Annotated in this window: 58 protein-coding genes and 1 pseudogene; 41 read left to right on the top strand and 18 right to left on the bottom strand. The window is 39.7% G+C overall.

Going from position 1 to position 57671, the window contains the following annotated elements:
- Positions 1–148 precede the first annotated feature (148 nt).
- From J2S17_RS11885 to vanR, 3 genes are all read right to left on the bottom strand, one after another.
- Positions 149–1006, bottom strand: coding sequence for a D-alanyl-D-alanine carboxypeptidase family protein (locus J2S17_RS11885; RefSeq protein WP_307475084.1), 858 nt, complete (start codon positions 1004–1006; stop codon positions 149–151).
- A 74-nt stretch (positions 1007–1080) separates the two neighbouring features.
- Positions 1081–2181 carry a vancomycin resistance histidine kinase VanS gene (gene vanS, locus J2S17_RS11880; protein ID WP_370875009.1) on the bottom strand — a complete coding sequence of 367 codons (1101 nt, stop codon included), beginning with the start codon at positions 2179–2181 and terminating at the stop codon, positions 1081–1083.
- Between the two features lie 22 nt (positions 2182–2203).
- Positions 2204–2899 (bottom strand): VanR-ABDEGLN family response regulator transcription factor, encoded by a 696-nt coding sequence (gene vanR, locus J2S17_RS11875; protein WP_307475080.1) that lies wholly within the window; start codon positions 2897–2899, stop codon positions 2204–2206.
- A 323-nt stretch (positions 2900–3222) separates the two neighbouring features.
- Here vanR and J2S17_RS11870 point away from each other — a divergent pair, with 323 nt between their 5' ends.
- Entirely contained in the window at positions 3223–3678 is a 456-nt protein-coding gene (locus tag J2S17_RS11870) for a chemotaxis protein CheX (protein WP_307475079.1), read from the top strand.
- Positions 3679–3734: 56 nt separating this feature from the next.
- On the opposite strand, the gene J2S17_RS11865 is transcribed toward J2S17_RS11870, so the two are convergent.
- The 3 genes from J2S17_RS11865 to J2S17_RS11855 all read right to left on the bottom strand — a co-directional run bounded on the left by J2S17_RS11865 (position 3735) and on the right by J2S17_RS11855 (position 6807).
- Positions 3735–4082 carry a hypothetical protein gene (locus tag J2S17_RS11865; RefSeq protein ID WP_307475078.1) on the bottom strand — a complete coding sequence of 116 codons (348 nt, stop codon included), beginning with the start codon at positions 4080–4082 and terminating at the stop codon, positions 3735–3737.
- A 999-nt stretch (positions 4083–5081) separates the two neighbouring features.
- Positions 5082–5660 carry a nuclease-related domain-containing protein gene (locus tag J2S17_RS11860; RefSeq protein WP_307475076.1) on the bottom strand — a complete coding sequence of 193 codons (579 nt, stop codon included), beginning with the start codon at positions 5658–5660 and terminating at the stop codon, positions 5082–5084.
- A 103-nt stretch (positions 5661–5763) separates the two neighbouring features.
- A complete protein-coding gene (locus J2S17_RS11855; protein ID WP_307475074.1) occupies positions 5764–6807 on the bottom strand; it encodes a lactonase family protein in 1044 nt (347 codons plus the stop codon).
- 136 nt (positions 6808–6943) lie between these two features.
- On the opposite strand from J2S17_RS11855, the gene J2S17_RS11850 reads away from it, so the two are divergent.
- The 8 genes from J2S17_RS11850 to J2S17_RS11815 all read left to right on the top strand — a co-directional run bounded on the left by J2S17_RS11850 (position 6944) and on the right by J2S17_RS11815 (position 13525).
- The gene (locus tag J2S17_RS11850) at positions 6944–7462 is read left to right on the top strand and encodes a YbaK/EbsC family protein (RefSeq protein ID WP_307475072.1); all 519 of its coding nucleotides are present in this window, start codon (positions 6944–6946) and stop codon (positions 7460–7462) included.
- Positions 7463–7599: 137 nt separating this feature from the next.
- Positions 7600–8796: a beta-ketoacyl synthase N-terminal-like domain-containing protein gene (locus J2S17_RS11845; protein ID WP_307475070.1), complete on the top strand. Its 1197-nt coding sequence runs from the start codon at positions 7600–7602 to the stop codon at positions 8794–8796.
- Between the two features lie 13 nt (positions 8797–8809).
- Entirely contained in the window at positions 8810–10531 is a 1722-nt protein-coding gene (locus J2S17_RS11840) for an ATP-binding protein (RefSeq protein WP_307475069.1), read from the top strand.
- A 125-nt stretch (positions 10532–10656) separates the two neighbouring features.
- Positions 10657–11034 (top strand): GntR family transcriptional regulator, encoded by a 378-nt coding sequence (locus tag J2S17_RS11835; RefSeq protein WP_307475261.1) that lies wholly within the window; start codon positions 10657–10659, stop codon positions 11032–11034.
- Positions 11031–11936: an ATP-binding cassette domain-containing protein gene (locus J2S17_RS11830; protein ID WP_307475067.1), complete on the top strand. Its 906-nt coding sequence runs from the start codon at positions 11031–11033 to the stop codon at positions 11934–11936. The genes J2S17_RS11835 and J2S17_RS11830 overlap by 4 nt, the downstream gene beginning before the upstream one ends.
- On the top strand, positions 11917–12654 hold the full coding sequence (locus J2S17_RS11825; RefSeq protein ID WP_307475065.1) for a hypothetical protein: 738 nt from the start codon (positions 11917–11919) through the stop codon (positions 12652–12654). Before J2S17_RS11830 ends, J2S17_RS11825 begins: the two co-directional genes overlap by 20 nt.
- Positions 12651–13304, top strand: a complete 654-nt coding sequence (locus J2S17_RS11820; RefSeq protein WP_307475063.1) for a hypothetical protein — start codon at positions 12651–12653, stop codon at positions 13302–13304. Before J2S17_RS11825 ends, J2S17_RS11820 begins: the two co-directional genes overlap by 4 nt.
- A gap of 53 nt (positions 13305–13357) precedes the next feature.
- Positions 13358–13525 (top strand): hypothetical protein, encoded by a 168-nt coding sequence (locus J2S17_RS11815; protein ID WP_307475061.1) that lies wholly within the window; start codon positions 13358–13360, stop codon positions 13523–13525.
- 32 nt (positions 13526–13557) lie between these two features.
- Here J2S17_RS11815 and J2S17_RS11810 read toward each other — a convergent pair.
- Positions 13558–14438, bottom strand: a pseudogene (locus tag J2S17_RS11810) (EamA family transporter).
- A 169-nt stretch (positions 14439–14607) separates the two neighbouring features.
- Here J2S17_RS11810 and J2S17_RS11805 point away from each other — a divergent pair.
- The 3 genes from J2S17_RS11805 (at position 14608) to J2S17_RS11795 (ending at position 15947) form a co-directional block, all read left to right on the top strand.
- A complete protein-coding gene (locus tag J2S17_RS11805) occupies positions 14608–15186 on the top strand; it encodes a TetR/AcrR family transcriptional regulator (protein ID WP_307475259.1) in 579 nt (192 codons plus the stop codon).
- 91 nt (positions 15187–15277) lie between these two features.
- The gene (locus J2S17_RS11800) at positions 15278–15631 is read left to right on the top strand and encodes a DMT family transporter (RefSeq protein ID WP_307475257.1); all 354 of its coding nucleotides are present in this window, start codon (positions 15278–15280) and stop codon (positions 15629–15631) included.
- Position 15632: 1 nt separating this feature from the next.
- On the top strand, positions 15633–15947 hold the full coding sequence (locus tag J2S17_RS11795; RefSeq protein ID WP_307475059.1) for a DMT family transporter: 315 nt from the start codon (positions 15633–15635) through the stop codon (positions 15945–15947).
- Positions 15948–16118: 171 nt separating this feature from the next.
- On the opposite strand, the gene cydS is transcribed toward J2S17_RS11795, so the two are convergent.
- The 3 genes from cydS to J2S17_RS11785 are packed head-to-tail and all read right to left on the bottom strand — an operon-like array spanning position 16119 to position 18594.
- On the bottom strand, positions 16119–16214 hold the full coding sequence (cydS, locus tag J2S17_RS28860; RefSeq protein ID WP_370875003.1) for a cytochrome bd oxidase small subunit CydS family protein: 96 nt from the start codon (positions 16212–16214) through the stop codon (positions 16119–16121).
- Positions 16215–16226: 12 nt separating this feature from the next.
- Positions 16227–17252, bottom strand: a complete 1026-nt coding sequence (locus J2S17_RS11790; RefSeq protein ID WP_307475057.1) for a cytochrome d ubiquinol oxidase subunit II — start codon at positions 17250–17252, stop codon at positions 16227–16229.
- Positions 17242–18594 (bottom strand): cytochrome ubiquinol oxidase subunit I, encoded by a 1353-nt coding sequence (locus J2S17_RS11785; RefSeq protein WP_307475055.1) that lies wholly within the window; start codon positions 18592–18594, stop codon positions 17242–17244. The genes J2S17_RS11790 and J2S17_RS11785 overlap by 11 nt, the downstream gene beginning before the upstream one ends.
- A gap of 414 nt (positions 18595–19008) precedes the next feature.
- Here J2S17_RS11785 and J2S17_RS11780 point away from each other — a divergent pair, with 414 nt between their 5' ends.
- Entirely contained in the window at positions 19009–19794 is a 786-nt protein-coding gene (locus J2S17_RS11780; RefSeq protein WP_307475053.1) for a styrene monooxygenase/indole monooxygenase family protein, read from the top strand.
- Positions 19795–20465: 671 nt separating this feature from the next.
- On the opposite strand, the gene J2S17_RS11775 is transcribed toward J2S17_RS11780, so the two are convergent.
- Positions 20466–21275, bottom strand: a complete 810-nt coding sequence (locus tag J2S17_RS11775) for a formate/nitrite transporter family protein (RefSeq protein ID WP_307475051.1) — start codon at positions 21273–21275, stop codon at positions 20466–20468.
- Positions 21276–21420: 145 nt separating this feature from the next.
- On the opposite strand from J2S17_RS11775, the gene fdhF reads away from it, so the two are divergent.
- Both fdhF and J2S17_RS11765 read left to right on the top strand, forming a co-directional pair.
- Complete coding sequence (gene fdhF / locus J2S17_RS11770) at positions 21421–24375, top strand: formate dehydrogenase subunit alpha (protein ID WP_307475050.1); 2955 nt, start codon at positions 21421–21423, stop codon at positions 24373–24375.
- Positions 24368–25027: a helical membrane plugin domain-containing protein gene (locus tag J2S17_RS11765; protein WP_307475048.1), complete on the top strand. Its 660-nt coding sequence runs from the start codon at positions 24368–24370 to the stop codon at positions 25025–25027. The genes fdhF and J2S17_RS11765 overlap by 8 nt, the downstream gene beginning before the upstream one ends.
- A 121-nt stretch (positions 25028–25148) precedes the next feature.
- Here the strand turns inward: J2S17_RS11765 and J2S17_RS11760 are convergent, their stop codons facing one another.
- A complete protein-coding gene (locus J2S17_RS11760) occupies positions 25149–25469 on the bottom strand; it encodes a winged helix-turn-helix transcriptional regulator (protein WP_307475046.1) in 321 nt (106 codons plus the stop codon).
- Positions 25470–25631: 162 nt separating this feature from the next.
- Here J2S17_RS11760 and J2S17_RS11755 point away from each other — a divergent pair, with 162 nt between their 5' ends.
- The 23 genes from J2S17_RS11755 (at position 25632) to J2S17_RS11645 (ending at position 49224) form a co-directional block, all read left to right on the top strand.
- Positions 25632–26486: a VOC family protein gene (locus J2S17_RS11755; protein ID WP_307475044.1), complete on the top strand. Its 855-nt coding sequence runs from the start codon at positions 25632–25634 to the stop codon at positions 26484–26486.
- 29 nt (positions 26487–26515) lie between these two features.
- Entirely contained in the window at positions 26516–27604 is a 1089-nt protein-coding gene (locus tag J2S17_RS11750) for an FAD-dependent monooxygenase (protein WP_307475042.1), read from the top strand.
- Positions 27605–27658: 54 nt separating this feature from the next.
- Positions 27659–28417 (top strand): GTP cyclohydrolase II, encoded by a 759-nt coding sequence (locus tag J2S17_RS11745; RefSeq protein ID WP_307475040.1) that lies wholly within the window; start codon positions 27659–27661, stop codon positions 28415–28417.
- Positions 28407–29501: a bifunctional diaminohydroxyphosphoribosylaminopyrimidine deaminase/5-amino-6-(5-phosphoribosylamino)uracil reductase RibD gene (gene ribD / locus J2S17_RS11740; protein ID WP_307475039.1), complete on the top strand. Its 1095-nt coding sequence runs from the start codon at positions 28407–28409 to the stop codon at positions 29499–29501. Before J2S17_RS11745 ends, ribD begins: the two co-directional genes overlap by 11 nt.
- Before the next feature lie 19 nt (positions 29502–29520).
- The gene (locus tag J2S17_RS11735) at positions 29521–30096 is read left to right on the top strand and encodes a 5' nucleotidase, NT5C type (RefSeq protein WP_307475037.1); all 576 of its coding nucleotides are present in this window, start codon (positions 29521–29523) and stop codon (positions 30094–30096) included.
- A gap of 233 nt (positions 30097–30329) precedes the next feature.
- Positions 30330–31628, top strand: coding sequence for a D-serine ammonia-lyase (gene dsdA / locus J2S17_RS11730; RefSeq protein ID WP_307475035.1), 1299 nt, complete (start codon positions 30330–30332; stop codon positions 31626–31628).
- 29 nt (positions 31629–31657) lie between these two features.
- Positions 31658–32848, top strand: a complete 1191-nt coding sequence (locus J2S17_RS11725) for an alanyl-tRNA editing protein (RefSeq protein WP_307475033.1) — start codon at positions 31658–31660, stop codon at positions 32846–32848.
- Positions 32849–33023: 175 nt separating this feature from the next.
- Positions 33024–33341 carry a DUF3870 domain-containing protein gene (locus J2S17_RS11720; protein ID WP_307475031.1) on the top strand — a complete coding sequence of 106 codons (318 nt, stop codon included), beginning with the start codon at positions 33024–33026 and terminating at the stop codon, positions 33339–33341.
- 156 nt (positions 33342–33497) lie between these two features.
- Positions 33498–34322: a D-aminopeptidase DppA gene (gene dppA / locus J2S17_RS11715; RefSeq protein WP_307475029.1), complete on the top strand. Its 825-nt coding sequence runs from the start codon at positions 33498–33500 to the stop codon at positions 34320–34322.
- A gap of 14 nt (positions 34323–34336) precedes the next feature.
- Entirely contained in the window at positions 34337–35269 is a 933-nt protein-coding gene (locus J2S17_RS11710) for an ABC transporter permease (RefSeq protein WP_307475027.1), read from the top strand.
- Positions 35270–36223, top strand: coding sequence for an ABC transporter permease (locus tag J2S17_RS11705; protein ID WP_307475025.1), 954 nt, complete (start codon positions 35270–35272; stop codon positions 36221–36223).
- A 5-nt stretch (positions 36224–36228) separates the two neighbouring features.
- Positions 36229–37227: an ABC transporter ATP-binding protein gene (locus tag J2S17_RS11700; protein WP_307475023.1), complete on the top strand. Its 999-nt coding sequence runs from the start codon at positions 36229–36231 to the stop codon at positions 37225–37227.
- Between the two features lie 84 nt (positions 37228–37311).
- The gene (locus J2S17_RS11695; protein ID WP_307475021.1) at positions 37312–38949 is read left to right on the top strand and encodes a peptide ABC transporter substrate-binding protein; all 1638 of its coding nucleotides are present in this window, start codon (positions 37312–37314) and stop codon (positions 38947–38949) included.
- A 183-nt stretch (positions 38950–39132) separates the two neighbouring features.
- A complete protein-coding gene (locus J2S17_RS11690; protein ID WP_307475019.1) occupies positions 39133–40071 on the top strand; it encodes a S66 peptidase family protein in 939 nt (312 codons plus the stop codon).
- Between the two features lie 12 nt (positions 40072–40083).
- Positions 40084–41187, top strand: coding sequence for a dipeptide epimerase (locus J2S17_RS11685; RefSeq protein ID WP_307475017.1), 1104 nt, complete (start codon positions 40084–40086; stop codon positions 41185–41187).
- Entirely contained in the window at positions 41177–42103 is a 927-nt protein-coding gene (locus J2S17_RS11680; RefSeq protein WP_307475015.1) for a C40 family peptidase, read from the top strand. Before J2S17_RS11685 ends, J2S17_RS11680 begins: the two co-directional genes overlap by 11 nt.
- 3 nt (positions 42104–42106) lie before the next feature.
- The gene (locus tag J2S17_RS11675; protein WP_307475013.1) at positions 42107–43129 is read left to right on the top strand and encodes an ABC transporter ATP-binding protein; all 1023 of its coding nucleotides are present in this window, start codon (positions 42107–42109) and stop codon (positions 43127–43129) included.
- A complete protein-coding gene (locus J2S17_RS11670; protein WP_307475011.1) occupies positions 43086–43901 on the top strand; it encodes a serine hydrolase in 816 nt (271 codons plus the stop codon). Before J2S17_RS11675 ends, J2S17_RS11670 begins: the two co-directional genes overlap by 44 nt.
- A 432-nt stretch (positions 43902–44333) precedes the next feature.
- Entirely contained in the window at positions 44334–45284 is a 951-nt protein-coding gene (locus tag J2S17_RS11665; protein ID WP_307475009.1) for an ABC transporter permease, read from the top strand.
- Positions 45277–46230, top strand: coding sequence for an iron chelate uptake ABC transporter family permease subunit (locus J2S17_RS11660; protein WP_307475007.1), 954 nt, complete (start codon positions 45277–45279; stop codon positions 46228–46230). The genes J2S17_RS11665 and J2S17_RS11660 overlap by 8 nt, the downstream gene beginning before the upstream one ends.
- Positions 46224–46982, top strand: a complete 759-nt coding sequence (locus J2S17_RS11655; protein WP_307475005.1) for an iron ABC transporter ATP-binding protein — start codon at positions 46224–46226, stop codon at positions 46980–46982. Before J2S17_RS11660 ends, J2S17_RS11655 begins: the two co-directional genes overlap by 7 nt.
- A gap of 165 nt (positions 46983–47147) precedes the next feature.
- The gene (locus tag J2S17_RS11650) at positions 47148–48116 is read left to right on the top strand and encodes a siderophore ABC transporter substrate-binding protein (protein ID WP_307475003.1); all 969 of its coding nucleotides are present in this window, start codon (positions 47148–47150) and stop codon (positions 48114–48116) included.
- A gap of 205 nt (positions 48117–48321) precedes the next feature.
- Complete coding sequence (locus J2S17_RS11645) at positions 48322–49224, top strand: aminoglycoside phosphotransferase family protein (protein WP_307475001.1); 903 nt, start codon at positions 48322–48324, stop codon at positions 49222–49224.
- A gap of 31 nt (positions 49225–49255) precedes the next feature.
- Here J2S17_RS11645 and J2S17_RS11640 read toward each other — a convergent pair whose 3' ends face one another.
- Both J2S17_RS11640 and J2S17_RS11635 read right to left on the bottom strand, forming a co-directional pair.
- Entirely contained in the window at positions 49256–49681 is a 426-nt protein-coding gene (locus J2S17_RS11640) for a DUF4395 domain-containing protein (protein ID WP_307474999.1), read from the bottom strand.
- A gap of 137 nt (positions 49682–49818) precedes the next feature.
- A complete protein-coding gene (locus J2S17_RS11635; protein WP_307474997.1) occupies positions 49819–51423 on the bottom strand; it encodes a mechanosensitive ion channel in 1605 nt (534 codons plus the stop codon).
- A gap of 317 nt (positions 51424–51740) precedes the next feature.
- Between J2S17_RS11635 and J2S17_RS11630 the strand changes: the two genes are divergently transcribed.
- Positions 51741–52466 carry a D-Ala-D-Ala carboxypeptidase family metallohydrolase gene (locus J2S17_RS11630; RefSeq protein WP_307474995.1) on the top strand — a complete coding sequence of 242 codons (726 nt, stop codon included), beginning with the start codon at positions 51741–51743 and terminating at the stop codon, positions 52464–52466.
- Between the two features lie 164 nt (positions 52467–52630).
- Positions 52631–53089, top strand: coding sequence for a GNAT family N-acetyltransferase (locus tag J2S17_RS11625; RefSeq protein WP_307474992.1), 459 nt, complete (start codon positions 52631–52633; stop codon positions 53087–53089).
- Between the two features lie 67 nt (positions 53090–53156).
- On the opposite strand, the gene J2S17_RS11620 is transcribed toward J2S17_RS11625, so the two are convergent.
- From J2S17_RS11620 to J2S17_RS11605, 4 genes are all read right to left on the bottom strand, one after another.
- Positions 53157–53747 carry an MSMEG_1061 family FMN-dependent PPOX-type flavoprotein gene (locus tag J2S17_RS11620; protein ID WP_307474989.1) on the bottom strand — a complete coding sequence of 197 codons (591 nt, stop codon included), beginning with the start codon at positions 53745–53747 and terminating at the stop codon, positions 53157–53159.
- A 59-nt stretch (positions 53748–53806) separates the two neighbouring features.
- Positions 53807–54700 carry an EamA family transporter gene (locus J2S17_RS11615; RefSeq protein ID WP_307474987.1) on the bottom strand — a complete coding sequence of 298 codons (894 nt, stop codon included), beginning with the start codon at positions 54698–54700 and terminating at the stop codon, positions 53807–53809.
- Positions 54701–54962: 262 nt separating this feature from the next.
- Positions 54963–55433 (bottom strand): Dps family protein, encoded by a 471-nt coding sequence (locus J2S17_RS11610; RefSeq protein WP_370875002.1) that lies wholly within the window; start codon positions 55431–55433, stop codon positions 54963–54965.
- A gap of 98 nt (positions 55434–55531) precedes the next feature.
- A complete protein-coding gene (locus tag J2S17_RS11605; RefSeq protein WP_307474983.1) occupies positions 55532–56110 on the bottom strand; it encodes a YqaA family protein in 579 nt (192 codons plus the stop codon).
- A 165-nt stretch (positions 56111–56275) separates the two neighbouring features.
- Here J2S17_RS11605 and J2S17_RS11600 point away from each other — a divergent pair, with 165 nt between their 5' ends.
- The gene (locus tag J2S17_RS11600) at positions 56276–57145 is read left to right on the top strand and encodes a sulfite exporter TauE/SafE family protein (RefSeq protein WP_307474981.1); all 870 of its coding nucleotides are present in this window, start codon (positions 56276–56278) and stop codon (positions 57143–57145) included.
- Positions 57146–57671 lie beyond the last annotated feature (526 nt).

The raw sequence follows: 57671 nt of genomic DNA, 5'->3' as shown, positions 1-57671 counted from the left end.
CGATTGAAGGCATTGCAAATAAGGCAGACTCACTGCATATTTTTTACCTTCAATTGTTTGCTTTCGAAAAATAGGATTAGAACTTCATCGACTCAGGTCACCCTTCCATGTTTAGTTAATGTTACAATAAAACACTTCCAAAAGAATGTCAATGGTTAATAGCCTGATAAACAGTCATTGCATCTGTTATATTATATTGTTCTGTCTGTGGATTGCCGTCTGCGCCTGCGGTAACGAGAATATACTCATGACCATTAATCGTAGCGAGACTGGCAAGGCATAAACCCGCCTGCTCCGTATAACCTGTTTTTCCGCCGATGATTTCTCCATTATCAAACGAGTACGACACGATTTTATTGAACATGCTGTTCATGAACGTCAAGCCATCTGGATGATGGTTGGATGGTGAAGTTGCATAGGATTGAGAAGTGAATATTTCTTTAAAAATGTCATTCTTTATTGCGTAGGATAGAAGCTTGCTGATATCGGCAACACTTGAATAATGATTGCGGTCGTGGAGCCCAGTTACATTCATGAAATGGGTTTGATTCATTTCTAATTCCTTCGCTTTTTCATTCATGAGGTGAACAAAATTCTCTTCTGAACCTGCAATATGATTCGCTAATCCGGTGGACGCCTCTGCACCTGACGGAAGCATTACGCCATATAGAAGATCAATCACAGCTGCTTCTTCATTTGGGAGAAACCCAGCTATTGACGCATTTGCCTCATATAATTCTGTAAACAACTGCCCGGGCAATGTAACCTTTGCATTTAGATCGGTGCTATTTTCTATTGCGATGATTGCTGTCATGATTTTTGTGAGTGAAGCGGGCGGGATTTGCTCATCCTTATTTTTTTCCATGAGCGCGCTGCCGTCCATACTGACTAATATTGCATTTTTGCTATAGAGGCCCGACGCTCCTGGTGTGATTGTGTTTTTATATAAAACCCAGCTAAACAGGAGGCATAATAGAATAATTGAAACCCCGTAAATTTTTTTCATAAAAAAACAACTCCTTCTACTATTATTGAAACAAATAGGAAGGACTTGTTTTTTAAAACTCTATTAGCAATACCTTAAGATTCTCTTAAGATTGGCAGTGTAACGGTAAAAACCGTTATTCCTGCTTCACTTTTTGCTGTGATATCTCCATCGTGTGCAAGGACTATCTCTTTTGCAATAGCAAGTCCAAGGCCTGCCCCTCCTGAGTGAGAGGAGCGTGATTCATCCAGACGGTAAAACTTTTCAAAAATTGATTGAAGCTTGTGCTCTGGTATGGTTTTCCCTTTATTGGAAAATTCGATGATGGCATTGACCTCTTCCGTTCTGACATCTATATCAATCGTACTATGATCGTCGCTATACATCATGGCGTTCTTTAAAATATTATTGAAAACCCTGGCTAATTTATCTGCGTCTGCATCCACTGTTACATTTTCGCCAGCATTAACAACAGCTTGACTCCCTTTTGAAGCCAGAAGCGGATAAAATTCATCTGCCATTTGCATTAGCATAAACGAGATATTAATCGGTGATTTATCTAACACAATCGTTTGCAGATTAAACCTGGTAATATCGAAAAACTCATTGATCAGCTCTTCTAATCGATTCGCTTTATTCAATGTGATTTTCACATATTTTTCCCGTTGCTGTGCAGGCATATCATTCGCTTCATCCAATAGACTTAAATAACCAATGACAGAGGTGAGCGGTGTTTTTATATCATGAGCTAAGTACACAACCAAGTCATTTTTCCTTTGTTCAGCCTCCTGTGCATCCCGTGCCCGCTTTGCTAGATTCCCTTTCACTGTATTTAAGTTTTTTTCCATAAAATCAAGCTCAGGTGGGAGGATGATTTCTTTTTCATCCTCTTCTGCAAGCATATGAATGCTTTTATTAATTTCTTTAAAATAACGAGTAAACCGTGTAAGGGCAATGTAAAAAATAATCAATAGCAGAACAATCATCCCGGTCGCAAGCCAAATGGGTTTATTGCCTTGAAACAGATTCATGTAAGTTGCTCGAGCAGCATAATAATCAATCTCAAATAAATTTTGCAGCAGACGAATAAACCAATCAGCGAAAGGAGCTTGGAGAATACCATCTATGAGTACATTGCTTATAAATAACCCAATGGCAACTGCAATGATTAGGATGATAATGATTTGGAGAATCATTTTTCTCTTCAGTTTGCCAAATTCATTTTTCAATCATATAACCTACTCCCCATACCGTTTTAATGTATTTTGGATGCTCAGCAGAATCATCCATTTTTTCACGAAGATGGCGAATATGTACCATAACCGTATTATTGCTGTTAAAATATTTCTCGCCCCAAACCTCGTGGAATAATTCCTCTGAACTAATGACTCGCCCGCGATTTGCACTGAGGAACCATAGAATGGAAAACTCTGTTGGCGTGAGCGATAAAGGTTTTTCGTTTAATAGACATTTGCGGGTATTCTTATCGAGAATGAGACCAGAAAAAGCGAGAATGTTTTCATGTTGTTCTGAATCGGATTGATTATACTTAGTAAAGCGCCTTAACTGTGCCTTCACTCGGGCAATAAGCTCCAAAGGGCGAAAAGGCTTCGTAATATAGTCATCTGCCCCAAGCGTCAAACCGGTTATTTTATCTATTTCCTCATCCTTTGCCGTCAGCATAATGACGGGAAAATGTAATGACTCTCTCACTTTCCTCAAAACGGTAAAGCCATCAATCTCAGGCATCATTACATCAAGGATGGCCAGATCAAGCTTCACTGAATCAATACAATGCAAGGCCTCTTCTGGAGAATAAAACTTATAAACTTGGTAGTTTTCATTTTGTAAATAAACTTCAATTAAATCTGCTATTTCTTTTTCATCATCAACGACTAATATATTTGCACCCATTATCCAGCCTCCTGTAACCCTTACTTTAAAAGAAAAGAAATCATCTTCTCTGAATTTCATCTTATAAAAAGCTTAACAAAACCTTAAGAAATGAGATAGATAACTACAGTATAATCACTAAATCAATGTTACAGTAAAATAAACATCATAGGATGATCCCGTTGACTATTGTTGCTTTTGGTATCCATTATCGTAAAGTGGAATGAATAATATATTATTGAAATATACATTCGATTCTATTAATATGACTATAGACATGATAAAAAAGAACTATTTTTTAATCAAGAAATGCATACATCAAAAAGGATGTGTTGAAACTGTCTATGACCATTGGCCAAGGTGACAAGATCACCGAGCTTTTACTTAATGGAACGATTACTTCTATTAATCATACGATTCCCATAGATTTGAAACTTGATACTCCTGCTCCTTTGGACCATTCGTTCAAGATTGAGTTTGGTGTACTGATTGGAATCACTGGAGATATTAGAGGGAAGCTTCTTCTTTCAGGCGACCAGGCTGTGTTTGGATTTATCGGAGAATCCTTATTTGGCATGGAGCTAGCAGGCGAGATGTTACAATCATTTAGCGGGGAACTAGGTAACATGCTTGCTGGAGGACTTTCATCTGCCATCGCTGACGATGGTTTAACAACCGATATTACCGCTCCTACCTTAATGGAAGGGCATACCACCATCACAGGCTTTAAAAAAGGGGTCAAACTTCCACTTTCATTTGAAAAGTCAGGAGAAATGATTATTTATATTTTACTAGACTAAAAAATCTCATCTAATAACTGTTGTTAACATACACAGCTATCAGATGAGATTTTTCCTTATTTGTCATACTTTAAATACTCATAATGATCTAGCGCCACGCTCTCAAGCACTTGATTATCTTTGCCTCTATACACTTCATATTGCCTGTACTTTTCTATAATCTGATCACTCTCTATTTGAGTATCCACTAACTTTAATTCTAAAGTGGGGATAATGCCAGCCAATGGATCCTTATCTGCCGCTTGATCGACTTCCTCCACATCCTTCAAATCGTTCACAACTGGAATCATCGAATACATATTATCTGGCTCATGATTATGGCGAACAAAAGAATCAGGAGACTCACTATAAGCCACAAATCCTATAATAATCACTAACCCGAATAGACAAATAGCCTTTTTCAACCGTATCAGCCCCTTATTTGCGATTCTCAGTACAGTATATGCATGTCCAATGGGGGTAGAACCGAAATGTTCGTGTGGAAAACAAAAAGAGAGACTTGTATTCATTAATAATCCCGAACTCAGGTGTGAATCGAAGGAGAAGGTAGAAAAAAAGAGATAATAAACCCGAACTCAGGTGTGAATCGAAGGAGAAGGTAGAAAAAAGAGATAATAAACCCGAACTCAGGTGTGAATCAAGGAGAAGGTAGAAAAAAAGAGGTAATAATCCCGAACTCGTGTGTGAGTCGATGGAGAAGGTAGAAAAAAAGAGATAATCATCCCGAACTCAGGTGTGAATCAAGAGAGATGGTAGAAAAAAGGGATAATCATCCCGAACTCGAGTGTGAATCGAAGGAGAAGGTAGAAAAAAAGAGATAATAAACCCGAACTCGAGTGTGAGTCGATGGAGAAGGTAGAAAAAAAGAGATAATCATCCCGAACTCAGGTGTGAATCAAGAGAGAAGGTAGAAAAAAAGGGATAATCATCCCGAACTCGAATGAAAACCAAGAGAGAAGGTAGAAAACAACAAACCCTATAAAAACAAGAAGTAAAGCTTTACCTTTAGCTCTCTATCATTATTTTCGTGGATTCATCCTGAACACAGTGACAGAGATTTAATCAATAGTTTCTTTATCTAGTAACATAATAAGTACTTTTGGTGATCCCAATTTTTTTTAGATTCTTGTCCATAACTCTTTGGATGACCTTCCGCGAAACCACCTCGCCACACCAATCATAAACCAAACTCGTTGTTATTCTCATATTAGGAAAAAGAAGTGATAATTCATCGATACTCCGCAGAATATTGGCATCCGAAATATGACGCTCATCACACCTCACACAAAACAACGCTTTCTTCCGATAATCCATAAACTCATCACAATGAGGACAGCTGATCCCCTTTTTCAAATCCTCATATTCATACGAAGGCTTTCGGAAAAGGGTTGGCGTGCTTAGATTTAGTAAATGAAATGTTCGGCGATATCTCTATGGGCTCTGCTCATTTTCGAAGGAATATTATTTAAATGGCGGATATACCGATTAATTTGCTGTGGAAAGATCATCTTTTTATGGGGTGGTGCTTGATAGAGCATGAAATCGGGGTGGACAAATACTAGGTAATATTCGATAGGCAACTGTATATTTAGGGTTTTTAGAAGAGGTCTCAGTAAGGATTCGCTGCGTTGGACTTGCAGTAGTGGGTTTTTAATCTCGGAACCGGAAGCGCTTGACCATATGTCACCATTAATATAAAAATCACCTTCATAATTTTTCACTTCAAAGGCTATGATAGTCTTTTGAAAAATACAGAGGGCATCGATTTGGAAAATCGTATGTTTATATTCCAAAGTTAGATCATATAAAATGATGCTTTCGTTGGATAGCTGATTTAGCCAGCCTTCCCAATGCCTTTCTCCTTCTGCACCTTTCGTTAGATTTTCTAAATACTGCTTTTTTTGTGGTGGCATAATCAATCGTTTGTTTAAATATTGCATGAGGGAAAAATCAACAGAATCAATAAGAGGTTTTAATATCATAATGATCATCCTTTCGAGGGGGATTGGGGTATAAACCAATCATAGCACTGATTTCCAATGATGACCGCAAAAAATTAACCCTGACATAGTCAGGGTTAAATAATCAAATATGCAAAAATTTCACGCAAACAGGATCCGGGACAACGATATCTTTTTGCAGTAACGATAGCTTGCCTGTCACAGCGTCTCTGGCATATAACACGAGAGTGCCTGAGTTTTGGTTCGAAGCAATTACGTAGGCTTCCGTAGGATCCAGCACAAAATCACGAGGCCAGTTTCCATAGGTAGAAGTATGCTCTAAAAAGTTAATCGATCCGTTCGCGGTATCGACAGCATACACAGCAATGCTGTCATGTCCGCGATTTCCAGCATAAATAAAACGGCCATCGCTAGAAATATGAATCGCACTGCCTTGATTATTGTCAATGAAGTCTGAAGGGATAGTAGAAATCGTTTGAACTTCTGCAAAGCTTCCATTTTCAGAGTCATAGGATAAAGTAATGATTTCGGAGCTTAACTCAGTCATTACGTAAGCCCATTTACCATTGGGATGAAAAACAATATGACGTGGGCCGCTGCCAGGTTTAGCAGTGAATACTGCTTTTTCCTGCAACAGTCCTTCCCGATTTTCATAACTAATGACTTGATCAATTCCGAGATCAACTGCAATCGCATATTTTTCATCCGGTGTAAAACCGGCAAAGTGCGTATGTGGTTTTTCCTGGCGCTCATCTGGGCCTGATCCGTGATGTGCAATTACAGAAGCAGGCGGCTGAAGCCTCCCACCAACGCTTAAATACGATTCAATTGTACCTTTATGATAATTTGCCGTTAAAATGCATTTAGAATCTTGGTCAGTACTCACGTGACAAGGCGGCGACCCAGCTGTCAATTGACTGTTTACCATATGAAGTGCACCTGTGTTGCTATCGACCTCATAGGAAGCGACTCCACCTTCATCGCCTTTTTTCATAACAGAAATAAGAAACTTGTTATCATCGCTAATGGTTAAATAGGTTGGATTTTCAATTGTTGCTGCAAGCTTGACATCAGTCATTTTCTCATCAGCCAATGCAAATGAATAAATTCCCTTGCTTTCGCCTTTTGTATAGGTTCCAACATAACCTATCATTTTATTGTCCTTCATTAAAAATCCTCCAAAAATGTATAATTTTCTATGATCTACTCTATCATAATAGCCTAATATAACAAAAAATCTAATTGCTTTTCTCAGATAAAGAATGTTATGCTTTTACATAATATTTTACAGGGAGGCTAGGCATATGTCGCTTGAAAGCGTAAAGGCTCATTTGAAAAAATATGAGCGCGATAAGGACATTTTGGAGTTCGACACCATTAGTGCAACGGTCGACCAAGCAGCTGAGGCCATCGGAGTGATACCGGCAAAAATAGCAAAAACCTTATCCTTTCGGGGGGAAGGCGATTTAGGAATCCTCGTTGTTGCAGCAGGAGATGCAAGGATTGATAATAAAAAGTTTCGCGAAACTTTTGGCATGAAGGCAAGAATGCTTTCGGCAGATGAAGTAGTCGAACAAACAGGGCATATCGTTGGTGGTGTATGTCCATTCGGTCTGGCAAAGGACCTTGATGTTTATATGGATGCATCATTGAAGCGGTTTGAATTAGTGTATCCTGCCTGTGGAAGTCAAAACTCGGCAATTGAGTTGACTTGTGAAGAATTGTACAAATATGCACATGCCAAAGAGTGGATTGAAGTAACAAAGGGCTGGCAAGAAGATGATGTGCGTGATGAAACGGCAACAGCGAAAGAACATATGTAAGGAAGGGTGAATCTGTCATGGATTCACCTTTTTATATGTGAAAAAATCCGTTTTCCCCATGCAATATAGGCTTTCGCTTTATGGTACGATAGAACTAGTATCTGTTCTTGAAGAAATATATGATATTTCCTGATTACTTGATTAATAGTAAAATAGAGATGAATGTGTACAAAGGGGTTGCATTTATGGGAGTCGTCATCACAGGGATGGGAATTATTGGCCCTGGTTTTACGTCGATTGAGAGTTATACAAATATATTAAAAACAGGAACGTCCGTATTAAAGAGAGAGAAAATGAAAAATAAATTCATTCATACGGGTAGAGTCCAATCAGAAGAAATGAATCTAACCTTTGAAAAGGGGAATAGATATCCAAAATCAGCAAAAATGCTGCTTCATGCCAGTGAAATGGCCGTACAGATGGCAAGGGTTACACCGAGAGATTATAAGACAGCTGTCATTATAGGCTCTTCAGGAGGCGTTATTTCAGAAGTAGCTAATCATACAAGCGAAATGGAAACAGGCAAGCGGCTTGGTCCATATGCAATTGGAAATATGAACGCAAATACCTTATCTAGTAGTATCAATGCCCAGTACCATTTGAATGGAATGTCCTTTACGTTAGCCAATAGCTGTACATCGGGAATGGATGCCCTTCATTTGGCGAAGATACTCATACGATCGAAAGAAGTAGATTTATGTATTGTCGGAGGGGTAGATGCAACAGTTAATGATTTAGTGCTGCAAAGCTTTTTACCTCTTCGGGTATTGCAAACTGGAGAGACATTATCTGGTCCTTTTTCGGGGGGAGAGGGGTTTGCGATGTCTGAAGGGGCTGGGGTGTTAATCGTAGAGGATGAGAAATCTGCTTTGAATCGTGGAGCAGATATACTAGGAGTAGTAAAAGCAACGAGTATTACACAGGATGCCCGCTCTCCTTTTCTGTCTGATTCATTAGGCGGAGCCATGCTAAAAGCAGCAGACGAATGTATAGGAACAAGCATGCCGAGCTATATCAATAGCCAAGCGCTCGGTATTGAGGAAAATGATGCAATCGAAGCAATGGTTTATGAGCGGAAGTTTACCGGCAGCAGTATCCCGATTACATCGATTAAAGGGATGGTTGGTCATGCTATGGGGGCTTCAGGCACTTTCCAAATCATCGCTAGTCTCATCAGCCTGAAGGAGCAATTCATCCCGCCAACCATCCATAGTAATCCCACAAAATATAAGAATCTGCCAATCATTAGAGAAAAGATGGATGCTCCAGTGGAAAGTGTTTTCATAACTACACATGGATATGGGGGAAATAACGGGTGCGCATGGATATCTTGAGGAGGGAAATGAGTTGGAATTCATATTATTATTAACAGTATCGTTTATTCCACTATTCATTTCTGTTTCTATACTCTTTTTTTCAAAGGCTTCGTTAACTAAAGCCTTATCACTATTTTTACTTATGCTTTCTTTTTGGCAAATGGATATCGCCTTTTTGTATGCCAATGAATTTCTAAGTCTTGAAGTGATAGATTGGCTATTTAGGATTTTAAGAATGGGTCCGATTTTTATCATGCCGCTTATGTATTACTTCTCCTACTATTTAGTTAAAGAAAATTTAGTTCAATTTAAGCTTTTGTTTAATAAAACGGGTTTAATGATTGTCACTGGATTCAGCATTGTTACCTATGCAATCAATTTTACAAATGCAGGCGTAGCCTCTTACCAATTTGTAGAGGCTGTACAATTTTCTCCTTCGCACTGGGTCCCGGTATACGGGGTATTAAATTTTACCTTTATCATAAATATCCTTCTCGTGTTTGTTAATTGGTTCTTTCTATTTGTCGTAACGATTCGCTTGAAAGGAATCTACTATAAAGGATTTTATCTTCAGCTTGTTATAGCAGCAATGATCATTTTTGTAAACGGCGTAATCAGTGGGTTTTCCGTTGTTCCGCTCTTTTTCTCGAGCTTTAATTCTATTATCGCCGCACTCATTCTATTCTTGGGCTTTTTCCAAATGCAGTCTCAGCGAATTAGCGATATCAATCTGGAGCTTGTAAGGCAAAGTGATTTATTGGAAGCAATCATGGATATTAACCCGAATTATTTATTAGTAAAAGACGCGGAAAATCGGATTGTAAAAGTAAATAATTCCTTCTGTAAACTATTTGCCGAATCAGGAGAAGACTTACTTGGAAAGAATCCATCTACTTTGTCGCACTTTACTCAAATGGTAGAAGCAGGCTATGAAATACCCTATCGATATGCAGATTGCAAAGGGCGTGTTTATTATATTCAGTGGGGATCTAGACAACTTAATCAAGAAACGGGCGAGACCTATACGATCTTCTTTGGAAATGATGTGACAGAGCAGAAGCGCAATGAACAAGTGCTGCTGTCATCTGAAAAAATGAAGGTCATTGGTGAGATGGCAGCAAGTGTTGCCCATGAGATTAGAAACCCGTTAACAACAATTAGAGGATTTATTCAGCTTTTAAAAGAAAGAAATCCTGAATCCTCGTATGAAAAAATATTAATCGAGGAAATCGATCGAATTAACCAAGTGTTAAAGGAGCTTCTGATTCTCGGTAAGCCCGAAGCAAAAGAGGAAGACGCTCAGGTGATATCACACCTGGATGCGATAAATGAAGTGAATAATATCAATCTGTTATTTGAAGCCTTAGCGTTAGAGCAGAATAAACATATATCTGTTTACAATAAGTTAAAAACACTTTCGCTGATTGATATGGATAAATCTCATTTCAAGCAAGTGATGATCAATGTAGTAAAAAACAGCCTTGAAGCAATTCCCGCTGAGGGAAAAGTCAAAATCATGCTGGATGAGCTAGGAGATAGAATCCGCATCCGTGTCATGGATAATGGGGAGGGCATTCCTAAATCGAGGCTAGCCCGGATAGGGGAACCTTATTTTACGAGCAAAGAAAAAGGAAATGGAATTGGCTTAACCATCTGTTTTAAGCTAATGAATGAAAATAACGGAGAAATGCATGTGAAAAGCAAGGAAAATAGCGGGACAATTGTTACTATGCTTTTTCCGAGTATAAAATAATGGATGAACCGGGCGCTGTTTAGACAGTTGCCCGGTTTTGCTTTTTTAAATAAAGATTGATTTGTCAAAGAATTTATTGTATAGTACATTACAACAGTAATGTACTATGTTAGGGGGCGATAGCCATTCTTAATACAGAAAGCAGTAAGCCGATATATGTCCAAATAGCGGAGTGGCTTGAATCGGAGATCTTAAGCGGGACATTCAAAACGGACCAAAAGGTGTATTCCCAATATCAATTGGCGGATATGTATACGATTAATCCAGCTACTGCTGCAAAGGGTCTCAATTTGCTAGCAGATGAAGGAATTCTATATAAAAAACGGGGTCTCGGAATGTTTGTTTCCAGCGAAGCGAAAGAAAAAATCCTTTTCAAGCGTAAAAATCAAACATTGAAGAGATTAGTTGAAGAGGTGGTACTAGAGGCGAATCGGCTGCAGGTGAGTAACGAGGAGCTTCTATCTATGATTAAAGCACTGCAAACGAAGGAGGGAAATCAGTGAAAATCATTGAATGCAGAGACATTTCAAAGATGTATTTTCGCCAGAAGGCATTGGAGCAGCTAACCTTTTCGATAGAGGAAAATAAGATTACTGGCCTCATAGGGAGAAACGGCGCTGGAAAAACAACCTTGCTTAAGCTTATATCAGGTTTTATTAAACCGACTGCCGGAGAGATAAAGGTTTTTTCCGAACAACCATTCAATAATCTTTTTGTATCAGCAAATTCCATTTTAGTTGATGATAGCATGAGCTTCCCCGCTGCATTAAATTTAGGTGATATTATGGATGCGGCAGCCGCCTTTTATTCGAATTGGCATCAACCATTGGCAGAGGGACTGTTAGATTATTTTTCATTGGAAAAATATAAATACCACAACCGGTTATCTAAAGGACAAACAAGTACATTTAATATGATCATAGGCTTAGCCTCTCGTTGCCCATTAACACTGTTTGATGAGCCAACAATAGGAATGGATGCAGCAGTGAGAAAAGACTTTTATCGAGCATTATTGAAGGATTATTTGGCTTTTCCTCGGACAATCGTTTTATCGAGTCACCATTTGGAGGAAATCGAGCATTTATTGGAGGATGTTCTGCTTATTAAAAATGGCCAATGTTTGCTTCATCTTCCTATATACGATGTAAAGGAAATGATGATTAGTGTTGAAGGGAAATTAGCAATCGCAGACCAGGTGCTACAGGAAAAGGAAATCATCTATGAGCAATCGATTGGTACTAATCATGTGCATCGCGTGCTCCTGCGTGAAGAAGCTTCTGTTGAAGAATTACAAGGAGCCGAGCGTATGGGTCTAAAGATAAGGCCAGTCAATGCAAGTGATGCGTGCGTCTATTTAACGGATAAAGGCAAAGGAGTGATTGATGATGTCTTTAATAAAAACTGACTTGGTTAAGGTATTGAAGATGCAATATTTATTTAAATTTAAGGCGAATATAGATGTGTTTAGCTCTTTGATCGGAATTCAGTTACTGGCTGTTCTTTTTTCTTTTGGAGGATTTTATCATTCAACCCATGGTTGGGGTATGGTTATTAACCTCCAACAGTATTCGGCAAACATCGTTATTTGTTTTACATTTATATGGGCGTTGATAACGGCCATTACGATTACAACTAAGCCTTATCGTCATTATGACTTTACCTTTGTGACCAATCGTCTATCAAGCAGCTTATCAAATATTCTTTTCCTACTCACAGTCAGCGTACTAGGCAGTATAACAGCTATGCTTTCAAGTAATCTGATAAAATTCATTGTCTATATGTTTCTTGATGACTCCATTGTTTTGTTTAAACAGCCATTTTTTGATTTTTTTACAGGGATGATAACGACCTCACTTTATACGTTTTTATTTTGTTCAATCGGTTATTTAGTGGGTGCATTTATACAATATCATAAGGGTTTCAGTGTAGTGATTCCTGTTCTTTTTATGGGATTGTTAATATTTGATGGGATGACGATGAATTCTACTACAATTACGGGATTTACGGAATTTTATATAAAAGAGTCGAATCCTTTCTATTTTCTTTTGAAAACGATACTGATGTCCAGCTTGGTACTAACAGCTGCGATTTCAATTTTTAATCACTTGGAGGTGGAAAGATGAATGTAGTAACCATTCTTATCTCCATAATAGCAGTGGTAATAGCTATTTTCCTCTTATCAAAAAGGTTTAAGATGACCTATTCTTTGCTTATTATTTATATTGGCGCCCTTTTGATCTCATCTATTTTTATATGGTTTATTTCCATCGAGGATGAAAGAGAGAGGATTAAAACGGATGAGATGACTAATCAGTTCAACGAAACACTAAGACAAGGGGAGAGGGAAAGAATAGATCCATTATATTTAATGAAGGAAGAGACCTTTCAAATAGATGAGGATCAGGAACTGACATTAACAAGTAATTATGAATGGGAAGTGAGAGTTTACGTCGATAGAAAGAATATTGATGACGGTAAGGTTGAAGCTTCCATTTATCATATTGGACCTTATGTAGATGGCGTTTATGTAACTGATTCCCTTGCTCCGTATCGATTGAAGAAAAAAGAGGATACTCTAGGGTTTTATGTACCTCAAGATAGGACGGTCAAAGTGACCATGGGAGCACCTGAGTTCACTGTCACTCAATTTAAGTATGGTGAGGTCTTTTCAGAAGATCCAATTTACGCTAATGATCCAGCTATTTATTTGCAAGTTCCCAAAAGCTTGAAAATAAAAAGAGGTGAAGGGGTTTTTATCGATTACGTTAAATAAGAAACGACTAAAGGATTGTTGTTATTCGAGCATTAACTGGGGGTGATTTTTATATGGAGGCATTTGCTTTCTTTGGACTTTTTAATCTTCTTGTATATATAGGTATTTTTATTTTTGCGATTTATGTTGCAGTGACAATCATGAAAACATCCAAGCAGCGAAATGAATTCTTAAAAGAGATTCGTGATGAGTTAAGAAAACATAATAATCATAAAAATTGAATTAAAATACTGTAGAAAAAGGATCACTGCCTTCAAGCCAGTGATCCTTTTTTCCTTCTCAAAGACAGAATTGCAATCGTGCTCAATATCAAGAATGTACCAATCCACTCCATGGCACCGAAAGTAACTTGAAGCTAGATGTCAGCCAGGAAGGCTGTTGATAATGGTTCGGCACAGCCAATGATACTGACTTCAGAGGCTTTTAAGTATTGCAAGCTTTCTAAATAGCAATAAAACGGGATGACTGTTCCGTTGATGATAATAAATAAAACAGCCATGAACGCTTGTGTTGTCCATTCCCCAGACATAATCCAGGGAGGATGAATGAAACTAAAGCATACGCCTCCAATCATCATTCCCCAGCCGATGGTAAGCACTGACACCCATCTTGCTAAGATCTTCTGTGGGTAAAGTGTGTAAAAGGCTAGCGCAAGGGCAGATGAAAGTCCCCAAAAGAATGCCCAGCAAGAAATCGAAAGGCTGTGTATATTACCTTGTGTAACAAGAAGAAAAGTGCCAGCTATCGCCATTAAAACAGTAAGGGACTCAATTTTATTGGGTGGTTTTCTTCCACGTATGGCGAGATAAAGTGTGATGAGGGCTGGAGAAAGGTATTGGAGCACAGTGGCGGTTGCAGCATTCCCATGGTGGATGGCGGCAAAGAATGTATACTGCAAGGCAAGCATCCCTAAGATACCGAATAATAAAATACTGATGTGATCATATCGGTTTTCCCAGATCTTCCACACTCTTTTTTTGTCTTGTTTAAAGGCAATGCTAAGTAATATTAGTCCTGCTGTGAGCAAACGAATTACGACGAGCCATTCTGGACTAAAATGCTGCTGATGGAAGAGAAATTGGGCAACCGTCCCGGAACTCCCCATAAAGTTGCGGCAGTAAGGACAAGAATAATCCCCTTGCTTCTTGTTCAGGTAAAGCGGAACTCATATTCATGATGAACCTCTCTAAACAGTGAATATTCACTCTATTATAGGCATTTCTCATAAGAGGTCAATAAGGTTTGACAAACATTTTGCAGTTAGTTAAAATGAATGATATTCAGTCATTAGTAAAGGAGATGGATAATGGATAAAAAAGAGAAAATTGTGCATGCATCCATTGAAGTGTTTCGGGAAAAAGGCATCGAGAAAACAAAAATATCGGATATTGTGAAACTTGCAGGAATCGCACAAGGTACTTTTTATTTATATTTTCCATCTAAATTGTCTGTGATGCCCGCAATAGCTGAAGTGATGGTAGAAAAGATGATTACTTTTGTGCAGGAAGAAGTAGATGATGCTGCATCATTCAAGACGAAGCTAACACAGGTAGTTGATGCGATTTTTGCCTATACGAATGAATATCGTGAAGTTTTGGCACTGATCTATGCAGGGCTGGCCTCGAGTGATCATATTCGTCAATGGGAATCCGTATATGAGCCATTTTATTCGTGGATTAGTGATTTTTTACAGGAAGCAAAGGAAGCAACTATGATTCGATCATCATTGAATGTAGAGCGATCATCGAAGCTATTTATCGGGCTTGTAGAATCGGCAGCAGAGCAAGTTTATCTTTATGATCATACGAATGAAGAAGATGCGAAAATGCAAAAGGCTGAGGTATTAGATTTTCTTTATCATGCACTTGGTCTGCAAAAGTGAAAAAAAGATGGAAGCGTAAATTTGACTTGCCAATCGGCGAGTTTTCTTTATGAAAAAAATGACTGAAAGTCAGTCATAAAGAGGAGGATACATCATGAATAAATCATGGATTTTTGTCATATTAACCTGTCTTGCTGAATTGGTATGGGTGTATGGGTTTAATACTGCTATAGTTTGGTGGCATTGGGTATTGGTCGTTGGTGTAATTTTAATAGACTTTTATTTTCTGTCAAAAGCATGTGAAAACTTGCCTACAGGAACGGTCTATGCGATTTTTGCCGGAGTTGGAACGGTGGGTACATCTGTTATGGATGTCTATTTATTCGGTGGCAGTATTAATTTAGGGAAAATAATCTTTATCTCGCTCATTGTGCTGGGTGTCATTGGCTTAAAGTTAGCTGACAACAAGGATGAGAATAAAAAGGTAATGAAGGGAGCTGCTTAAGATGGGTTGGTTATTTGTCATATTAGCTGCAATTAGTGAAATCTTTGGTGTGGTGGGCTTAAAGCTGTATAGCCAGCACAAAGGCTTACGGAATGGACTGTTATACATGGGCGGGTTCGGTGCTTCTTTTGCCTTCCTTTATGCTTCTTTTCAGTATCTGCAAGTAAGTGTCGCCTATGCGGTTTGGATTGGGATAGGCACTGCAGGAGCTGTTCTTTTGAGTATGTTTTTCTTTGGAGAATCGAAAAGCCGTTCACGTATTGTGAGTGTTATTCTGATCATTGTTGGAGTAACTGGGCTAAAAGCACTTTCTTAATTAAGAAAAGCGCAAGCGCCTTGCTTATCGCCGTTGACTTATCTTGGTGAGAAGACCTGAAGTTTGATAGGCAATAGGACGCTTGCGCTAGACATTATTCAAATTGAAAAATTTATCTTTCTTATCTTTGAAAAAAGGCCAGAGTGCACTCACTCTGGCCTGCAATATTTATTAAATGAGGTCGTCTTTCAATGCAGCCCAAAACCCTACAGCAATCGAAAGGAAGACAATGATAAAAGGTGCATATAAAATAATGAACTGATTCATTTCTTTCGCTCCTTATGCATGATTGTCTCTTTTACCTTGTACATAGTCCTTATTAAATAAGAACAGCCTTAATAACAAGTAGAGTGACGGTAGCAACAGACCAAGCCCAGCAATAAACACAATAATTAAGGAAAGAGCCATTGCTTCGTTTGTAAAGCTGTCGTAAATTGTTAAATACGGATACAGCAGATATGGATAATGGGAAATTCCGTATGCAAAGAAAGCGAGATAGTATTGCCCGCATACAAGTAAAAAGGCAAAGCCGTAAGCTCGTCGCTTCCAAAGGAGAAAGACAGTCCCTGCAAAGAAAAGAACAGAAAGCGCAAACATCCACCAAAGATCCATTATCCGTGTAAAATGTTCAAGATTATGAAAGCGCAGCTCGACGATAATCCCTGTTGCTGTGATAATGGATGGAACGGACCATATTAAGGCATATTTACGCAGTAAATTGGTTGCTGCCTCGTCCTTAGCATAGTTGGCATACCAGGTTAAAAAAACAGCAGAGATGTAGAGTACTGCCGTTAGACTTAAAACAACAATGCTCCAAGTAAGCGGGCTTGTAAACAATGCCCAATAATCAAGGACAGGCCCTTTGTCATTCATTGAAACAAATCCGCCTTCTGAAATCGTCAAAATAATCGATAAGGAGGCAGGGATAAACAAACCAGTTAAACCGTATAAATACGTATATCTCTTATCCTTCAATCCCCCGTACGTTGTAAAAGCGTAATAAGAACCGCGAATCGCTAACAGGACGATTGCGATGCTCACAGGTACGAGCAGTGTCGTTCCATAGTAATAAGCTGATTTTGGAAAGAAGCCAACAATCCCTACAAAGAAAAAGACTAAAAAAACATTGGTAACTTCCCATACAGGTGATAAATACCTTTGAATGACACTATTTAAAATATGCTGTTTGCCTCTGAATAAACTGAAAGCATTGAAAAAACCAGCCCCAAAATCAATCGAAGCAACAATGACATATCCGAATAAGAACAGCCATAATACAAAGATTCCGACGATCTCAAGTGTCAAATGAATCACCTGCTTTCTCAATCTTTCGGTCAGCCAATTCTTGTTCTACAGTATTTTTCTTAAACATGCGGCTCAGCACAACCGCACTTCCCACACCTAAAACTAGGTATAAACAGGCAAATAAGATGAGCATCTTGTCTACCTGTCCACTTGTTGTTGCCGCATCATGTGTGCGCATAATGCCTCGCAAGATCCACGGCTGTCTTCCGACTTCAGTAAACCACCAGCCTACTTCAATACCAATGAGTGAAATCGGTCCGCCCAAGACAATGAGCCACCTAAACCAGTTTGTTTCGATAAATGTCCATTTTCTCCATATGCCAATGAGATAAATAAAGGATAAGCCAATCATCGCCATTCCGATTGTAACCATAGCATCAAAAAGATAATGGATATATAACGGGGGAATATCCTCGTCTGCAAATTGATCAAGCCCTGTTACCTCAGCAAAAGGGTTGCTGTAGGCTAGAATACTAAGCGCATAAGGGATGCGAATCGCATGTTTGACTTCTTCTTCATCAAGTACTCCGTATAAAACCAATGGTGCGCCTTCTTCTGTTTCAAAATGCCATTCAGCAGCAGCCAGCTTTTCAGGCTGATATTCTGCCAGAAACTTCCCTGCAAAATCACCAATCAGAGCAGTTGAGATGGCAAAAATTAACCCTAGCTTCATCGTTAAAAATACAGCTTTTTTATGATATATATGATTGGAGCCTTTTAATAATCTAAAAGCTCCGATAGCAGCCAGAACAAAGGCAGAAGCCATATAAGCAGTGACAAGTACATGTGCCACTTTTGTCGGCATTGCTGGATTAAACATGGCAAGAACCGGAGATATATTCACGATTTGCCCATCCACAATATCAAACCCTTGAGGCGTGTTCATAAATGAATTGACAATGGTAATAAATACGGCGGAAAAAGAAGCCCCAAGTGCAACTGGAATGAGCAGAAGCAAATGCTTTCTCTGGTCTTCAAATCTATCCCAGGTATACAAATAAATCCCCAAAAAAATCGCCTCAAAGAAGAAAGCAAAAACCTCCATAAAAAGGGGCAACGCAATTATATGACCGACCAATTCCATAAAATTAGGCCAAAGCAATGAAAGCTGCAGACCGATAGCGGTGCCAGTCACCACCCCAACAGCAACTGTAATGACGAAACCGCGAGCCCACCTTCTTGCTAATAATATGTAATGTTCATCATTTTTCTTAATGCCGACCCATTGAGCAATCATAATCATTAACGGGATACCGACACCGATTGTGGCGTAAATAATATGAAACGATAAGGTTAACTCAGTTAATACTCTGCTGAAAAATACTGCTTCCTCATTCCCCATTTTAAAACCTCTTTTCTTTGGGGTAGTCCTATTTATGAAAAAATCCGCCCAATAAGTGATAGCCCCAGAATAAAAGCTACAGTAAAGGCGAGCCAAATAAGCTTCTGTTCCTGCTTCTTATACAACCAACCAACCCCCTCAAGTACTTATTCATACGGCTAATATTAATTTTTACCAATTTAGGATTTTTATTTATGTTTTTCGATGATATTTGGATAATGAGCGTTTTCTAAATGATTAAAAACGGAATCGAAGGACATTTACCCGTCACCAAAGTACCATTTACATGGAAATAAGGCTCAAATAAAATAAATAATAGCAGTAGAAAAACGGAAAATACTGTAAGTAGATATGGACAACCTGGGCTTTTCTCTAAAAGGATGAAGAAATTCTAATGATGAGGGAGTGAGGTTTTTGAAAAAGAGACTTGGTCTGATTGGCAGTGGTGTTTCAGGTCTGCATCTTGCTTATGCTTTGAAAGATGAATTTGATATTACCGTCATTGAAAGGCAAGCATCTGAAAAGATGAGAGATGGAAGGATCATGTCAACCCAAGTGCATTTTGGACCGACAAGGGCACGTGAAGAACGCTTTCATGTACCGAAATGGGGCGAACAGCCTCTGATCGAAAGTATTCATATTACACTTGGAGATAAAAAGTTATTTGTATGTAATTTACAAGAACCGGCATTATCTATTGATCAACGTCTATATTACTATCATTCTGTGAATGATCTGATAGATAAGGGCGTGGATGATAAGGTGGATAAGGAAAGTGCTGAGAGGCTAGTAGATGGGTTTGATTTAGTAGTGGATTGTACAGGGAAGAATGGACCTCTTTTTCCATTTCCAATTGAAGAAGCCTTGTCTCCATTAGAGGCCCCTCAGCGGAAATGTATTGTCGGATATTTCAAAGGAATAAAATCGAATCTCCCGCTTGGTGTAAGTGTGGCGATTCTTCCTGAAGAAGGTGAAATGTTCGAGATACCCGCCTTAACTGAACTTGGTCCTGTAACCATTTTGTTTATTATGGCCATACCAAATGGTGACTTGGATGTATTTAAAGGAGTGAAAGATGCTGTTTCCTTCAGTCAGACCATGAGAAATACTGTTCAACAGTTTTTCCCGGATATTCATAGCAGAGTCGAAGAGCATAGCTTTGAATTATGTGATGAAAAGGGCTTTCTGCAAACAGTTTAACTAGATTGAGCAACTAGTGCCCAAACGGAAGTCAAAATCGAAAAAGGGTTAACTAGATTGAGCAACTAGTGCCCAAACGGAAGTCAAAATCGAAAAAGGGTTACTAGATCGAGCAACTAGTGCCCAAACGGAAGACTAAATCGGAAAAGGGTTAACTAGATCGAGCAACTAGTGCCCAAACGGAAGACAAAATCGGAAAAGGGTTAACTAGATCGAGCAACTAGTGCCCGAACGGAAGACAAAATCGGAAAAGGGTTAACTAGATCGAGCAACTAGTGCCCGAACGGAAGACAAAATCGGAAAAGGGTTAACTAGATTGAGCAACTAGTGCCCAAACGGAAGTCAAAATCCAAAAAGGGTTAACTAGATCGAGCAACTAGTGCCCAAACGGAAGTCAAAATCGAAAAAGGGTTAACTAGATTGAGCAACTAGTGCCCAAACGGAAGTCAAAATCGAAAAAGGGTTAACTAGATCGAGCAACTAGTGCCCGAACGGAAGTCAAAATCGAAAAAGGGTTAACTAGATCGAGCAACTAGTGCCCGAACGGAAGTCAAAATCGAAAAAGGGTTAACTAGATTGAGCAACTAGTGCCCGAACGGAAGGCCAAATATGAAAACCGGACATCTTTTGCCCGGTTTTTCATATGACCGACTTAATCATGAATAATGGTTTTATTCTCCATGTTTCACTTCATCCTCTTCCGATTTTTCGTTTTTTGTATAGCTGATTGTAAAATAGGCGCCAGCGACAAACACAGCTCCGCCGATGATGTTTCCTAGTGTGACGGGGATGAGGTTATAAAAGAAACCAGCTAAGGTAACGGATTCAGATCCACCATGCATGACTGCCATCCCAAGGATCGACATATTTGCTACGCTATGTTCAAAGCTTGCTGTAATAAAGGCGAAAATCAAGAAGAATATAAGGAATAATTTGGCGATATCCCCTTTTGCGCGGAGTGATGTCCATATTGCGAGGCAAACAATCCAATTGCATAATATACCCCGAAAAAACAACTCTGACAGGCTTGCATTCATTTTATTTTCAGCTGTAACCATCATATAATGATTTGCGCCTACTTCGCCGAAGATGCCCGATAATAAGACGAGCAGGGAGAGCAATAGCGCACCGACAAGATTTCCTGCATAGCTCCATCCCCAAATAAGAAAGGTTTCTTTCCAAGAGGTAGTTTTGGAGAGTGAGCTTGCGGTAAATATAAGATTATTTCCAGTGAATAATTCCGACCCAGCCCATAAAACAAGGGCGAGAGCAATTCCGAAAGTAGCGCCTGTAACTACGGAGAGAAATGGAGACCCAGCTTCATACAAAGGGTCTCCAACAGAAAACAACACCACAGATCCAATGCCGACGTAGGCACCGGCAAGTATGGCGCCTAAGAAATAACTGAGCTTGGATGCTTGTAATAACCCGTACTTATTCTTTGCCTGTTTGTTCAATGTTTTCAAGGTGTCATTGTACATGAACATGCCTCCTCTATTTCCACGTTTACCCATTAGCTTTATTCTTAAACGAACAATTTCGACATAAATTACGTTTATTAAGAGTGAATGACGGGAACGAGGTAAAAATATAAAGAAATTGTAATACTGAAGGAGGCTTCTCTTATTGGTACATTTTGAAGTAACAGTGAACGGTAAAAAAGAAGCGGTTGAAAATGAAAGTTCATTATTGAATTTTTTGACTGATAAAGAAGTGGAAGTGCCGAGCCTATGCTATCACCCAAGCCTTGGAGCAATTGAAACTTGCGATACATGTATTGTTAAAGTGAATGGTGAGTTTGTTCGGTCTTGCTCTACAGAGATAAAGCCAGATGATGTGGTTGAAACGATGGATTCAGGCGTACATGAAGCACAGTTGATTGCTATGGATCGAGTGCTGGGTAACCATGAACTCTACTGTACGGTGTGTGATTATAATAATGGGAATTGTGAAATACATAATGCCGTAAAAGAAATGAAAATTTCTCATCAAGAAACACCACATTCCACAAAAGAATCCCCAATCCAGCGCAATGATTTTTATCGTTATGATCCTGATCAATGTATCCTTTGCGGTCGCTGTGTGGAAGCATGTCAGGACGTGCAAGTAACCGAAACGCTGACGATAGATTGGGAACTTGAAAGACCGCGAGTAATTTGGGATAAGAACTCTCCAATAAACGAGTCCTCTTGCGTGAATTGCGGTCATTGTTCTACCGTCTGTCCTTGTAATGCAATGATGGAAGTCGGCATGGAAGGGGAGGCAGGGTTTCTATCGGGTTTCCAAAAAGAAGCGATGCGACCAATGATCAATATAACCAAGAATGTTGAAACCGGATACGAGTCGCTCATGACAATCTCTGACATAGAGGCGCAAATGCGTGAAGAGAGAATTGAAAAGACGAAGACCGTCTGTACTTATTGCGGAGTAGGCTGTGCCTTTGATGTGTGGACGAAGGATCGGCAAATCTTAAAAATTGAGCCACAGGCAGAAGCACCTGCAAACGGAATTTCAACTTGTGTGAAAGGGAAGTTCGGCTGGGACTTCGTCAATAGTGATGAGCGTTTGACAAAGCCGCTTATTCGCGAAGGTGATGAGTTCCGTGAAGCAGAATGGGAAGAAGCTTTCGATTTAATCGAAAAGAAATTTAAAGCAATTAAGAAAGACAAAGGCTCCGATTCTTTGGCGTTTATTAGTTCATCTAAATGTACGAATGAAGAATCCTACTTAATGCAAAAGCTTGCTAGAGGTGTCATCGGCACGAATAATATAGACAACTGCTCCCGTTACTGTCAATCACCTGCCACTATGGGATTATGGCGAACAGTGGGCTATGGCGGTGATTCTGGTGGGATTGGTGATATTGAACAGTCTGAACTTATTATCTCTATCGGTTCTAACACGGTAGAATCACATCCTGTTTTGGCCACAAGGGTAAAACGTGCGCAAAAGCTAAATGGCCAAAAAGTAATCGTTGCAGATATCCGCAAGCATGAACTCGCAGAACGTGCAGACTTATTTGTAAAGCCAGCTCCTGGAAGCGATTTAGTATGGCTATCTGCTGTTACTAAATATATGGTTGACCAAGGCTGGCATGATGAAGAATTTTTAGAGAAGCATGTAAACAATGTTGTTGAATTCATGGAAAGTTTAGCACCATATACACTCGATTATGCGGTTGAAGAAACAAATCTCTCCAAAGATGAAATCATCTCTATTGCTACCAGCATCAAAGAAGCTAAAACAACATCTGTCTTATGGGCAATGGGTGTAACACAGCATGGAGGCGGAAGTGACACAAGTACAGCGATTTCCAATCTCTTACTTGTTACAGGCAATTACATGAAGCCAGGTGCTGGAGCTTATCCGCTTCGTGGACATAACAATGTACAAGGTGCAAGTGATTTCGGAAGCATGCCAGATCGTTTTCCTGGCTACGAGTTTGTTACTGATGATAATGTCCGTGAAAAATATGAAAAGAGCTGGGGCGTCAATCTGCCTTCAGAACCGGGTTTGAATAATCATGAGATGGTGGAAGCCATTCATGAAGGTCAATTAAATGCTGTATATCTAAAAGGAGAAGACATGGGAATTGTTGATGCCAACATTAACCATGTACAAGCAGCCTTTGAAAAACTGGACTTCTTTGTTGTACAGGATGTGTTTTTCTCAAAAACATGTCAATACGCAGATGTAGTGTTACCTGCGAGCCCTAGTCTTGAAAAAGACGGAACGTTTACAAATACAGAAAGGCGTTTCCAAAGGCTTTATCAAGTATTGGAGCCTCTAGGCGAGTCGCTTCCTGATTGGAGAATCATCATGGAGGTTGCGAATCGACTAGGTGCAGATTGGTCCTATGAGCACCCGAGTGAGATTATGGATGAGGCAGCCTTACTAGCTCCGTTGTTTGCGGGTGTTAGCTACGATCTGTTGGAAGGATATGATAGCCTGCAATGGCCAGTGGCTAAAGATGGGACTGATACCCCGCTTCTTTTCAAAGAAGAATTCCCGCTGCCAGATGGAAAAGCAATTCTTTATCCTGTTCAATGGACAAAGCCGCTCGAATTTGAAGAGGAATACGATATTCATGTCAATAATGGACGTTTACTCGAACATTTTCATGAAGGTAACCTGACGTATAAGTCAAAAGCCATTTCTGGAAAAACACCGAGCGTCTTTTTGGAAATATCAAAGGAACTTGCTGAAGAACGTGGAATTGAAGATGGCACAAAAGTGCGCTTAACCTCGCCGTATGGAAATGTAAAGGTCAGCTGTATCGTGACTGACCGTGTATTCGGGAAGCAAGTATACTTACCTATGAATACGAGCGGAGAAGGAGCAATCAATTACTTAACAAGCTCTCACGCTGACAAGGATACCGATACACCTGCGTATAAAGAAATTTTAGCAAAAATGGAAGTGCTTGAGCCAAAAGGGGAAAGCCCATTACCAAAAACAAATCACCGCTTTGGCAATCCACAGCCGCAAATAGGCGTGAATGTGGCAGAGAAGTGGGCAAGAGAAGATTATGTTTTCCCTGGTGACCTTGTTAAGGAAAGGAGGGCTGCTAAAAATGGCTAAAGCAACCACTGTCATTCGGAAGATGGAAGTTGATCCAGAGGAAAAGCGGAAGGAAGACCTTCGTGAATTAGAAGATGTCCTGCTTGATAATAAAGAAGGGATAACGGATTTGCTTAAACTGCTTCAGCGCTTTCAGCATAAAGAGGTATTTCACATGGCAGAGAGTATGCTGGGACAGAGTGATAAAATACTTGAACGCGTCGTTATTTCAATGGACCATCCAGAAGTCACGCAGTCGATAAAAAATATGCTGCTGCTCGCTCAAGCCCTTGGAAAGTTGAAAATGGACGAACTGGAGCCAGTTATTCATAAGGTAAATGCTGCCGTCGAAAACATTGCCGAGTACGAACATAATCACAATAAAGGGAGCTATCTCTCTATCCTTTCAACATTAAAAGATAAAGAGGTCATGCAAGGGATGAACGTGATGCTTGCACTGGTTAAAGGATTCGGCATCCGTGAAGAGGATGGAGGAAAAGAATCTATTGATGAAAATGAAAGGCCTGCCCGGCTCTCAGACATCCCTGAAAGAGATAGACCTGACACGCCTAGTCATGAGAGTAATCCGCAAAAATCAAGTAAATGGGTATACTTCATAGGCGGTGCAGTGGCAGTCGCCGTTCCGTTGCTATTTAGAAAGAGACAATATTGAGTTGAAAGTCAGAGGGATAAGCCTCTGGCTTTTTTCGAGTGTCTGTTCAGAGCTCCATGCTCAAATATTCCACAACAACAAAAGAACTAAGCTTTTTAGCTTAGTTCTTTTTATACGCACCTTATTCAATTTCTGCTGGAAGCCATCCCTGAGACCATTTTTCAATTTCCTTCATAATAGGTTCCAAGGCCGCTCCTTTTTCTGTTAAGGAGTACTCAATTCTAACAGGCGTTTCTGGAAATACCTCACGCAACACAATCCCTTGCTGTTCGAGGTCCTTAAGCCGTTCAGACAGGACGCGCCCGCTTATCCCCATAGATGTTTCCAATGTGCAGAATCGCTTTGGGCCTGATAAGAGCTGATATATGACAAGTCCAGTCCAGCGCTGGCTCATTAAACTCATGGCTTTTTCGAATCGAGGACATATGAGAGCTTGATTCAAACCGTTTCACCCCTATTTGTAAAAATCCAATGTACGATTGTTTATATAATTACAATACAACATTTAAATACTTGACACAAGTAAATAACAAAAATATAATTACTTACATAAAGTAACTAACTAATTTTTTTTGATCAACTAAATGTTGAGGGGGTTTTAACTATGAGTTTTCATGCGAAACCAAATATCTTTGTTAATCAAGTTGAGTTAAAGGTGGAGGATTTACAGCGATCCCTTGACTTTTATCAAAATACAATCGGTTTTAAAGTACTCGAGAAAACAGATAGGACCGCAAGTCTTACAGCGGACGGCGCTCATCCATTACTGACAATTGAACAGCCGGAGGATATCAAAGCTAAAGAACCACGCAGAACGGGGTTATATCACTATGCTCTGCTGCTCCCAACCAGAGCACATTTGGCTAAAATCATCCGTCATTTTATTAAAACAGGCTATCCTTTGCAAGGAGCTTCAGATCATGATGTGAGCGAAGCGCTCTATTTAGCCGATCCAGATGGGAATGGCATTGAGATCTATACGGATCGCCCTTCATCTAAATGGGAGTGGAAAGGGAAAGAGGTTGTAATGGGCACGAATGCCCTTGATGTACAAAGCATTATGGATGAATGGGATGGACGACCATGGGAAGGTCTGCCAGCAGAAACAGTGATGGGTCATATTCATTTACATGTAAATAATATAGAAGAAGCAAAGCATTTTTATCGTAACGGCTTAGGTTTCGACATTGTGAACAATTATGGCAACCAAGCACTTTTTATTTCAACAGGCAAATACCATCATCATATTGGCTTAAATATATGGAACGGAATCGGTGCTCCGCCTCCATCGGAAAACAGTGCTGGCATGCAATCTTTTACTTTAGTTTTCCCATACCAAACCGTGCTTGATCGCATAATCAGCCAATTGGAGTCAGTCGGAGCTTCAATTGCCAAGGAAGATGGGGTTCAAACTGTGCAGGATCCATCAGGAAATAAGATAAGATTAATCGTAGAGTAAATGGTTTAATAAAGAAAAGGTGATATGAAATGGATCTGGAATGCGATGTTTGTATAGTAGGAGCGGGTCCAGGAGGCGCACTTCTCGGTTATTTACTTGCTAAGAATAATCTATCTACCATTGTCATTGAGAGACACGAGGGGTTGGATAAGGAATTCCGCGGAGAACATCTGAATCGTGATGGAGAAGATATATTAAAAAAATATAATTTGTTTAAAAAGGTAGAAAAGTCTGGAATACTTCTTATGGAAAGCATAGAATATTGGCAGCATGGTAAAGTATTTAAAACAGTAACGCCTTCAGAAGAGGAAAAACATGTGGGTATTCATGTACCACAAAAACACCTGCTAAGCGTTCTTCTAAATGAAGCAGCCTTTTTTCCGAATTTTAAACTATTAACAGGAACAAGAGCGGTATCGCTAATGAATGATAATGGTGCTGTTACTGGAATAGTAGCGAAAAAAGGGGAGGAAGAAGTGATCATTCGCAGCTCAATCGTTGTGGGTGCGGATGGGCGCTTCTCTACCATTAGAAAATTAGCAGGCATTCCTTTTACTAAGATTGCTCATGATTATGATTTATTATGGGCGAAAATTCCTTGCCCGGAAGGCTGGACACCTACCATTAGGCAAACCTTGATTGGCGAAAAGCAGCTGGCCCTCTTTTCTCAGGCGGGTAACTATATACAGATCGGCTGGAATATCGAAAAAGGAACTTTCCCAGCTTTGAAAGTTCAATCGTTTACTCCATTTATAAAATTGGCTATTGAGGCTTTTCCTGATCTGAAGGAAATGGTGCAAAAACATGTTCAATCATGGCAGGATTTTATATTATTAAATGTGCATAGCTGTAAATGTCAATCATGGGTCCAGGATGGCCTTGTATTGATGGGGGATGCTGCACATACAATGAGTCCTACCGGTGCTTATGGTCTTAATTGTGCTTTAAAGGATGCTAGTGCATTATATGAAGTAATCACTGCTGCCCAAAGACGTAATGACTTCAGTGAAAACCAATTAAAGACATTTGAATATATGCGCCGAGGTGAGGTTGAAGGATTACAGGCCAATCAGATCATACAAGAGGAAGCCTATAGCAACAATTTTGTATCAGCTTAAACTTTAAAGGGCGCAAGCAGTCTTTTAAGAACAGTCCTTAGGGGGATAGGAAATATGAATCATATACAAATAGAATCTAAAGCACTTGCTTTGCTAGAAGATAAAATTAAGAGAATTAGAACAAGTGAAGGGGCGATTTACTTAGTCGGCCCCATTAATCTTCCTGTCAATCTGGAAGGTGAAACAGTAAACTTTAAGTGGTACTGCTGGTTAAACAGCAGTGAGGTAATGGGAGATTCCAAGCAAATCATCGATCATCTCTCATCTGCTAACCTAGCAGACTATCAGCAATCAAGTGTGCTGGTGTATGGAGACTTTGAAAACAGTGAAGATGCGTTAATCCGCTTTCACTCCATTTGCCATACAGGTGATATTTTTGGCAGTAAGAGATGTGACTGCGGCTATCAATTGAAGCAGTCAATGAAAATGATCAAGGCAAATGGTTCGGGTGCAGTCTTTTATTTAGCGAATCATGAAGGACGAGGAATCGGCTTATTCAGTAAAGCGATGGCTTACGTATTGCAGGAAAATGGCTATGATACAGTTGAAGCGAATGAAGAACTTGGGTTTGCTGATGATTCAAGAAATTATGATGACGCCATCCAAGTACTGCAATCACTGAGAACAAAGCAAGTAACATTGATTACAAATAATCCCAAAAAATTAGATGCGTTAACCCAAGCTGGAGCCAATTTAATTGGCAGGACACCTCTTTGGGGCGACAAATCCGAATATAATGAGCTTTATTTGCAAACCAAGGTGTTAAAATCAGGTCATTTGCGAATGGAAGGTAATGATACCGATGACAAATGATCACTTTTATATGAATCTAGCCATAGAAAACGCAAAGGCGATGAAGGGTCAAACCGATCCGAATCCGCTAGTTGGCGCGGTCATCGTAAATGATAATCGAATTGTTGGTGTGGGAGCGCATATGAAAGCCGGGGAACTGCACGCGGAAATCCATGCCATACGAATGGCAGGTGACCATGCGGCAGGAGGGACGATTTATGTGACGCTTGAGCCTTGTTCCCATCATGGAAGAACAGGTCCATGCGCAGAGGCAATTGTTAAAGCGGGGATCAAAAGGGTTGTAATTGCTGCTCTTGATCCAAACCCAATTGTATGCGGGAATGGTGTGGCCATCTTAGAGAATGCAGGAATTGAAGTCCTTACTGGAGTATGTGAAGAAGAGTCAAGGAAAATGAACGAAGTATTCAATCAATTTATTGTTGAGAAGAAGCCTTTTATTACATTAAAATCGGGCATCACACTAGATGGGAAAATTGCTACACATACTGCAAGCAGCAAATGGATTACGTCTTCTGAAGCGCGTGAAGATGTGCATAAGCTGCGAAGCGAACATATGGCAATCTTAGTTGGCGTAGGCACTGTCATTCATGATGACCCTGAGCTGACTTCGAGAATACCAAATGGGCGAAATCCGCTTCGAGTCATTTTAGATTCATCTTTGCGTATCCCGCTGGATGCAAAAGTAGTCAATGATCAAAAGGCTGAAACGTGGGTTTTTACAGGAAAGGCTTATGATCAAGAGAAAAAGCGCATGCTGAATGAAAAAGGCATCACTGTTTTTCATACAAGCACCCTGCAAACCGATCCGCGAGAAGTTGTGAACATACTAGGTGAAAACCTTATATCCTCGATGATGATAGAAGGCGGGGGAAATGTGAATGCATCATTCTTGGAACATCAGCTGATTGATAAGGTTGAATTATATATTGCCCCTAAACTCGTAGGCGGGAAGAATGCACCGACCTTTTTAGAAGGTGTGGGTGCAGAGCAAATGAGTGATGCGGTTGAACTGACAGATGTATCTGTAGCGCCTATCGGTAAAGATTTTAAGTTCACTGGCTATCCAGTCTATGTGAAACAATAGATGATAAAGGAATGTGACGATGAAATTTGGATTTGATATCGATGATACTTTAATTAACTTGCGAGAGCACGGGTTTCATATTTATAACCAAAAGCTGAATCAGACGGTAGCGATTGAACAATTTCACAAATTGAAAACGCTGGAGATTCATTCGATATTTGGTTTGTCAGATGAAGAAGGCTATGAAATGTGGAAGGACTCCCTGGAGGAAATCTATTTCACAGACTGCCCCCCTTTTTCAGGTGTAATTGATCTATTGCAGCAGCTCACTGAACAGGGCCATGAGATTTACTACATTACTGCAAGAAAGCCAGCCTATTGTGAGCAAACGAAACAGTGGCTAATAGATAATGGCTTCCCTGTTAAAAATGATCATTTTTATTGCGGAATGAAAGACGAAGAAAAGGTCCAAATCATAAAAGAACTTCAACTGGATTTCTATTTCGATGACAAGCCTGAAGTATTAAATACTTTATTAGAGGAAACGGTGAAATGCTTTGTGAAGGATCAATCGTATAACCAGCATATCAAGCTGCCTCGCTTCAAAGACTGGTCCAAGCTTGAACTGCAATTATTAGAGAAGAATGTCATTTAGAAGGCCCCTTAGAGGGGTCCTTTTTTTGCTTTGAAAACCAGAAGAAAGAATGAGATAGCGTCTTTTATATAAAAAAAGGTCAGCTATCGAGGATTTCGAGGCTAAAGCTGATTTCTCCCTGATATTAATTGCTCACGTCTATTTTCTTTCCAATCCTTATGATTTTTACAGTAAAATACTTGTTAAAATAAACAATTTCATGCATCGTAAAAGTGAGAGGAGTGGGTGTCATAATGTTAAAAGGAAAAACAATCGCAGAATGGAAACAGAATTACCCATTATTAGAGGAAATCACTGCTTTACAGGAAGCTTTATGGATAAATGAACAATACAATTCAACTTTAAATACAGCTCTAACAAGAGATGATATCGATGATGCAGCTGCGCGTCTCCAACGATTTGCCCCTTATATTGAAAAGGCATTTCCAGAGACTATTGAAGAGAAAGGCATCATTGAATCTAAACTAATTGAAATACCGAAAATGCAAGCGAAATTAGGTGGATTGCCTGGAAAGTTGATGCTTAAGTGTGATAGTCATTTGCCTATTTCAGGTTCGATTAAAGCACGCGGAGGAATATATGAAGTCCTGAAGCACGCGGAACAGCTCGCGCTGCGGCATAACAAAATAACAGTAGAAGATGATTATAGTAAGCTTACCGAACTAAAGTCTTTCTTTTCTAAGTTTTCTATTGCTGTTGGTTCGACTGGGAATCTTGGATTGAGCATCGGAATCATGAGTGCTAAGCTTGGATTTCAAGTGTATGTACATATGTCGGCAGATGCAAAGAAATGGAAGAAGGATCTACTTCGTGAAAAAGGCGTACATGTTGTCGAGCATTCGTCTGATTTTAGTGAAGCGGTAGCAAAAGGGAGAGAACAAGCCAGCCACGACTCGAATATGTATTTTGTGGATGATGAAAGCTCGACGGATTTATTTCTTGGTTATGCTGTAGCGGCTTTAAGATTGCAAGAGCAATTGAACAAACTCAATGTGATTGTAGATGAAGAGCATCCATTGTTTGTTTACTTACCATGTGGAGTGGGAGGAGGTCCAGGGGGAGTGACTTTCGGCTTAAAGCAGATTTTTGGCTCTAATGTTCATTGCTTCTTCGCTGAACCTACACATGCTCCATCCATGCTAATCGGTCTAATGACAGGGCTTCATGAGGAAGTAGCAGTTCAGGATTTCGGCATTGATCTCCATACAGAAGCTGATGGCCTGGCTGTTGGACGTCCTTCGGGATTTGTTGGAAAAGCATTAGAGCATGCTATAAGCGGTGTATACACAGTCGAGGATGATAAGTTATTTTCATTACTAACAGAGCTTGCTGATGAAGAAAATATATATTTGGAGCCATCAGCATTGGCTGGACTTGCCGGACCTCTCAAGGTACTTTCTTCAGAGTATATCAATCAAAATGGTTTCCAGACCTCTATGAATCAAGCAGCACATATCGTGTGGGGGACAGGCGGAAACATGGTGCCAGAAGCGGAGATGAAAAGTTACTACAATAGGGGAGAGAAACAGTAGAAGTTCCCATACAAAAGGAGGAAGAGCCATTGCAAAAGCTATACTATAATGACGCATATATAAAAACATTTCAAGCTCTGCTGCAAAACCAACAGGAAGATGAGGAAGGAAGATTATACGCAGTCCTCAACCAAACGGGGTTTTATCCAACAGGCGGCGGCCAGCCGCATGATACAGGTGAATTAAATGGTGCAAGAGTGACTGATGTAGAGGAAGTTGAGGGGGAAATCCGCCATTACATTGACACCCCTATTCAAGAAAATGAAGTAACTGGGGTCATTGATTGGGATAGGCGGCTTGATCATATGCAGCAGCATGCTGGCCAGCATATTTTATCTGCAGCATTCGCGGAGACCTTAGGTGTGATAACAGTTGGCTTCCATCTTGGGAAGGAGCTTGTCACAATCGATCTGGATACAAAAGAATTATCTGAGGAGCAGGCTGCGGAAGCAGAAGAACGAGCAAATCAAATCATATTAGAGAATCGCCCAATTGAGCTAAGATGGGTGGATGCGGCAGACCTGGATCAATATCCGCTGCGCAAACAGCCGACCGTACAAGAGAATATTCGTCTCGTGATCATCCCTGAATTTGATTATAACGGTTGTGGTGGCACTCATCCTTCCACAACAGGTCAAGTGAGCGCCATCAAAATTTTAGATTGGGAGCGGCAAAAGAAGCAAACCCGTCTGACCTTTGTATGTGGTGGCCGTGTGCTGACCCAGCTTCATAAAAAGCATACAACCGTGAAGCAAGTCAGTCAGCTATTAAGTGCCTCTGAGGAAGAATTAGCAAAAGCAACTGCGCGAATGATTGCACACAGTAAGTCGGTTGAAAAGGAGTTAGAGGATGCCCGAAATGAGCTGCTAAATTTTGAAGGGGTAGAATTACTGAAAGAAGTAAGCTTGCAGGGAGAAAGTAAAGTATTAGGCAAGATTTTTCAGAATCGCTCTATACAAGAATTGCAGAACCTTGCTAGACAAATGACTGCTGAAGCACCTGAGGCAATAATCTTTCTCATCAATGAATCAGATGAAAAGCTGCAATTTGTTTGTGCAAGAGGATCGGAACCCGGCTTTAGTATGAAAGAAATTGTCGCAGAGTTATTATTGATGATTGATGGAAGAGGCGGTGGGAACGAGAAATTTGCCCAAGGAGGCGGAGAAGCTAGCGTAAGTAGTGAATCTCTCCTAGACAAGGCATTAAGTTATGTTATATAATCTAACATAAATCTATTAGAATTGAAAAAATATTTAGAAATATAGCGAAAATCAATTGTCAAGAATGGTACAAATGTATTACAATTCTATGTAAGGGTTTATGCATTACGTTGAATGTTTATGTCACTCACATAAGCACCTCAAGTAATATCCATACTGGCTAGGAGGAAGTAGAATGTTTCCGCCAAATACCCTCTATATTATCGGGGAGAGCAAGACCTCTTCCAATAATGCAATCATGCAGCAGTATAATGGATTCTTTATTGCCTTTGTGGTGGAACGAGAATCTGGGAGAATTATTGATGCGGAATGCTCATCAACCATTCAATTAACATCAGCTTTTATCCAATCTATTTTTCTGGAGAAATGTATTCTAGATGTGGAGGAGCTGCTGGCAGAGATTGAGCAGCGTTATTTTGGTTCTTCGCAAAAAGCAATTATGGTGGCATTTAAGAATGCCTATATTAAATATACTCAAATAATGAATAAATAAGCTGCTTTTTCTGTTCATCGCAGATGAAATCCAGCTGCTAGAGAAGTGTTTTTTGACTCTGGCAGCTGTTTTTTTTATATTTAAAATTTTTTTGCAATTACTAGATTGATAATTTATAATAATAAAATTATTATAATATAATTTGGAGGGCTGAAAATGAAGTTATACGTATCAGTTGATATGGAAGGAATCACTGGATTGGCAGATTATACACATGTCGATTCATCAAAACACAATTATGAACGAGGACGTCAAATCATGACGGATGAAGCCAATTATGTGATTGCGGAGGCATTTGAGAAGGGATGTCAAGAAGTCCTGGTCAATGATAGCCACTCGAAAATGAATAATCTTCTAATTGAAAAGCTGCATCCGGAGACCCAGTTGATTACAGGCGATGTGAAGCCATATTCGATGGTACAAGGACTTGATTCATCCTTTTCAGGAGCGATGTTTGTCGGCTATCATGCGCGGGCGTCCATGAAGGGTGTTATGTCCCATTCCATGATTTTTGGCGTTCGCCAGATGTACATAAATGATGTAGCAGTTGGAGAAATGGGCTTTAATGCATATGTTGCAGGCTACCATGGTGTACCGGTGTTAATGGTTGCCGGTGATGATCAGGCTGCATTGGAAGCTGAAAGACTGATACCAAATGTCACAACAGCTGTCGTTAAAGAAACGATTACTAGATCTGCAGTGAAATCTTTAACACCAGTAAAGGCAGGAGAGCTGTTAAAAGAGAAAACGGCTCTTGCTCTAAAAAATAAGGATTTAGTAAAGCCGCTCGTCCCGCCAGATCAACCGACATTGCGAATTGAATTTGCTAATTATGGTCAAGCAGAATGGGCAGCGCTCATGCCTGGAGCAGAAATTGAAGAAAATACAACGATTGTCCGTTTTCAAGCAAAGGATATTCTCGAAGCCTATAGAGCTATGCTTGTAATGATTGAATTAGCTATGAGAACGACATTCTGTTAAGGGGTGCTTAGAGTATGTTCCAATATATTATGAAACGCCTCATTGCGATGGTCATTACCTTATGGTTCATCATTACATTGACATTCTTTCTGATGCACTCTATTCCGGGGTCGCCATTTAATGAAGAGCGCGCCACAAGTGAGGCAGTTCAACGGAATTTAGAATCTTTTTACAATTTGGATAAACCTCTCTATGTTCAATATGGTTCGTATTTGAAATCTGTAGTGACATTGGATTTCGGACCTTCGATCAAGAAGCCATCGCAATCGGTGAATGACATGCTCGGACGCGGATTTCCCGTTTCATTCGAGCTTGGTATTGTCACCTTACTTGTGGCTGTTTTCTCTGGTATTACTTTAGGTGTCATTGCAGCACTACGGCATAATGGCTTTCTGGATTACTTCGCGATGTCGATCGCGGTGTTAGGAATCTCAATACCAAACTTTGTTTTGGCAACCTTTCTCATTCAACAGCTTGCTGTGAAAGTTGAGATTTTTCCGGTTGCGACATGGTCGAGTCCGATGCATATGGTCCTGCCAACGCTTGCCCTGGCGACAGGTCCGATGGCAATCATCGCTCGTTTGACACGTTCAAGCATGCTTGAGGTGCTAACTCAGGATTACATAAGAACGGCGAGAGCAAAAGGGTTATCCCCTGTAAAGATTGTTTTCCGCCATGCACTGAGAAATGCACTTTTACCTGTTGTAACAGTACTTGGTACACTCGCTGCCAGTATTTTGACAGGAACCTTTGTTATCGAAAAGATCTTCGCCATTCCTGGTATGGGTAAGTACTTTGTTGAAAGTATTAATACGCGCGATTATCCAGTTATTATGGGTACGACGGTTTTCTACAGTGCAATTCTCATCATTATGCTCTTCTTAGTCGACATTGCTTATGGCATTCTTGATCCTCGAATCAAGCTGCATAAAAAGGAGGGAAGCTAATTGGAACTGAAAAAGCAAAATGATTCTAATATAGCACCAGATATTCCTGATGATTGGTTTACTCCAAAAAATAAGGATCAAGAGGAAGCGGAAGCGGTTGTCAGACCGAGTCTTTCTTACTGGCATGATGCATGGAAACGATTGCTGAAGAATAAATTGGCAATGACAGGCTTTCTTTTTCTAATTGCATTGACTATTATGGCGATATTTGGTCCGATGATGTCGCCGCACAGCGGCTCGCAGCAATCGTTAGCTAATCAAAATTTACCTCCATCCTCAGAGTTCTGGTTTGGAACGGATGAACTAGGGAGAGATGTTTTTACAAGAGTATGGCAAGGAGCGCAAGTATCACTTTTTGTTGGTCTGGCTGCGGCGTTAATCGATTTCGCTATCGGTGTGGCTTATGGCGGGATAGCAGGATATAAAGGGGGCAGAACGGATAATTTCATGATGCGGATTGTGGAAATCCTATACGGACTGCCCTACTTGCTTGTCGTTATTTTAATCAGTGTCGTTATGGGACCCGGATTATTCACCATTATTTTTGCACTATCAATTACGGGCTGGGTCGGTATGGCGAGGATCGTCAGAGGACAGGTCCTGCAAATCAAAAACTACGAATTTGTATTGGCATCGAAAACATTCGGAACGAAAACAGGCCGGATAATTAGAAGGAACCTATTGCCTAACACAATGGGGCCGATTATTGTACAGATGACATTAACGGTACCATCCGCTATTTTTGCTGAAGCCTTCCTTAGCTTTCTTGGCTTAGGCATCCAGCCGCCGCTTGCAAGCTGGGGCTCGATGGCAAATGATGCCTTATCCACCATATTAACAGGTCATTGGTGGCGCCTCTTTTTCCCAGCCTTGTTTATTAGCTTAACAATGTTTTCATTTAACGTATTGGGCGATGGATTGCAGGATGCACTCGATCCTAAGTTAAGGAGGTAGCCAACATGGAAAAAGTACTGGAAGTAAAGGACCTTCATGTCACCTTTTCAACCTATGGCGGAGAAGTTAAAGCTGTCAGGGGAGTCACCTTTGACTTGCATAGGGGTGAAACATTAGCCATTGTCGGGGAGTCAGGCTGTGGTAAAAGTGTTACATCGCAAAGTATTATGAGACTGATTCCATCTCCTCCAGGAAGGATAGCGTCTGGGTCAGTTCTCTTTAAAGGGAAGGACTTAACAAAAATTAAAGAGCGGGAAATGAGAACGATCCGAGGTTCGGATATTTCGATGATCTTCCAAGATCCGATGACTGCGCTAAACCCAACGCTGACAGTAGGCAAGCAATTGGTGGAAGGGATTATTCAGCATAATGGCTCCACGCAGCAGGCAGCGAAGAAGAAAGCGCTTGAAATGCTTACATTAGTCGGTATTCCTGATCCTGAAATTCGTTTCAAGAATTATCCGCATGAATTTAGCGGTGGGATGAGACAAAGAATCGTCATCGCCATGGCGCTTGTCTGTGAACCGGAAGTGCTTATTGCTGATGAACCGACAACCGCATTAGATGTCACGATACAAGCACAAATCTTAGACTTGTTCAAAGACATACAAAAGAAGACGAATGTATCAATCATTTTAATTACACATGACCTCGGGGTTGTTGCCCAAGTGGCGGACCGGGTTGCGGTTATGTATGCAGGGAAAATTGTTGAAGCGGGTACGAGAAGAGACATCTTCTACAAACCGCAGCACCCATATACAAAGGGCCTATTACAATCCGTACCTAGGCTGGATCTAGATGGAGCGGATCTTATTCCAATAATAGGGTCGCCGCCAGATTTATTCTCACCGCCGGTCGGCTGTCCATTCACGGCAAGATGTGATTACGCAATGGAAGTTTGTGACCGGGCTTATCCATTTAAAACACATTTAACGAATGAGCATCATGTGGATTGCTGGCTTCAGGATGAAAGGGCACAAAAAATGCTCGCATCCATCAAATAAGAAGAGTTTCACCAGAATAATATTTCTCAGTGCAAGCTTGCTGAAAAATATAAAACTTTATTTAATTAAAGAGGGGGAAATTGAATGAAAAAGCTTTTATCTGTGCTAATGATGGGGTTATTTGTACTAGTATTAGCTGCTTGTACTGCGAATGAGAATACTGGCAGTGAGCCCGGTAAAAAGAGTGATGATGGTGATAAAACTGAAGAGACAGACGAAAAGGTATTATACATGAACAATTCACAAGAGCCAACATCTTTTGATCCATCAATCGGTTTTGACTCATTATCCTGGGCTGGATTGAATAATTTAATGGAAGGCTTCACACGTCTTGGTCAGGACCATGAACCAGAGGAAGCCATTGCTGAAAAATGGGATATTTCTGAAGATGGTAAAACCTATACATTCCATATTCGCGATAATGCCAAATGGTCAAATGGCGATGCTGTAACAGCAGGTGATTTCGTATTTGCATGGAAAAGGTTACTAGATCCTGAAACAGGTTCACCTGCAGCATTTTTAGCTTACTTTATTGAAGGCGGAGAAGCGTTTAACAATGGGGAAGGCAACGTTGATGATGTGAAAGTTAAGGCAGTGGATGACAAAACCTTTGAGGTAACATTAACAAGTCCACAGGCATATTTCTTAAGTGTGATTACAAACCCGGCATTTTTCCCAATTAATGAAAAAGTGGCAACTGAAAACCCACAATGGTTTGCAGAAGCTGAATCATTTGTCGGAAACGGACCTTTCAATTTAACAGAATGGGTACACGACAGCCATTTTGTAATGCAAAAGAATGATCAATATTGGGATGCGGCTAATGTAAAGCTTGATAAAGTGCATTGGGCAATGGTTGATGACACAAATACAGAATATCAAATGTTCCAAACAGGAGAGCTTGATACGTCTGATGTTCCACCTGAGTTAAGCGAGCAGCTTTTTGCTGATGGAAAAGCTGAAATGGTCGACCAAGCTGGAGATTATTTCTACCGATTAAACTTAACATTAGAGCCATTCCAAAATAAAAATATTCGTAAGGCATTTGCGATGGCTGTGAACCAACAGGAAATTGTAGATTTTGTAACAAAGAATGGTGAAAAGCCAGCGTACGGTTTCGTTTCGCCAGGTTTCGCTGATCCATCTGGTAAAGATTTCAGAGAAAGCAACGGCGACCTTGTAAAAACGGATATTGAAGAGGCAAAAGCATTGCTTGCTAAAGGTATGGAAGAAGAAGGCTATGAAACCTTACCAGAAGTAACATTGACTTATAGTACAAGTGAAGCACATAAGAAGATGGCTGAAGCTGTACAGCAAATGTTTAAAGAAAACCTGGATGTAGAAGTGAAACTAGCAAATATGGAATGGAATGTATTTGCTGAAGAGCAGACAGCACTGAAATTCCAGCTTTCACGAAGTTCATTCCTTGCTGACTATGCTGATCCTATTAACTTCCTAGAAAATTTCCAAGCGGGTCATTCTATGAACCGTACTGGTTGGGAAAGCAAAGAATATGATCAGTTAATCAAAGATGCTAAGAATGAAGCAGATGAAACGAAACGCTTTGAATTAATGTATGAAGCGGAAAAAATCTTATTTGATGAAATGCCGATCATCCCTATCCATTTCTATAACCAAGTCTATCTTCAAAATGAAGCTGTTTCAGGTATCGTTCGTCATCCAGTTGGATACGTTGAGCTGAAATGGGCAGATAAAAAATAACTTAGTTAGATAGTGTGAGATTTGGAGTCTGAAAAAAAGAAGGGGTGTTCGCTGTGAACATCCCTTTTTCGACAACTATTTCCTGAGAAATATGAGGAATATCGTCGGTAGTTGTCTTTATTTCTGTAAGGACTGATTGGAAATAACTCTATATGGATTTGCATATAATGAAGAACAATGTAAATGAAAAGGGTGAGAGAAATGACTTTGAAACCAGTGCGGTTAAAAAAAGGTGATACAGTTGGGATTATTGCCCCTGCGAGTCCCCCAAATCAAGAAAATTTACAACGTTCATTCGCATTTTTAGAGGAGCTTGGCTTGAATATAAAGATGGGTGAACATGTATATGACCAGTATGGCTATTTAGCAGGTTCAAATGGTAATAGATTAAAAGATATACATAATATGTTTCAAGATCAAGAGGTGAAAGCAATCATTTGTGCGGGTGGGGGCTATGGCACAGCACGAATTGCTTCAGATATTGATTACAGCATCATTGCGGAAAATCCAAAGATATTCTGGGGCTACAGTGATATTACATTTCTGCATACCGCGTTCCATCAAAAGACAGGCCTTGTTACTTTTCATGGGCCAATGCTTGCGTCGGACTTAGGAAAGATTGATGCTCATTCCTACTCAAAACAATATATGAATCAGTTATTTGAACCGAAAAGGCTAGAGTATACAGGAGATTTGAGTGAGCTTGAAGTGATGGTTCCAGGTAAGGCTAAAGGCAAGATTGTGGGAGGTAATTTATCATTACTTGTCAGCACACTTGGGACAGAGTTTGAAGTTGACACGGAAGATAAGCTGGTATTAATCGAGGATATAAATGAAGAACCACGGGCAGTAGACCGCATGCTCAACCAGCTATATATGGCAGGAAAGCTAGATGCGGCGGCAGGGTTTGTGATCGGTGACTTTAACAATTGCATACCTGACAGAGAGCAATCATTGTCATTAGATGAAGTGCTCGATCATTATATTGGCAAGGCAAATAAGCCAGCTGTTAAAGGCTTTGAAATTGGCCATTGCTCACCTCACTTTTCATTACCGCTTGGTGTAGAGGCAGCATTAGATGCAACGAATAAGCAACTGACAATCGACAGTGGCATTAAGTAAAGGTGGTCACAAATGAAGATAGCTAATATTGAAACCCATAGAATTGCAGTGCCGCTCATTAAGCCATTTAAAACGGCATTGCGCACTGTAGAAACAGCTGAAACTTTAGTTGTAAAGATTACTTGTGATAATGGAGTGGTTGGCTGGGGTGAGGCACCGCCTACCGTAGTCATTACAGGGGATAGTATGTCCAGTATTGAATCGGCTGTACAACATGTTTTAACGCCATTTTTAGTCAAGCAGGACTTCGCAAACTATGAAGCGATTTTCCAAGGAATTAATTCAATACTCATTGGCAATTCCAGTGCAAAAGCAGCAGTTGATATGGCTTTATATGATTGTTTATCACAACATTGTCAGCTTCCACTTTATCAATTCTTAGGCGGGCATAAAAAAACTTTGGAAACAGACTATACAGTTAGTGTAAATGGGCCGGAGGAAATGGGGGAAGATGCTGTTTCTTACGTTCAGCAAGGCTTTGATGTATTAAAGGTAAAAGTAGGCAAGGACGATGTCAAAACAGATATTGAAAGAATTAAGGAAATAAGATCGAGAATTGGTCGCGGCATTAAACTTAGGCTAGATGCTAATCAAGGTTGGACTGCCAAAGAAGCCATTACTATTATTAAGAAGATGGAAGATTTAGATTTGCGAATCGAGTTAGTTGAACAGCCAGTTAAGGCTTGGGATATTGCTGGGCTGAAACAAGTGACCGATCATGTGGATACGCTTATTATGGCAGACGAAAGTGTCTTCAACCCAAAACAAGCTTTAGAAGTGGTGAAAAACCGCAGTGCGGATTTAATAAATATTAAATTAATGAAGGCAGGCGGTATCTATCAAGCGCAAACAATCAATCAGCTTGCTGAAGTGAGCGGGATGGAGTGCATGGTAGGCAGTATGATAGAAACGAAAATTGGTATAACTGCTGCAGCTCATTTTGCAGCTAGCAAAAAAAATATTACTAGATTTGATTTTGATGCACCATTAATGCTGGCTAAAGAAGTAGTAGAGGGTGGAATTATCTATTCGGGGAGAAAGATATCCCTGCCAGAAACTAATGGTTTAGGTATTACCAATGTGGAGGTAAGAGGAGGCGTATCTCTTGAATGCTGAATATAAATGGCTAGTAAATGTTCCGGTTGCTACATTATGGACATCACATGATTCCGCACGTCTAATAGATCAGCAGGCTGTTGCTGCACCTGCTGATATTGAAGGCTGGATAAAGGGACTGACCTATGACAAAAGCTTGGCTTTATGCGATATGAATCTTGTACAGTCCCAGCTATTATTTGGTGAAGAAGTGATTGTGATAGAGGAGAAAGGTGATTGGGTTCATGTCCTGGTTCCATCACAAGCATCCTCAAAAGATGAGAGAGGATATCCCGGCTGGTTGCCTAAAAAGCAGTTAGGCAAAAGATCGGATTGGGCAATTGATCAAGGTTCGATCGCTGTCATAAGGGCAAAGAAAACAGTTTTGTCATTATCAGATGATGAAGAACTGCTTCTAAGCTATTTAACAGTGTTGCCAGTCATGCTTGAGGATGGAGAAAATGTAGTTGTCCAAACACCTGAAGGTAAGGGGACACTGTTAAAAATAGATGTATCGATTCATCCATCGTTAAATGATATTCCAAAAGGTGATGGAGCGGGGATTGTCACAGCAGGGGAACAATTCCTTCACTTACCCTACTTGTGGGGTGGAATGAGCAGCTTCGGTTACGATTGTTCAGGACTAAGTTATGCAGTATGCAAGGCCAATGGCTACATCATTCCGCGGGATGCACATGATCAAGCAGAAGCGGGCGACGAGGTTTCATTGACCAATCTGCAGCCAGGAGACTTATTGTTTTTCGCTTATGAAGAGGGAAAGGGAAGCCTTCACCATGTAGGCATCTATTATGGTGACGGTCAACTTCTCCATTCACCGAATACAGGAAAAACAATTGAAATTATTGATTTAAAGGGAACCGTTTATGAAAAAGAGCTTTGTGCAGCAAGACGCTACTGGCAGAAGGCGGGGGAATAGACGATGTCAAATGATGCGTTATTACAAGTCAACCATTTAAAAAAGCATTTTCATATGGGTAAGGGGCAGATATTAAAAGCAGTAGATGGGGTTTCCTTTGAAATTAAGAGAGGGGAGACCTTCGGGATCGTTGGCGAATCAGGCTGTGGCAAGTCCACAGCAGGAAGGGCCATTATTGGCCTTTATGACAAAACTGATGGACAAGTTCTATATGATGGCAAGGACGTTCATAAGATGACAGAGAAAGAACGGTCTGCTTTTCACCGCAAGATGCAAATGATTTTCCAGGATCCGTATGCTTCCTTAAATCCTCGATCAACTGTACAGGAAATCATTTCAGAGCCAATGGAAGTACAAGGATTATACCCTGATAAAAAAGAGAGACAAGCGAGAGTTCACCAATTATTGGAGGATGTTGGTCTCAATAAAGATCATGCCAATCGCTATCCCCATGAGTTTAGTGGCGGTCAAAGGCAAAGAATCGGCATAGCAAGAGCGTTGTCCCTCGATCCGGACTTTATCATTGCTGATGAGCCCATCTCAGCGTTAGACGTATCGGTACAGGCACAAGTAGTAAACCTGCTTAAAGGATTGCAAAAAAAGAAAGGGCTCACCTACCTTTTCATTGCCCATGATCTATCCATGGTTAAGCATATCAGCGATCGTATCGGTGTCATGTATTTAGGAAATCTAGTTGAATTAACTACTAGTCAGGAGTTGTATAGCAATCCGCTGCATCCTTATACTCAGGCGCTTCTTTCAGCAATTCCTATCCCAGATCCGGATATAGAAGATCAGCGTGAAAGAATCATATTGAAAGGAGAGCTGCCAAGCCCAATGAATCCACCAAGCGGCTGTGTATTTAGGACGAGATGTCAGCACGCGATGGATGCTTGTGCACAAATAAAACCGGAATGGCAAGAAATCAATGAGAATCATTTTGTTGCTTGTCATTTATATAATAAGGAAATAACAGGCGGGAATGATCGCACCATGGCAGCAGCGTCAAAAGAAAATGTCATTTAACCAGTTAGAAATAGAAGTAGCTGAATTAATATCCAATTGTAGCGGGCGAGCAAGTATCTACCTTCAAACACCAGAAGGCATCATTGATATTAAGGGACAAGAGATTTACTCCTCTGCAAGCTTGATTAAGATACCTATATTAATAGAAGGCTATCGTCAATATGAAAAGAATATAGTGGATTTACAAGAAATCGTGCCTATTCCACTTGAAAAAGTGACGACCGGGGCAGGTATAATACAAGCTTTATCACCAGATCGTATGATGAAGATGATTGACTTGATGACAATGATGATCATTGTCTCTGATAACACGGCTACAAATCTTTTAATTAATCGTCTAGGTATAGATAATATAAATAAATGCATGGGTTCCATTGGATTAAAGTCAACGAAGCTCCAAAGGGAAATGATGGACTTCATTGCTTTAAATAATAATATCGACAATAAGACAACAGCCAGTGATATGGTACTTGCGCTTAAAGCAATGAAAGAAGAGTCATTTTTATCAGCAGCCAGCAGTCAGCAGGCATTGTCCATTTTAGCTTATCAGCAATTTTTAAAACTAGCTGAAGGAATGGATCTTGAGCAGGTAAATGTCGCAAGTAAAACAGGAGAGCTGCCTGGCGTGCAGCACGATTGTGCTGTCATTAGTCATGGCGATCGAATCGTGTATGTTGCGGTATTAATTGATGGGTTAGAGGATCAGGAAATGGGCAGACACACGATTGTTGAAATAGGAAGAAGCCTCAACAAATATGTAATGGGTGCTTAACGCCCCATTATTTTTGTTTTGTTTATACATAATAGGCAGCAAGGAAGAAAACCAAAACAGTTTCCAATTCAAGGAAATAAATGTTTTTGTAAATGCCCCTGCCCTCATTTCTTCTAAACTCGTTAATCGACGGATTTTCCAGTTGCTTTCCCCGAGGTAATGAGAAAAAACAATATGTATAATCATTATGAATAGACGCTACAACTAAAGCATATGGATTTGATAAGGAAAGACTTATGTCAAAATCATGTATTAGCATGAGAATGAATTTCGTTTTCATCAAAAATGATTGACTTTTTCCATTATTTTTAGTTAAATGGTAGTTGAGGTTGATAGTGAGATTCATTATCAACTTGGTTTTTGGAAGCTATTGAGAATGATTCTTAATTTCGTAGAAACATAGACAAAACAGTGAAAGAGTAAGGGGAAGTCATGAAAAAAAGGTATTTAGTCATTGCGCTCATACTTTTATCTTTAATCTCTTTGTTTATCGGAGTTAAGGATATTAACCCAAAAGATATATTTAATATGACTGAAGACCAGTGGCATATTTTTTTAGTTAGCCGGGTTCCTCGTCTTATCAGTATCATAATTGCGGGAGTGAGCATGAGTATTGCTGGTTTAATCATGCAGCAATTAACGCGAAATAAATTTGTTTCACCAACCACAGCAGGTACATTGGATTCAGCCAGATTAGGGATCCTCGTATCCATGATGCTTTTCACTTCAGCAAGTCCGTTTGTTAGAATGGGAGTCGCCTTTATTTTTGCTTTGGCGGGTACATTCTTATTTATGAAAATCTTAGATAAAATTAAATTTAAGGATGCAATATTCATACCGCTTGTCGGGCTGATGTTTGGTAATATAATTGGTTCAATTACTACCTTTTTCGCTTTGAAAAATGATCTTGTGCAGAACATGTCATCATGGCTACAAGGGAATTTTTCAATGATGATACAGGGACGATATGAACTATTATATATAAGTATCCCAGTAATGATCGTAGCTTATCTATTTGCAAATAAGTTTACGATTGCAGGTATGGGTGAAGAGTTCTCTGTGAACTTAGGTTTAAATCATAGGCAAATCGTTAATATCGGTTTAATTATCGTCGCGCTCATTACGACTGTTGTCGTACTTACCGTAGGTATGATACCATTTCTCGGTTTAATCATTCCGAATATCGTTGCTATCTACAATGGTGATCATTTAAAGAAAAACCTGGCACATACAGCATTATTAGGGGCTGTGTTTGTACTGATTTGTGACATCCTTGGACGCGTGGTTATCTATCCGTATGAAATTCCAATTGGTGTAACAGTCGGGGTCATCGGCAGCGGTATATTCCTGTACATGATTATGAGGAGAAGGGCATATGAGTAATAAAACAAAAATAGGCATCCTCGCTGCGATTTCAATTATATTAATCTTTACATTCCTGTTCGTTGGCTTAGGAAGCAACTGGGATTATGTACTTCCCAGAAGAGGAAAGAAAGTATTGGCGATTGTTATAACTGGCGGCGTCATCGCGTTCTCAACCATGATCTTCCAAACCATCACAAATAATAGAATTTTAACACCTAGTATTATTGGATTAGATTCACTTTATTTACTCATTCAAACCTTTTTGATTTTTGTTCTTGGATCATTGAATGTGACAGTAGTGAATCATAATATTAACTTTCTTATATCTGTAGCATTGATGGTATTGTTTGCCAGTCTCTTGTATCAGCTTCTGTTTAAGAACGAAGGTGGTCAAAATATATATTTCCTTCTTCTTGTTGGGATTATCTTTGGAACCTTCTTTAATAGTATCTCTTCCTTTATGGAAGTATTGATTGATCCGAATGAGTTTATGCTTGTTCAAGATAGAATGTTTGCGAGTTTCAATAATGTGAATACGGAATTATTGGTCATCGCAATAGTGCTTATTATCTTAAGCGGACTTTATTTCTTCAGATTTGTAAAGTATTTAGATGTCCTTTCGCTGGGCAGGGAGCAAGCCATTAATTTGGGTGTTGACTATGATTATGTAGTGAAAAGATTGCTCATTATCGTAGCAATTCTCATCTCAATAGCCACAGCTTTAGTAGGACCAATTACTTTCCTGGGCCTACTAGTTGCAAATGTCGCTCACGAGTTTATGAAAACCTATCAACATAAATACTTAATTATCAGTTCAGTATTGATTAGTATTATCGCTCTTGTTGGAGGGCAGCTGATTGTTGAAAGAGTATTTACATTCTCTACAACTTTAAGTGTGATTATCAACTTTGTCGGTGGCGTGTATTTTATTTATCTTCTATTAAAGGAGAGTAAAAAATGGTAGATGTGATGAGTGTCTCTAAGCAATATGGAAATAAGTTTGTTGTCGATGATGTCACGGTTAATATTCCAAAAGGCAAGATTACTTCTTTTATCGGTCCCAACGGTGCAGGAAAGAGTACCTTATTATCAATGATCAGCCGGCTCATTTCAGCTGATAAAGGCGAGATCAAGATTGAAGGGAAACGGATTCAAGATACTAAAAGCAGGGATTTAGCTAAACAAATTTCGATATTAAAGCAATCGAATAATATAACAGTCCGCTTAACGATTAGAGAATTAGTTTCATTTGGACGTTTTCCTTACTCTCAAGGAAAATTGTCTCCAGAAGACTGGGCTTATGTAAATGAAGCGATTGAATATATGGAGTTAAAAGAAATAGAGGACAAATATTTAGATCAATTAAGTGGCGGTCAGCAGCAACGAGCGTATATCGCAATGGTTATTGCTCAAAATACAGAATATGTTTTACTTGATGAACCGCTAAATAACTTGGATATGAAGCATTCTGTGCAGATTATGAAAGTTTTGCGCAGATTGACTCAAGAACTAGGAAAAACAGTAATTATCGTTATTCATGATATCAACTTTGCTGCTAGCTATTCTGATTATATTGTTGCTCTAAAGGATGGTAGAGTAGTCAAGGCTGGAGAAACAGATGAAATTATTGCTTCCCCTGTTCTAAAAGAAGTTTATGATATGAACATCCAAATCCAGGAGTTTAACTGTCAAAAGTTTTGCATGGTTTTCAGTTAATAAGAATGGTTTCAACATATTGATCGGGATAATAAAGGCAAACCTTGCTGCTATCAACATGGATGAAAGGGCCCTCATCTTAAGTGCAAGGGTATACATAAAATCCTTTTCACGTTACCTTTCAATATTGAAATAATACAAAAAAATATTTCTGAGGTGGAAAACATGGCAAGAAAGTTATCACTTTTTTTAATAACAGCACTTTTTGCACTAGTATTAGCTGCTTGCGGCAATTCAGATAAAACTGAAGAGCCTGAAAGCAAAGGTTCTGGAGACGAAGGAACAGAACAAGCAGAAAAGCTGACAATCAAGCATGAATTAGGCGAAACTGAAGTTGATGTAAACCCTGAGAAAGTCGTTGTTTTTGACTTCGGTGTGCTAGATACAATTGATAAATTAGGTGTAGAAGTAACTGGAGTGCCACAAGCAAACATTCCTTCTTACCTTTCTAAATTTGAAGATAGCAAGTATGAAAATGTCGGCGGATTAAAAGAACCTGATTTTGAAAAAATCAGTGAAATCGATCCTGATCTAATTATTATCTCTGGACGTCAAGCAGACGCTTATGAAGAGCTTAGTAAAATTGGTCCTACCATCTACATGGGTGTAGATACAAAACGTTATATGGATTCTTTCAAAGAAAATACGACTCAGTTAGGTGAAATCTTCGATAAGGAAGAAGCAGCAGCAGCTGAGCTTGCAAGTGTTGAAGAGTCAATTAATACATTAAGTGAAAAAGTAAAAGGCACAGAGGGCACTGGCCTTATCGTGCTAGCAAATGAAGGAAACATTAGTGCATACGGAACAGGTTCACGTTTCGGTATCATCCATGATGTGTTCGGAGTCAAACCAGCAGATGAAAATATTGAAGTATCGACTCACGGACAAAGCGTCTCACCTGAGTATATCGCTGAGAAAAATCCAGATTACTTATTTGTAATTGACAGAGGTGCGGCAGTTCAAGAAGGTGAATCTTCTGCTAAAGCTCTAATTGAAAATGATATCGTTAAAAAGACAACAGCTTATGAAAATGATCATATTATTTACCTTGATCCAGATTACTGGTATCTATCAGGCGGCGGCTTAGTGTCTGTTTCTGAAATGGTAAAAGAAATTGATGAAGGTTTAAAATAAGAGTAAGCCAATAAAACGAGCAATTATCCTATTTGACGGAGTGTTAATTACACTCCGTTTTTTTTTATGTAATGTATTTATTTGCCTTTGTTTATTCCGCAGCCTGGTATTTTAATTCAGTTTGTTTTTTTTCTGCCAAGCATCCATTATATAAGGTAGGCCAGCATAAATAAGCAAGATTCCTAAAGGGGGTTCAAACCATTTTATGTTAGAGATTTCAGACTCATTTAAAGCAACAATTGAAGGCGTGCATGGAAAAAGGGGGAGTGAGTGGCTGCAGCAGCTGCCAACTCTTATCAGTTATTGTGAAGAAAAATGGTCGATAAAAATATTACAGCCGTACGATCTCTCTTATAATTATGTTGCTCCCGCAATTACTGATGCAGGTGAGCATTATGTAATTAAATTGAGAGTCCCTGATAAAGAATTTAAAGATGAAGTCAACTTTCTCCGCTTTTATAAGGGAGATGGGATTGTAAGGTTAATGGCTGAAGATATAGAAAAAGGCATAATATTAATGGAACAGCTTTCCCCAGGCAAGTCGCTCAAATTTGTTGAAAATGATCAGGAGTCAGTGGCGATAGCGGCCAATGCAATAAGCTCTTTATGGCGCCCAGTTCCTTCTGGACAGGATTTCCCCCATGTTCGTGATTTAGCTGAAGGACTAAATGGTATACGGAAGAAATTCAACGGGGGCACGGGACCGTTTGACCGAAATCTGGTAGGGCTTGCGGAGAAATGGTTTCCTAAACTCATTGCCAGCACGGAACAAGAGGTCCTTCTACATGGTGACTTCCATCATGAAAATATTCTTCTTAATGAAAATGATTGGATCATCATTGATCCTAAAGGATTAATTGGTGAGGCTGACTATGATATAACGAATTTTCTTAGAAATCATTTGCTGCATTTTTCAAATCCAAAAGAAATCTTATATAATCGAATCAATTTATTTGCAAAAAAATTAGATTTAAACAAAGAACGCATTTTAAAATGGGGATTATGCCAAGCTGTGTTGTCTGCCTGGTGGTTTCTTGAGGATAACTTAGAAGGATGGGAGGAGGATATGAGGGTTGCTCAATTATATCTTGAGCTTCTTGAGGAATAGAAGAACAGCATCTCAATCGGATGCTGTTCTTTTATTTTAATGATCTTCTATATTTATATTGATTCAACTGAAAATGTATAAAACAGCCAATACAGAATCCAAGGATGGCAATAAATGCTGCTAATCCAACCATAACTGTAAAGATATATCCGACGATTGTCCAGCCCAATAAGAAGCTAATTAGACCAATGGCTAAACAAACAACTGCAATCGTTTGATTAAATTGTTGCTGGTCGCGGTCTTCAGGAATATACTCAGTCGGGTGTTTCTTAAGAAATAATTTTGCAAGGCTCATGATGGGATTCGTTCCAAAGATTAAGCCTATTAGGCCTGCAATCAAAGGGATAGCCAAAATCCAAACCTGCCCTGTAATCCAAGTAAGCACAACACTTCCAACAATCACCCATTGATTTGTCTTCACGAGCGGTCGCGGAATCGAGTGTATGGTAGTTTCCATTTAAAAAACCAACCTTTCTCATCGGTTTTGTTTAGTATCTATATCATACTTTCTTAACGGGTATTTTGGAAGGGAAATGCGTTAATTACTAAAAAAATAACACGCTGCAGTTAAGCGTGTTATTTTTATTAAGAAGATTATAGCTTAGTTGGATCGTCAGTATCACTTATATTTGTTTGTATATCCGTTTGGGAACCCATAGGGTGTGTACCAAGAGCGTCCTTTACTACACCTTTTGTGTCAGCATTTTGGTTGATTTTTGTTTCTTCAATTCTTTGGTCAAGCTTTTGGAGGTATTTTGAAGCAAATTCTTTTCCGCCGAGTCCAAAGGCTAATCCAAAGGCTAGTGCTAATCCACCTAATAATAAGATGAATGCAGAGTTCACAATTGATGCGGCAATACCTAATTGATCAAGCCCCATAAAGATGGCTGTCGCAACAATCGCAATTTGAGCAATTGCAGCTAAGAAACGGTTGTGCGGACCTTGAAGCAAGGAGAGCAATAGACGGTTCACTAGCTTACCTAGCCATAGTCCGACTCCGATAATGACTAATGCTGCTAATACATGAGGCAGGTATGCAATGACTCCAGATGATAGAGTCACAAGGAATGTTAAACCAAGAATATTCAAGGCTTGTACTACGAATAACACAACAACGAGAATTTGGACGATCGTACCGACAACTTGTGTAATACTTACATTGCTCGAACTTTTCAAGCCCATTCCTTTAAAGTAAGAATCTAGACCAATACGTGCAAGTAATCCTGTGATTAAATCCTTCACCCATTTACCAAGCCAGACACCGATGAGTACGAAGAAGATAGCTGCTGCGATGTTTGGAATCATCGTCATGACATGAGTGAGCATGGCAATTGCTGGAGCAGAGATACCTGTGATGTCTAATTGCTCCAATGCAGAAATGACTGTTGGGATTAAAATGAGTACATAAACAACGGTTCCGATAACAGCTGCAAGGCTTGTACCTTCAAATAGGCGAGAGAGCCCTAATTTGTTTGTTAATCTTTCCATACCGATAACATCAAGGAAGTTCGTCACAATATTCCGGACAATTTTTGCAATAAACCAACCTACTAATAAAATCAGAGTAGCTGCAATCAATTTTGGTAAGAAAGCAAGAAGGCTATTTAACATGCTGCTAAATGGGCCAGCAATGCCATGTAAGCTCAATGCATCCAATACCGCTGGTAAAAAGATAAGCAATACAAGATAAAATACAATTTTTGCAGCTTGATCGATTACTATAGCAGGTTCTTTCACTTTATCTGTCAATTTCCATTTACTAAAAAGTTCATGGATTTTAAGTGTTTTTCCGCCTTTTTTTATAAGATAGCTTAGAGTAGCTGCAATCAACCATGCAAATAAAAGAACGAGTGCTGCTTTTAATACACTAGGAATGGCGTCCATGATGGTAGTAAGCATGCCAACGAGTGGGGAGGCAATGATGCTTAGGTCAAGAATATTAAAGAATAAGATAAACGCGAACACAAGGATTAAGTAATAGATTACTTTACTAATGATCTTCTCCGAGGAATACTTTCTTTCAGTTCCTTCAGGATAAACCCAGCTATCTAATTTCACTTTATTCAGCGCTTTAAGAACGGCTTTCTCCACAAATTTTGCAATCATCCAACCAATTAATAAGACAATGAAGGCGAATAATAAATCAGGCAGTTTCGCTATGTAGTAGTTTAGACTGTCCCATATATTCGGATATACCAAAATCTCATCACTCCTCTAGTAAATTAGTAATTTTCTTAACCATTCTTTACCCGACAAAATAACAGATAAACTTTTAAATAGAAAAAAGAGGAAGAAAGAAATAGGTGTGAATTTATCAATTTATCATGAATCAGCGTGCATTTTGTCTAATCGAGTGTAGAGAAATGTCGAGAGAGTACTATCTAAAGTCGCATAGAAAAATCAGTATTATCTTCATATTCACAATATTTTGAAATGATATATGCTAGATGGTAGAAAGCATTTTCTTCTAGAGAAACATAATCTTTCATACTCAAGAGAAAAGGAGTTTGGTAGATATGATGAAAATGGTGCAAAGAACAATTGGAACGTTAGGTTTGGCTTTGTTGTTCACCCTTGCATTATCCTTGATTTCAACCACAGATGCAGAGGCTTATTCATGGAATCGGACATTGAGTGAAGGGTCGAGTGGCGCAGATGTGAGAGAGTTACAAATCCGTGTTGCTGGATGGGCTGCAGATTCAGCTTCACAAACATTTGTAGCTGTTGATGGACAGTTTGGTCCAGGAACAACCGCTGCTGTAAAAAGATTTCAACGTGCCTACGGATTATCGGCAGATGGAATTGCAGGTCCTGCAACACACGCAAAGTTAAACGCATTGGAAACTTCTACAGGAACAAAAAACTTCAACTATAGTGAATTTCACTCGAAGGATGGCAGTGGATTTAGGAACGGTAAGGTTCCAGAAGCGACAGTAAAAGAGAATATCCGCCGTCTAATGTATAAGCTAGAAGCGATCAGAGTAAAGGCAGGAAATAAAGCGATTACGATTAACTCAGGTTTCCGTAGTGTCTCGCATAATAGTAATGTAGGCGGTGCCTCGAATAGCCAGCATATGTATGGTATTGCTGCTGATATTAACATCTCTGGCGTATCAACTGCTACAGCGAAAAATTATGCGAAAACTTCTGGGTTCAGTGGTATGTATAACGAGAGCGGCTTTGTTCACTTGGATAGCCGTGCTGAATATTCTTATGGTTCACAAGCATGGTGGTGGGAATAAAAATAATGGGAGCTGTCATGAGACAGCTCCTTTTTATGTTATAGGAGCAATAGAGACAGTAACTAGGTTTATTTGATAAGAAAAACTTATGTAAAGTTATTGAAAGATGTGAATTAACTTATGATTAAATGGAAGGTATCATAAGTTAAAAAGGAGGGAGAGCTATGGAAGAAATCTGTTTTAGGCAGGCAGAAGAAGATGATTTAGAAAGAATAGTAGAAATGCTGGCAGATGATAAGCTTGGGAGCGGGAGAGAAACATTGGTATATCCCTTGCCTGAAAGTTATCGGAAAGCATTCTATGCCATTCAAGTTGATCCTAATAATGAACTCATCGTTGCTGAGTGGAAAAATGAAATGGTTGGGGTTCAGCAACTTACCTTTACCCCTTATCTCACACATCAAGGTTCATGGAGGGCAACAATTGAAGGCGTAAGAATAGCGGCTCACGTTCGCGGGCAGCAACTCGGGCACCAGTTAATTAGCTGGGCCATTGAGCGGGCAAAGAAGAGGGGGTGTCGCATTGTGCAGCTGACAACTGATAATAAAAGAGAAGAAGCTTTGCGATTTTATGAAGACTTAGGGTTCCAAGCCACACATCAAGGGTTGAAGCTTCATTTGTAGCCAGTTTACATGAAAAGGACCATTCTTGTAATGATAGTAGAATGGTCTTTGTACTGTGGAATCCTTATTAGGCCTGTATTTCAGTATTCTTCTTCACATGAGCAGCAAGCATTTTTGATGGGGTAGGGAGGTTATCCTTTTCATCCCAGCTTTCAGGATTCCAAAGTTCTGAACGCTTAAACGATTTGGCGCAATGGATAAAGCATTCCTCTACCTTTACAGCAATTCCTAGTTTCGGTGCGATTCCGTTTAAGGCCATTTTTTCTAGGATACCAGCATCACGAATAATGGTTGCCTTCCCATTAATCCTTAAAGTTTCCTCTAATCTAGGGATAATAAACAACAAGCCAACATTAGGGTTGGTTAAAATATTGCTGATACTATCTAAGCGTCGATTACCCGGGCGCTCTGGAATAACAAGATGTTGTGCATCCATTATATGTACAAACCCTGCTTCGTCTCCTCTTGGAGAGTTGTCACATCTACCATCCGCATGGGCGGTTGAAAGAAATAACATAGGGGATTTAGCGATAAAATCTCTGCAATGTTCATCTATTTCATTAATGATTTTGTTGGCAGCGGCTTTTCCAGGTTGATCGAATAATGAACGCAGCTCATCCTCGGATTGTATGATGTCTTTAAAAAGTGAATGATTCAATATGAGCCCTCCTTTACTCTTTTATAATTCAATAAAAAGGAGGGAAATCCCTCCTTTAATTAAGTGCTATAACGATTTTGTTGTGATTTATATAGCTGAAATTGCGGGAGGCAAATCCCGATTAATATAATCACAATTCCGATGATTTGTGCCTGTGAGATTTGTTCCCCTAAAATCAACATCGCTGCAAGAACTGCTGCAGGAAGTTCCGCAGAACCAACAATGGTCGCTAATCCAGAATCGATATGCGGTGTACCGAGTGCAAAGAGCACGATCGGCAGGATAACCCCAAAGAATGCCATCATTAAGCCATAAGGCCAAATCCCGCCAAAATCAATGCCGGTATCTGCAACTCGTGACCCAAAGATGAGAATGAGTATGCATAAGCCTCCTAATGAAATAAAGACACTTCTTTGGATAGTAGGGATATCCGTTGCAACCTTTCCACTAAAGAAAATGAATAAAGCGAAGGTAACTGCTGATAATACTCCATAAATCAGTCCATCCAAAGCGATAGAGTGTATGCCTCCGGAGACAATATTGCTCGCAAACACGGTTCCAATAATCAAGAATAGTGCGGATATTACTTTCATTTTGCTTGGCATCTTTTTCAGATATACTGATTCTAGCAATATACCAATCCATGTGAATTGAAAGAGCAGGACAACCGCGATAGAGGCGGGGTTTCTTTCAAGGCTTAGCCCATATAAAATACCTGTAAGACTTAAGGCTGTCCCGGTAAGCATAAGCGCTCCAATTTTTTTAAATGATATCTTGACCTTTTTTACAAAAGGAAGAACGAGAATAAGTAAAGTGAGTCCAAATAAATATTGGCTGCTTGTCAGTTCATGTACGGCAAAGCCAGCCCCAAGTCCGAGTTTGACAATGGAGGCCAATATCCCATAGCTGCATGCACCGATGAGAATATATAGTGAGTATTTCAAGTTGTTCATATCCAAGACTCCTTATTAATCTAGTTGACGGACCTATCATATCATTTTTTCTAATCAAAGGTCAGTGGTTATGAAAAGGAAAAATAAAAAGTATGTAATTGATACTAACGAGGAGGTAAAAGGAAGAAAGGCAAAGGAATTGGGGATTTGGCTGGGTAAAACACCAATTTCGCTGGATTTTAATAGATATCGGAAGAATAAGTCAAAAAGAGACCAATCTCAAAAAGTCGATTTTTGAGATTGGTCTCTCTTATAAAGAAGATTATTCACCTAAATACGCATGGAACATCCATATATGCTGATCAATTGATGCGATTAACCCAACCGCGAAATCATTCGTTGCTGGAGCTTGCTCATCTTCTGCAAGGGAAGCTAACGCATATAGTTCTTCTCTTAACTGCTTATAGTCTGCTATTAAACTGGCAACCATTTCGTTAGCTGTTTTCTCGTGATTCGTTTCAGCTAATGTTGTTGCTTGCAGATATTCACCCATAGTAGCAATGGGTTCTCCACCGATAGTAAGAAGGCGCTCAGCTGCTTCATCCACAATATTTGCAGCCTCATTGTATAATTCCTCAAACTTTTCATGAAGGGTAAAGAAGTGTGGACCCTTCACATACCAGTGATAACGATGCAGCTTAGTATATAAAACGCTCCAGTTAGCAACTTGTGTATTTAATGCAGCTTGTAATTTAGTAATTGGTGCTGTTTGTACTTGATTCATATTTACCATTCCTCTCATATTTGCTTATGAATTAATTATAACAGTTTCTATTTTAAAATCAATACTTATTTAAAATAATTATAATCTAGTATTTATTTTAATCTGAATCAAGCAAGCTTTCTTTTTCTAAATACGAGATATATCAAGTATAAACAGATAAAAAGGATACCAAAACTAATAGTGACCATTGAAAAATGCTCTTCGAAAAATGGTTTAGCTTGAGTACCGAGTAAGGCAATTATTGCTGCTTCCAAGAAAAAACGGGCACCTCTGCCGACGATAGACCAAGTGACAAGCATGCGTAAAGGAATCTTTGAAATGCCGGCGAATATCGTAAAGACTTTATAAGGAAGAGGAGTGAAGGCAGAAATTAAAATCGCTACAGGACCATATTTGTTAAAATAATGTTCAACCTTCTTAATTTTCTCTTCTGAAAAAATAAGTAATAGTACTGGTCTTCCAAGTTTATGACCAATATACCAGCCAAATATCGCGCCAACGACTGAAGCAAAGGTTGTCAGAAAGGCGTACCAAAACACATTCTCGGGAGCGGCAAAAGCCATTGAGATGAGAAGCACATCAGGAGGGATAGGCAGGAAGGATGAATCAGCAAATGAAACAAAGAATAATCCAAACACCCCATAGTCAATCAGCCATTCTTTAATCGCATCAAATAATTGTGACATACACGTCGTTCCCCTTTATTCTTTGTTGATGAACAGTTCGTCCACTACTAATTACTGTATGTGCACTTTCGTATTTCATTACTAGGAGGTACAATGGAGTCATCAAAAGAAGAATATATGAGTTTGCTTATTAGAGTCGTAATTATTTCAAGTGAGGTCTTTTAAATGGAATACATATTATTTTTTATATTAGGTGGATTGATTAGTGTTCTGTCAGGTTTCTTCGGTATTGGTGGAGGGTTTATTTTAACACCGTTTCTCATGTTAATCGGGTATCCGCCGATTGAAGCGATTGCTACTAGCCTTTTGTTTACTATCGGCAGCTCTATATCAGGTATTGCTGCTCATATTAAATTGAAGAATATTAAATGGAAAGAGGGAATCATCCTTGGTGTAAGCGGAGTTGCGGCAACTCAGGTCGCACATCCATTCGTGGTATTTTTGGAACGGAATGGGATGGATGAATGGGCGATACCTTTACTTTATATTGTATTGCTCTCCTATTTTGCCTTGAGGATGATGAAGCAGGGCAATGGGCAAACGCAGAATCAAACCGCTTCTTCAACTGCTTCAATGATATTGAAAATGATTGCAATCGGTTTTTTTGCTGGCTTCGTTTCGACAGCCATGGGCGTCGGTGGAGGATTTATCATGGTGCCGCTAACTGTAGCCTTGCTCGGATTTATCCCGAAAAAGGCCGTAGGGACAAGCCTGTTTGCAGTCCTTCTCATCGTGACAACTGGATTTCTTTCCTACGCTTCCACTGTTGCAATTGATTATCAAGTCGGCTTAGTGCTGCTTGCTGGGGGCCTCATTGGATCACAATTTGGTGCAAAGCTGACGAATAGCTTTAGTAATAGAGAAATTACGCTCCTCCTCGGTTGTTTGTATCTCTCAACCTTAGCGAGTGTCATATTAAAAGTTTTTCATCTAGCTATTTTAGGATTAAGTGTCGTCGGACTATTTATTCTGTTCTTCTTTATCACTTCATTCTTTAAAATTCGTTTGAATAAGGTACAGTCACAAGAAAGCTAATATAGCGGTGGGTTAAAATGATGAAAAAAAAGTAATGCGATGATCAGCTTCGTTTTATATTGAAGAGGATAAAGTGAGGCTAGTTATCATGCTCCTGTAGTAAGGCGAGGATAGGGAAAGGACTAGATTGGAAACTAGTGCCCGGGTGGTGAGGAAAAGCTCAAGAGGGTTAATTAGATGGAGCAACTAGTGCCCGGATGGTGAAGAAAAGCTCAAGAGGGTTAATTAGATGGAGCAACTAGTGCCCGGATGGTGAGGAAAAGCTCAAGAGGGTAAACTAGATGGAGCAACTAGTGCCCGGATGGTGAGGAAAAGCTCAAGAGGGTAAACTAGATGGAGCAACTAGTGCCCGGATGGTGAAGAAAAGCTCAAGAGGGTAAACTAGATGGAACAACTAGTGCCCAGATGGCGAGGAAAAGCTCAAGAGGGTAAATTAGATGGAGCAACTAGTGCCCGGATGGTGAGGAAAAGCTCAAGAGGGTAAACTAGATGGAGCAACTAGTGCCCGGATGGTGAGGAAAAGCTC

The organism is Cytobacillus purgationiresistens, assembly GCF_030813235.1.
Classification (GTDB): domain Bacteria; phylum Bacillota; class Bacilli; order Bacillales; family Cytobacillaceae; genus Cytobacillus; species Cytobacillus purgationiresistens.
The sequence above is the reverse complement of the archived record's forward strand: the minus strand, read 5'-3'. Positions and strand labels throughout refer to the sequence as shown.

Excerpts from the sequence above, each read along its gene's own strand:
- ribD (WP_307475039.1), top strand. The coding sequence starts at position 28,407 with ATGACAAATGATCACTTTTATATGAATCTAGCCATAGAAAACGCAAAG.
- J2S17_RS11690 (WP_307475019.1), top strand. The coding sequence starts at position 39,133 with ATGAAAAGGGTGAGAGAAATGACTTTGAAACCAGTGCGGTTAAAAAAA.
- J2S17_RS11750 (WP_307475042.1), top strand. The coding sequence starts at position 26,516 with ATGGATCTGGAATGCGATGTTTGTATAGTAGGAGCGGGTCCAGGAGGC.
- J2S17_RS11855 (WP_307475074.1), bottom strand. The coding sequence starts at position 6,807 with ATGAAGGACAATAAAATGATAGGTTATGTTGGAACCTATACAAAAGGC.
- J2S17_RS11765 (WP_307475048.1), top strand. The coding sequence starts at position 24,368 with ATGGCTAAAGCAACCACTGTCATTCGGAAGATGGAAGTTGATCCAGAG.
- J2S17_RS11850 (WP_307475072.1), top strand. The coding sequence starts at position 6,944 with ATGTCGCTTGAAAGCGTAAAGGCTCATTTGAAAAAATATGAGCGCGAT.
- J2S17_RS11605 (WP_307474983.1), bottom strand. The coding sequence starts at position 56,110 with ATGTCACAATTATTTGATGCGATTAAAGAATGGCTGATTGACTATGGG.
- J2S17_RS11785 (WP_307475055.1), bottom strand. The coding sequence starts at position 18,594 with ATGGGGAATGAGGAAGCAGTATTTTTCAGCAGAGTATTAACTGAGTTA.
- J2S17_RS11655 (WP_307475005.1), top strand. The coding sequence starts at position 46,224 with ATGGTAGATGTGATGAGTGTCTCTAAGCAATATGGAAATAAGTTTGTT.
- J2S17_RS11640 (WP_307474999.1), bottom strand. The coding sequence starts at position 49,681 with ATGGAAACTACCATACACTCGATTCCGCGACCGCTCGTGAAGACAAAT.
- J2S17_RS11755 (WP_307475044.1), top strand. The coding sequence starts at position 25,632 with ATGAGTTTTCATGCGAAACCAAATATCTTTGTTAATCAAGTTGAGTTA.
- J2S17_RS11795 (WP_307475059.1), top strand. The coding sequence starts at position 15,633 with ATGGGTTGGTTATTTGTCATATTAGCTGCAATTAGTGAAATCTTTGGT.
- J2S17_RS11820 (WP_307475063.1), top strand. The coding sequence starts at position 12,651 with ATGAATGTAGTAACCATTCTTATCTCCATAATAGCAGTGGTAATAGCT.
- J2S17_RS11685 (WP_307475017.1), top strand. The coding sequence starts at position 40,084 with ATGAAGATAGCTAATATTGAAACCCATAGAATTGCAGTGCCGCTCATT.
- J2S17_RS11660 (WP_307475007.1), top strand. The coding sequence starts at position 45,277 with ATGAGTAATAAAACAAAAATAGGCATCCTCGCTGCGATTTCAATTATA.
- J2S17_RS11825 (WP_307475065.1), top strand. The coding sequence starts at position 11,917 with ATGTCTTTAATAAAAACTGACTTGGTTAAGGTATTGAAGATGCAATAT.
- J2S17_RS11775 (WP_307475051.1), bottom strand. The coding sequence starts at position 21,275 with ATGTACAATGACACCTTGAAAACATTGAACAAACAGGCAAAGAATAAG.
- J2S17_RS11670 (WP_307475011.1), top strand. The coding sequence starts at position 43,086 with ATGATCGCACCATGGCAGCAGCGTCAAAAGAAAATGTCATTTAACCAG.
- J2S17_RS11675 (WP_307475013.1), top strand. The coding sequence starts at position 42,107 with ATGTCAAATGATGCGTTATTACAAGTCAACCATTTAAAAAAGCATTTT.
- J2S17_RS11860 (WP_307475076.1), bottom strand. The coding sequence starts at position 5,660 with ATGATATTAAAACCTCTTATTGATTCTGTTGATTTTTCCCTCATGCAA.
- J2S17_RS11720 (WP_307475031.1), top strand. The coding sequence starts at position 33,024 with ATGTTTCCGCCAAATACCCTCTATATTATCGGGGAGAGCAAGACCTCT.
- J2S17_RS11870 (WP_307475079.1), top strand. The coding sequence starts at position 3,223 with ATGACCATTGGCCAAGGTGACAAGATCACCGAGCTTTTACTTAATGGA.
- J2S17_RS11735 (WP_307475037.1), top strand. The coding sequence starts at position 29,521 with ATGAAATTTGGATTTGATATCGATGATACTTTAATTAACTTGCGAGAG.
- vanS (WP_370875009.1), bottom strand. The coding sequence starts at position 2,181 with ATGATTCTCCAAATCATTATCATCCTAATCATTGCAGTTGCCATTGGG.
- J2S17_RS11615 (WP_307474987.1), bottom strand. The coding sequence starts at position 54,700 with ATGAACAACTTGAAATACTCACTATATATTCTCATCGGTGCATGCAGC.
- vanR (WP_307475080.1), bottom strand. The coding sequence starts at position 2,899 with ATGGGTGCAAATATATTAGTCGTTGATGATGAAAAAGAAATAGCAGAT.
- J2S17_RS11745 (WP_307475040.1), top strand. The coding sequence starts at position 27,659 with ATGAATCATATACAAATAGAATCTAAAGCACTTGCTTTGCTAGAAGAT.
- J2S17_RS11700 (WP_307475023.1), top strand. The coding sequence starts at position 36,229 with ATGGAAAAAGTACTGGAAGTAAAGGACCTTCATGTCACCTTTTCAACC.
- J2S17_RS11645 (WP_307475001.1), top strand. The coding sequence starts at position 48,322 with ATGTTAGAGATTTCAGACTCATTTAAAGCAACAATTGAAGGCGTGCAT.
- J2S17_RS11610 (WP_370875002.1), bottom strand. The coding sequence starts at position 55,433 with ATGGTAAATATGAATCAAGTACAAACAGCACCAATTACTAAATTACAA.
- cydS (WP_370875003.1), bottom strand. The coding sequence starts at position 16,214 with ATGAATCAGTTCATTATTTTATATGCACCTTTTATCATTGTCTTCCTT.
- J2S17_RS11815 (WP_307475061.1), top strand. The coding sequence starts at position 13,358 with ATGGAGGCATTTGCTTTCTTTGGACTTTTTAATCTTCTTGTATATATA.
- J2S17_RS11885 (WP_307475084.1), bottom strand. The coding sequence starts at position 1,006 with ATGAAAAAAATTTACGGGGTTTCAATTATTCTATTATGCCTCCTGTTT.
- J2S17_RS11710 (WP_307475027.1), top strand. The coding sequence starts at position 34,337 with ATGTTCCAATATATTATGAAACGCCTCATTGCGATGGTCATTACCTTA.
- dppA (WP_307475029.1), top strand. The coding sequence starts at position 33,498 with ATGAAGTTATACGTATCAGTTGATATGGAAGGAATCACTGGATTGGCA.
- J2S17_RS11600 (WP_307474981.1), top strand. The coding sequence starts at position 56,276 with ATGGAATACATATTATTTTTTATATTAGGTGGATTGATTAGTGTTCTG.
- J2S17_RS11630 (WP_307474995.1), top strand. The coding sequence starts at position 51,741 with ATGATGAAAATGGTGCAAAGAACAATTGGAACGTTAGGTTTGGCTTTG.
- dsdA (WP_307475035.1), top strand. The coding sequence starts at position 30,330 with ATGTTAAAAGGAAAAACAATCGCAGAATGGAAACAGAATTACCCATTA.
- J2S17_RS11625 (WP_307474992.1), top strand. The coding sequence starts at position 52,631 with ATGGAAGAAATCTGTTTTAGGCAGGCAGAAGAAGATGATTTAGAAAGA.
- J2S17_RS11650 (WP_307475003.1), top strand. The coding sequence starts at position 47,148 with ATGGCAAGAAAGTTATCACTTTTTTTAATAACAGCACTTTTTGCACTA.
- J2S17_RS11665 (WP_307475009.1), top strand. The coding sequence starts at position 44,334 with ATGAAAAAAAGGTATTTAGTCATTGCGCTCATACTTTTATCTTTAATC.
- J2S17_RS11695 (WP_307475021.1), top strand. The coding sequence starts at position 37,312 with ATGAAAAAGCTTTTATCTGTGCTAATGATGGGGTTATTTGTACTAGTA.